The organism is Dyella jiangningensis (assembly GCF_003264855.1).
Classification (GTDB): Bacteria; Pseudomonadota; Gammaproteobacteria; order Xanthomonadales; family Rhodanobacteraceae; genus Dyella; species Dyella jiangningensis_C.
Genome location: NZ_NFZS01000002.1, coordinates 1 through 56,814, shown reverse-complemented (window position 1 = coordinate 56,814; position 56,814 = coordinate 1). Strand labels below are relative to the sequence as shown.

Here is a 56,814-nt window from a genome sequence, read left to right as displayed (position 1 = left end):
GGGCGGCGGCGTACCTTATGGCATCGCGGCCAAGATGGCCCATCCGCATCGCCCGGTGCTGGTGATGGTGGGCGATGGCGCCATGCAGATGAACGGCAATGCCGAGCTGGTTACCGTGAAGCAGTACTGGAAGCAGTGGAAGCGCCCCGGCTTCGTGGTGATGGTGCTGGTCAACCGCGACCTGAACCTGGTGACGTGGGAGCAACGCACGCTGGGCGGCGATCCCAAGTTTTCTCCCGCGCAGGACGTGGAGGATTTCCCGTACTCGCGTTACGCGCAGCTGCTCGGCTTCCGTGGCATCAGGGTGGAACGCCCGGAGGACATCGCGGGCGCCTGGCGCGAAGCCTTCGAGACGAACGTGCCTACGCTGATCGAGTTCGTCGCCGATCCCGACGTGCCGCCCCTGCCACCGCATGTCACCTTCGAGCAGATGAAGCGCTACGTCGCCGCACTGAGCAAGGGCGACCCCGATGCGCCCGACGTGATCCGCCAGACGCTGCGCGAGATGTTCGCGTGAGCTCGCCATGATGCGCACGGCCGGTCATGCCAGGGGTCCATCGCGCGGCGCGACGGCGGATGCGGCCCTCGCCGGGCTCATCGCGGAACATGCGCAGCCGCTGCCGGACATCGCCGACGCCGGATTTGCCGACGCCTTCGATGCCTATGCGGATGTCGACGTCGTGCTCATCGGCGATGGCACGCACGGCACGTCGGAGTTCTACCGTGCCCGGGCCGCCATCACGCAACGCCTCGTCACGCAGCACGGCTTCCGGGCGGTGGCCATCGAGGCCGATTGGCCCGATGCCTCCACCGTCAATCGCTACGTGCAGGGCGATACGCCGCTGGATGCCGCACGGCCGCCGTTCCAGCGCTTTCCCGCCTGGATGTGGCGCAACCGCGAGATGGCGGCGTTCGTGCGCTGGCTGCGCGAACACAATGCGGGTCGACCGCGGGACCAGCGCGCAGGCCTGTACGGCCTGGACATCTACAGCCTGGATACCTCGATGGCGGCGGTGCTGGCCTACCTCGACCGGCTCGATCCCGATGCCGCGGCACTCGCGCGCTCGCGCTACGGTTGCCTGTCGCCCTGGATCGCCCATCCGATCCGCTACGGTGGCGCGGTGCTGCATGGCGACTACGAGGGCTGCGCGCAGGCGGTGGTCGCGCAGTGCCGCGATCTGCTCGAACGCGAGCTCTCCCACGCGGCGGAGCTCGATGCGGATTTCTTCGATGCGGCCGAGAACGCACGCGTCGTCGCTGCTGCCGAGGAGTACTACCGCGCGGCCTACCTCGGATCGCAGGAGAGCTGGAACCTGCGCGACATGCATATGGCCGATACCCTGGATCGCATCCGCCGCAGCCACGGCGCAACCCGGAAAGTGGTGGTGTGGGCGCACAACTCGCATGTCGGCGATGCCAGGGCGACGGACATGGCCCATCATCGCGGCGAGCTGAACATCGGCCAGCTGTGTCGTCAACGCTATGGATTGCGCTGTGTATCCATTGGCATGGGCACGTATGCGGGGCAGGTCGCCGCGGCGGATGCCTGGGACCAGCCCATGCAGGTGATGGACGTTCGACCGGCCTTGCCCGACAGCCACGAACACTGCATGCATGGCGCGGGCATCGAACGCTTCCTGCTGGACCTGAGGGATGACGACGACCTGCGCGGCGAGCTGCACCAGTCGCGCCTGGAGCGATTCATTGGCGTGATCTACCTGCCGCAGACCGAGCGGCTTTCGCATTACATGCGTGCGGAACTCGCCGGCCAGTTCGATGCCTGGGTCTGGCTCGACCGCACCAGCGCGCTGCAGCCCGCCGACGACTGGCCTACGGTGTGAGCGCGCTCAGGTTCGCGCCGGGTCCTCGCCGCTGTCTTCGCCGATTTCCTCGGCGGCCTGGCGGCAGTTGGGGTGGCCGCACCTGCAGACGGGCTCGGTGACGTTGTCTTCCCAGGCCTCCTTGCAATAGCCGCTGCAGAAGGCGCCCGGGTCCGACACTTCGCACAGGCAGACCTCGTGCTTGCAGATGATGTTGGTGTGAGGCATGGGCCGCACCTCCGTCGCTTGAAAGCCGGCGCGGCCGGCCTGAAGGGCGGCCGCGCATGGGGCGCGTCAATCGACGCACGCGGCCACGTTTGCATCGCGGACGATGACGTCGCGTGCAGGTGGCCGCAACGAACCGTTTACGTCGGCGCCTCGCGTCGATGGCTCTTGACCGGGCCGCCATGCCGAATTCACTCGACGATACTCCGGCCTCGGCGAAGGTTTTCACGCATAGTCGCGAGGAAACATCCCATGAGCAGCAACGAACACGATATCCGCGTGCTGAACCACCTCATCGAAGTGACGATCGACAGCATGCTGGGCTACGCCGAGGCCGCCAAGGAAGCGCAGCGGGCGGAGCTCAAGGATCTCTTCGGCCGTCGCGCGGAAGAGCGGCAACGCATTGCGGCGCGCATGCAGGAGCAGGTGCGGGTGCTCGGCGGCACGCCGTCCGACGAAGGCACCCTGGCCGCCACCGTGCATCGCGTGTTCGTCGACCTGCGCGCGGCGCTGAGCAAGGGCGACGAGGCGGTGGTGAAGGAAGTGGAGCGCGGCGAGGACCACATCAAGTCGAAGTACGAAACCCTGCTCAAGGACGACGACCTCACGCCGGCCACGCGCATGGTCGTGCAGGAGGCCTACCAGTTGGTACTGCAGGGGCACGACCAGATGCGCGATCTCAAGCACAGCATGGAGCGCACCAGCTGAGCGCATCGCGCTACTCGTTAGTTTCGCTGTTCACGTGTACTCGCGATGGCGGCGGCCCACGCGTGCACGCAGCAGGCAGAACGTCCGCGGCTGCAGGGTGAACGGTTCGTCGCCGTCGTGATAGACGCCATGCGGAAGATCCGGATCGCTGGTGACGAGCAGCTGCCAGTCGCCCGCACCGGGTGACGCAGGCAACTGGAAGGCGATCGGTTCGGCGCCCGCATGCACCAGCAACAGCAGGCTGTACTCGCCGCCGGCACGCCGGTTGGTGCTCTCGGCCGTGCGGCCGTCCAGCAGCATGCCGACGGTACTGCGCGACGGGTCTTCCCAATCGGGCTGTTCCATCATCGACCCGTCCGGCGTGAGCCAGGTGACATCGCGCACGTCCAGGCCTTCGGCGATCTTGCCGGTGAGGAAGTGCTTGCGTCGCAGCAACGGGTAATGCCGGCGAATGCGCAGCAGGTGCCGCACGTAGGCCGAAAGCCCGCGACTGTGCTCGGCAGCCAGCCAGTCGAACCAGGTCAGTTCGTTGTCCTGGCAGTACGCATTGTTGTTGCCGTCCTGCGTGTGCGAGAACTCGTCGCCCGCCAGCAGCATGGGCGTGCCTTGCGACAGCAGCAGCGTGGCGAGCAGGTTGCGCTTCTGGCGTGCGCGCAGCGCGAGGATCGCCGGGTCGTCGGTGGGACCTTCGTGCCCATGGTTCCAGCTGAGGTTGTGGTCCGCGCCGTCGTTGTTGTTTTCGCCGTTCGCCTCGTTGTGCTTCTCGTCGTAGCTCACGAGGTCTTCGAGCGTGAAGCCGTCGTGCGAGGTGATGAAGTTCACCGAGGCGAACGGGCGGCGACCGCGCCGGTCGAAGAGATCGGCCGAACCCGTGAGCCGGGTGGTCAGTTCCGCCAACCGGCCTTCGTCGCCGCGCCAGAACGAGCGCGCCGTGTCGCGGAAGCGATCGTTCCATTCGGCCCAGCCGGGCGGGAATCCACCGGCCTGGTAACCGCCCGGGCCGAGATCCCAGGGTTCGGCGATCAGCTTGAGACGCGCCAGCGTGGGGTCCTGGCCGCACACGTCGAGGAAGCCGCCGCCCTGGTCGAAACCATGCCATTCGCGCCCGAGGATGGTGGCGAGATCGAAGCGGAAGCCGTCGACGTGCATGTCGTTGGCCCAGTAGCGCAGCGAATCGGTGACGAGCTGAAGCACGCGAGGATGGCTGAGGTTGAGCGTGTTGCCGGTGCCGGTGTCGTTGATGTAGTGGCGCGGATCGTCGGCGAGCCGGTAGTAGCTGTGGTTGTCGATGCCGCGCAGCGACAGGGTCGGTCCGTTCTCGTTGCCCTCGGCGGTGTGGTTGTAGACCACGTCCAGCAGCACTTCGAGGCCGGCGTCGTGGAAGTGGGCGACCATTTCCTTGAACTCGGCCACCGTGTGGGTCGCCATGTAGCGTGGCTGCGGCGCGAAGAAGCCCAACGTGTTGTAGCCCCAGTAGTTGCGCAGGCCGTTGTCGAGCAGGTACTTGTCATCGACGAAGGCGTGGATCGGCATCAGCTCCACCGCGGTGACGCCCAGACCCTTGATGTAGTCGATGACCTCCTGCACGGCGAGCCCGGCGAAGGTGCCGCGCAGCTCCGGCGGAACGCGCGGATGGCGCATGGTGTAGCCGCGCACGTGGGTCTCGTAGACGACGGTGTGGTCCCAGGGGATCTGCGGTCGCCGCGTGTTGCCCCAGGTGAAGGCCGGGTCGATCACGCGGGCCTTGGGCACGTAGGGCGCGCTGTCGCGCTTGTCGAAGCTCAGGTCGCCGTCGGCATGGCCGATGACGTAGCCGAACAGCGCATCGTGCCAGCGCAGCTGTCCGACGATCTGCTTCGCGTACGGATCGAGCAGCAGCTTGTTCGGGTTGAAGCGGTGGCCGGCCTGGGGTTCATACGGGCCGTGCACGCGATAGCCGTAGATCTGCCCGGGTCGCGCATCGGGCAGATAGCCATGCCAGACCTCGTCGGTGTGTTCCGGCAGCGTGATCCGCTCGGTCTCGCGCCCTTCGTCGTCGAACAGGCAAAGCTCCACGCGCGTCGCGTGGGCGGAGAACAATGCGAAGTTGACGCCGAGGCCGTCCCAGGTGGCGCCGAGCGGAAAAGGCAGGCCTTCGCGCACGCGCGACGGACGTCGCGCCGGCTGCGGCGCGGCATCGTGCACGTCGATGCTTTCGACCGGGCTAGGCTTCTGGTTCATTCGGCGGCTCGCCATGCTCGGCCTCGAACACCGCGCGCTCGTTCGCTTCGACCAGGCGCTCGGCCATGTGCCAGTGACGTTCGTCCTGCCCGTGTGGGCGTCCTTCGGATTCCCATATGCGATGCGCCATCTGGCGAATGCGCTCGTCGCGATCTGAGGGGGTATTCATGGTTCCTCCGTGGTTGCGTGCCAGACCGCCACCGGCCATTCCCAGAGCAGGAGCGACAAGGGCAAGCCTGATTGATCGTGTGTCGACAGGGCGCGTTCGCCGAGCAGGTCGCGAAAGTGCACGCCCGTGGGCGGATGGAGTCGCGTGTCACGCCATGCGTGCGCAGGTACCTGTGGCAGCGCCTGGCCATCCATCCAGTGCATGCACAGCCGCGGCACGGCGACCAGCAGGGTCGAGTTGCCATGATGGCGCGTGAAGGCAAGCACGTGCTCGGCCGCGGGGCCTTCGGCGATCCATGGCTGGTAGTCGCCTTCCGAAAACAGGGCGGGCAGGCTGCGGCGTGCGGACAGCAGGCGCGCCAGCAGTGCCTGCTTGATAGCGCCGTCGCGAAAACGCGGCAGCAGTTCGCCCGGTGGCGCGAACAGGGCCAGCGAGCCGTTGCGCGACGGGTAGTCCACCGGCGAGCGGTTGTCCGGATCGACCAGCGAAAGGTCCCAGTATTCGCAGCCCTGGTAGAGATCGGGCACGCCGGGCAAGGTGTTGCGCAGCGTGACGGCGACTAGGCCGTTGAGTGCGCCGGGCGCGTCCAGCCAATGCGCGGTCTTCGCCACGTTGGCGAGCAGCGGCGCAAGCGTGGCGTCGGTGGCGAGGCGCTGCAGCAGCGCGGTGGCCGCCGCTTCGTAGGCATCGTCGGGCCGTGTCCAGCGCGTGCGCAGGCGCGCTTCGCGCAGTGCCTTGAGCCACCACGCCAGCACGCGCTCGAAGTAATGCATGACGCCGGACACGTCCGCAGCGTCCAGCGTCAGCGGCCATGCCGCCACCAGCGTCTGCAGCAGCATGGCGACATCGCCGCGCGCGACGGCTTCGTCCGGGCGGCACAGCAGTGGCATGGCCTGTTGCAGCAGCGTCAGCCAGCGCTCCGGGCGTTCGCTCCATGCCGCCATGCGGGCGCGTACGTCTTCGCCGCGCTTGTGGTCGTGCGTGGCCGTGGCGGAGAGGCTGCGCAATCCTCGCGTCGCGCGTTGCTGCATGTCGCGATGGAACGCATCGACAGACAGGGCGAACCGGGCGGGATCGCTGCCGACCTCGTTGCGCGACAGCCACACGCCGTAGCGGTAGAACGCGGTGTCTTCCACCGCCTTGGCGGCGAGTGGCGCGGAGAGCTGTTCGAAACGCTGTCGCGCGGTGCGCCACGAGGCATGCCGTGCCGTCTGTGGCGGCGGTGCCTCGGTCATCGCCCGGCGCAGCCATTCGCGTGCTTCGCGATCGTCGGGGTGGCCCTGCTTTTCCGCTTGAACGAAAGCCTCGGCGAGCACGCGGCGATCCGCCTCGTCTGGCGGCGCGTCGCCGAGGTAGGTGCGGTACACCGGCACGTGCGCGAGCACATCCGCGCCGGCGCGCCGAAGCGATGCTTCGGTGAGGTCGCCCGCTTCCGGCGAGGCATCCAGGCAACATTGCCAGGCGCGCATGGCGCGGGCGAAATCGCTGTGCAGTCCGCGACGCAACCATTGGTGGCGGGCCAGGCATTCTTCGCCGGCAAAGCTCATCGGCCGTCCGGCGGTCTTGCGCCAGGCCAGCGCGAGCGTCGACTCCGCGCGCGCATCGTGAAGAACCGCGCCCAGGCGATCCATCATCTCGTAACCGGTCGTGCCATCCACCGGCCAGCTGGCAGGCAGGGCCTCGTCGCCACGGAGGATCTTCTCGACGTGCAGGCTGATCGGCGCGCCGCGGCGTTCGGCAATGGGCCGGAGCTCTTCGCGAAGGCGTTCGAGATAGCGCTGCGGATGGGCCAGGCCGTCGACGTGGTCGATGCGCAGCCCGTCGATCACGCCGGTCGCGAGCAGTCTCAGCGGCAGGGCATGCGTGGCGTCGAAGGCCTCGTCGATGTCCATGTTCAGCGCGACCAGGCCATCGATGTCGAAGAAGCGCCGGTAATTCACCGCGTCGCCGCTGCTGCGCCACCACGCGAGCCGGTAATGCTGCCGATCGAGCAGGGCGCGCATGCCGGCCGGGTCGCGATCGTCGATGCCCTCATCGCTGCCTTCGGCCAGCGGGAGGCGCCAGTCGGCATGGCACAGCTCCGGTTCGCGCGTGCGGTCGATGCGGATCTCCTGTCGCGCCAGCACCTCGCACAGCGGCGCCTGCAACCATGGCAGCCATACGCGGCCGGGCGACGTGGGCGCGTCCCAGTCGATATCGAAGAAGCGCGCATGGCGGCTGCCTGGGCCTCGCTGGAGCACGTCCCGCCACCATGGGTTGGACGTGTCGGCCGCCATGTGGTTGGGCACGATGTCCAGGATCGCGCCCATATCGTGCTCATGCAGCGCATCCGCCAGCGCGCGCAGTGCGGTCTCGCCGCCGAGCTCTGCGCGCACCACGGTGGGATCGGTGACGTCGTAGCCATGCGTCGATCCTGTGCGTGCTTCGGCGACCGGCGACAGGTAGAGATGCGTGATGCCCAGCTGTCGGTAGTAGGGCACGTGTCGCTGCGCGTGCCAGAGATCGAAGCCGCGATGAAGCTGCAGCCGCGCGGTCGACAACAGCTCAGCCATGGGCTCGCGTCCGGCGATGGCGGGCTATCCAGCGCAAGGTCGCATCCAGGCGTGGCACGCGCCAGCTCAGCCGGCGGCGCCAGTTGGGATGCTGCGCCGGGGTGGTGCCGGGGAGGTTCGGCTGTTGTCGCTCGGCCAGCACGTCCTCCAGCGGAAACAACGCGAGCGGTGCGGCGCTTTCGGCGACGGCGCGTAACGCGGCCTGGGCGGGCGAGCTCGCGGGAAAACCCTGCAGCATGCGATCGAGCTGCTCCACGTCGTGGTGCCGGCGGCGCAGCGCCATGGCCTGCTCCTGGCTGTTCCACGCATGCACGCGCGAGAGCGCGCCAAGGTCGGTACCGGCGCGCCACCCGGCGAGCGGCGGCAGGTCGTGCGTGCTGCTCATGGCGACCGCATGCGTGCGCCAGCGCGCGGGAGGAACAAACGCGCCCTGCGCATCGCGCGTGAACTGCAGCACGTCCATGCCATACACGCCGTGGTCCGCCAGCGTCTGCCGCAGGTCGACCGGCACCGTACCCAGGTCTTCGCCGATCACCAGGCAGCGATGCCGCCACGAGGCCAGCGCAAGCAGGCCCAGCAGGTCGTGCAGCGGGTAGCGCACATAGCCGCCGTCGCGGGGCGACATGCCCGCGGGCACGAACCACAGGCGCGACCAGCCGAGGATGTGGTCGATGCGCAATCCGCCTCCGCGCGACATCATGCGGTCGAGCAGCGTGCGCAGCGGCGCGTATCCGCTGCGCTGCAGCGAGGCTGGCGCGTAGGCCGCCAGTCCCCAGTCCTGCCCATCGGGATTGAAGGCGTCGGGCGGAGCGCCGATGTGGGCGTCCTGCACCACCAGGCCGCGATGCTGCCAGGCTTCGCTTCCACCGGGCTCGAAGCCCGTGGCGAGATCCCAGATGAGGCCGATGCGCTGGCCCGAGCCGAGCAGTTGCGCCTGCGTGTGCTGCCAGCATTGCGCGGCCAGCCATTGCAGGAAGCATTCGTGTTCGACCGCGCTGGCGTGGCGTTGCGCGAAGTCCTGCACGAGGGCGCTGTCCGGATCGGCCCAGTCGCTGTCCCAGTGGCGCCAGTCGGTGCTCTCGCCGCGCGTGCGCGCGAGTCGCTGGTGCGCCGCGAACAGCGCGTGCGGGTACAGGCTGTCGCCGGCCTCGCGCAGGAATGCATCGAAGGCGGACCGCACCTCCGGCTGCTGTCCCCAGCCTTGCCGCAGGCTGGTCCATAGCCGATGGCGCATGGTGTCCTGCGCGTGCCAGTCGATCAGCGGCGAGCGTTCGCTTTGCACCCAGGCCTGCAACTGGCCGCTGCGCTCCAGCGCATCGTGCAGCGCTTCGGTGCCGGCAACCTGCGCCGGCGCGATCTGCAGCGTATCCAGCCACGCGCGGTGCGAGGGCGAGTAGGGGCTGAAGCCTTCATCCGGTGGCGTCGCCGCATGCAGCGGACTCAGTGCAATCGCGTCGCCACCGGCCGCGGCGACATGCCGGCCCACGGCGGCGACCGCCTGGTTGTCGCCCAGTCCGCCGTCATCCGAGCGGCGCAATCCATACACCTGTGCGCTCACGCCCCACGCGCGCTCGCTGCTGCGAGACGCGAGGTCGGCGACGCCGTAGCAGCGCGCGGGCGCGACGGCGAGGTGCTGTTCGCGCGAGCCGAGTTGCAGAAGGTAATGACCGGGGTGATCGGGTGCGTGCACGCGCCCCTGGGCATCGTGCAACAGCGGTACGTGACGCCGCGTATCGAGGCAGAACGCCTCGCGTGGACGTTCGGGCATGCCGAGCGGTGCGCCGGCGACGACCACGCGCAGCGCGGGGTCGTCGCCGGCCGCATGCGAGCCAAGCACCTGGAGCAGGGCGTCGATGGTGTCGGCGGCGAGCAGGCGGGGCTGACCTTGCGCATCCGTCCACGCCACTTCGATACCGGCCGCGAGCGCTCGTTGCTGGAGCGCGGCGTTCACGGCGGCGGCTCGCGCCAGGCGGCGAGGCTGTCGGGCGGCAGCTCGTCTTCGAGCATGCCGGGCTGCGCCGCTTCGAGATGGATGCGCACCGCGTAAGGCCCGGGCTTATAGCGCAGGTTGGAATCGCCGACATTGAAGGCGAGCGACCACAGCGCGCCATCGCCCAGTCGCCAGCGCGCGACCAGCGCGCGACCGCCGAGCAGCGCGCAGCCGAGCGCGTGGCAGCCGGGAATACCCGGCACGAGGTGTTGCATGCGCATGTCGACGAGGTGGCGAAACCAGCGTCGCATCGTCGCGGCGGCCGCGGTGTCGCCGCCTTGCGGGCGGGACGCCTCGAAGGTGGCGCGCGCGTTCGGATCGGGGATGGCGGCACGCCGGGCCGGATCCGAGAAGCCCGAGAACGCGGCGAATTCGTTGCGGCGCCCTTCGCGCACCTGCGAGGCGAGTTCGCCGTGATAGTCGGTGAAATACAGGAACGGCGTATCGCACGCCCATTCGTCGCCCATGAAGAACATCGGGATCATCGGGCACAGCGCGACCAGCGCCATGGCGGCGCGCCAGCGTTCGCGCGGGATGAGCGTGATCAGCCGATCGCCGAGAGGACGGTTGCCGATCTGGTCGTGGTTCTGCAGGAACAGCACGAACGCGTCGGGCGCCAGGCCATCGCTCGGCCGGCCGCGGCGGCGGCCCTGGTAGTCGCGCTGGCCCTGGTAGACGAAGCCCTCGGCGAGCATGCGCATGGTGTGCTCCAGCGGGCGGCGCGCGAAATCGGCGTAATAGCCCTCGCGCTCGCCGGTGAGCAGCGCATGCAATGCGTTGTGTCCGTCGTCGTTCCATTGCGCGGTATAGGCGTCTTCCAGCAGGCGCGGATCGTTGCGTTCGTTTTCCAGCAGCAGGTGCACGTGTCGGCCGGACGGCAGCCCGTTGCGGATGCGCGTGGCGAGGTCGTAGAGGAAGGACGCCGGGTGGATCGTATGCACCGCATCGAGGCGCAAGCCATCGAAGCGATAGTCGCGCAGCCACATCAGGGCGTTGTCGACGAAGAACTCGCGCACGCGCGCACGGCGGAAATCGATGGCGGGACCCCAGGGGGTCGGCGTGTCGGCGCGAAAGAACAGCGGCGCATAGCGCGGCAACGCGTTGCCGCTGGGGCCCAGGTGGTTGTAGACCACGTCGAGCAACACCATCATGCCCAGTCCGTGCGCGCCGTCGACCAGGGCCTTGAGCTGGTCGGGCGTTCCGTAGCTGGCCTCGGGCGCGAAAGGCAGCACGCCGTCGTAGCCCCAATTGCGGTTACCGGGGAATTCGCCCACGGGCATCAGCTCGATGGCGGTGTAGCCCGCGTCGCGCAGCTGCGGAAGCTGCCGCGTCACGGCCTCGAAGCCGCCCATGCATCCCACGTGGATTTCGCAGATCACCGCTTCACGCCACGGGCGTCCCCGCCAGCCGTCGTGGTGCCAGGTGTAGCTGCCCTGGTCCACCACCAGGCTGGGCCCGTGCACGTCACCCAGTTGCGCGCGCGCCGCCGGGTCGGGTGCGTCTACGCCATCGATGCGAAAACGGTAGCCCTCGCCGACGGCGGCCTTGGTCCGGAGCACGAATACGCCGTGGCGCAGCGCGCGCATGGGCACATGGGCGCCCTCCAGTGCGACGGTGACTTCCCCGGCGGCGGGGGCCCACAGGCGGAACTCGGTCATCCCTGAGGGCAGCGGCGAGGCGCCCCAGCTCGCCGCCGCCATCAGCTGTCCTCCGCACGCAGGATCAGCGTGGCGAGCGGCGGCAACGTGAGCACCAGCGACTGGGCATAGCCATGGCTGGGTTGGGGCAGGGTGGAGATCACCCCGCTGTTTCCCACGTTGGAGCCGCCGTAGAACGCACTGTCGGTGTTGCACAGTTCGCTCCATCGGCCCGCTTCGGGCACGCCGATGCGATAGTCGTGTCGCGGCTGCGGCGTGAAATTGCACACGGCCAGCACCGGCGCGGTGCCTTCGCTGCCGTAACGAGCGAAGGCATAGACGGATTGCGGCGCGTCGTCGGCCACGATCCAGGCGAAGCCGCGCGGATGATCGTCTTCCTGGTGCAGTGCCGGCTCGTTCACCAGCACGCGATTGAGGTCGGCGACGAGCCTGCGCACGCCTTCGTGCATGGGGTCATCGCACAGGCGCCAGTCCAGTTCGCCGTCATGGTTCCACTCGCTCCACGTGGCCAGTTCGCCGCCCATGAACAGCAGCTTCTTGCCCGGGTGCGCCCACATGAAGCCGAAGTACGCGCGCAGGTTCGCCAAGCGTTGCCAATGGTCGCCCGGCATGCGCTGCAGCAGCGAACCCTTGCCGTGCACCACTTCGTCGTGCGACAGCGCGAGGATGAAACGCTCGGCATACGCGTAGGTCATGCCGAACGTCAGGTCGTGGTAGTGGTAACGCCGGTAGATCGGGTTGCGCCGCATGTAGCGCAGGCTGTCGTGCATCCAGCCCATGTTCCACTTGTAGCTGAAGCCCAGTCCGCCTTCCTGCAGCCGTGTCGTCACGCCGGGCCATGCGGTGGACTCCTCGGCGATCACGAGCACGCCAGGGTGGCGTTCGGCGATCAGCCGGTTGAGCTCGCGCAGCAGGTCGATGGCTTCGAGGTTCTCTCGTCCGCCGTGATGGTTGGGCACCCATTCGCCTTCGCCACGGCTGTAGTCGCGGTACAGCATGCTGGCCACCGCATCGATGCGCAGGCCATCGACATGGAAGCGATCGATCCATGACAGCGCGCTGCCGATCAGGTACTGCGCCACTTCACGACGGCCGTAGTTGTAGATCAGCGTGTGCCAGTCCTGATGGAAGCCTTCGCGTGGGTCGGCGTGCTCGTAGAGGGCGGTGCCGTCGAAGCGGGCCAGCCCATGCGGGTCGTCGGGAAAGTGCGCGCCGACCCAGTCGATGATCACGCCCAGCCCCGCCACGTGGCACGAATCGACGAAGCGGGCGAAGGCATCGGCGTCGCCCAGACGCGCGGTGGGCGCATAGATGCCCAGCGGCTGGTACCCCCACGAACCGCCGAACGGATGCTCGCTCACTGGCATCAGTTCGATGTGCGTGAAGCCCAGCTCCTGCACATAGGGAATCAGCGTGCGCGCCAGCGCATCCCAGTCGGGCATGCTGCCGTCCGCGTTGCGTCGCCACGAGCCGGCGTGCACTTCGTAGATGGAGAGCGGCGCATCGCGGCGCTGGTGCTTGGCGCGCTGCGCCCGCCAATGCGTGTCGTGCCATTTGACCGACAGCGGCGCGGCGACGATGGACGCCGAGGCGGGCGGATGTTCCATGCGCAAGGCATACGGGTCGGCCTTCAGCGGCAGCAGATGGCCGAAGCGGTCGAGCAGCTCGTACTTGTAGCGCGCGCCGGCCTGCACGCCGGGGATGAAGATCTCCCACACGCCGGCCTGGTGACGCAGGCGCATCACATGGCGGCGGCCATCCCAGCCATTGAAGTCGCCGACCACCGAGACGCGCCAGGCGTTCGGCGCCCACACCGCGAAGTGCACGCCGGCGACGTTGTCGAAGGTGGTCGGATGCGCGCCCAGTTGCTGCTCGGAGTGATGCAGCTTGCCCTGGTGAAAGGCCTCCAGCGTGCTTTCATCGAGCAGCGGGGGGAAGGCATACGGATCGATCAGCCGCTGTTCGGCCGTCTCCCACTCGATGCCCAGCGTGTAGCGACCCGGATCAGTCCGGGCGCGCGCGACGAACACGCCAGCGACCTCCTGCGTGGCGCTGGCCCAGAGCGATCCGCGCTCGTCCAGCACGTCGACGCGACGGGCGCCCGGCAGGCACGCGCGCACCGTCCAGCCGTCCCCGTTGCGGTGCGGCCCCAGCCACGCGAAGGGATCCTGATGGTTGCCCGTCGCGATGCGAGCCAGCTGGGCGGCTTCCGCACCGTTGCGTGACGAAGCGGCTTCCACGCTCGATGCCATGGTCAGGCTGCCGCACGTTGGGCCACTGCCTTCGCGTACAAGGCGCTGTACTGGCGGGCCGGGCCGGTCCAGTCGTGGCGCTGGGCCATGGCCGCGCGGCGCATCGCCTGCAGCAACTCGGTCTCGTCGTAGATGCGGAACGCGCGTTGCAAGGCCTGGCGCAGGTCGGTGGCGCGCGGCTGCGAAAACAGCAGGCCGGTGACGCCGTCCTCGATCGTGTCCAGCAGTCCGCCGGTGGCATGCGCAATGGGCAGGCTGCCGTAGGTCTGCGCATACATCTGGCTCAATCCGCATGGCTCGAAGCGCGAGGGCATCAGCAGGAAGTCCGAGCCGGCGAACATGCGGCGCGCCAGGGGCTCGCTGAAGCCGATGGAGGCCGCAACGCGCCCGCGGAAGCGTCGCGCGAGGCGCGCCACGGCCGCTTCCATGTCGGCATCGCCCACACCGATCAGCGCGAGCTGGCCGCCGGCCGAGACGATCTGCGGGCCGACCTCGCACACCAGGTCGATGCCTTTCTGGGCCACCATGCGCGCCACGAAACTGAACACCGGACCTTCGTGCTCGTCCAGGCCCAGCTCGCTGCGCAGCTGTGCGCGTGCACGCAGGCGCACCGCATCGGCGCCGCGGTCGTCGCCCTGCGGCAGCGCGGGATCGTTGGCGAGGCACCAGCTGCCGTCGATGCCGTTGGTGATGCCGCTCAGCCGCCCTTGCGCCGCACGCCGGTGGAGCAGCGCATGCAGGCCCATGCCATGCAGCGGCGTGGCGATCTGTTCGGCGTAGGTGGCGCTGACCGTGGTCACCTGGTCGGCCAGCATGAGGCCGGCGCGCAGGAACGAAATCTGCCCGTGATAGTCCGCTTCGGTCGCGCGCATCGGAATGCCGAGTGTCGCGCGGCAGGTGGCGGGAAACAGGCCCTGGTGCGCCAGGTTGTGGATGGTCAGTATCGAGGGCACGCGGCGGCCGCCCCACTGCAGGTACGGCGCGGCGAGCGCCGTCGGCCAGTCGTTGAGATGCAGCAGGTCGGGGCACCAGTCCATGCCGGTGGTGCCCATCGCGATCTGCGCCGCGGCCATGGAGAGCAGGGCGAAGCGCGTGGCGTTGTCGGTCCAGTCGGTGCCGGTGGGGCCGACGTAAGGCGAACCCACGCGCTCGAACATGGCCGGCTGGCGCAGCACGTAGACGTCGAGTCCGTCCTCGGTACGCATGTGTCCGATGCGCGCGGCGGGAAGACCCGCGAAGGGCTGCGTCCAGCCCACCCAGCGCAGCGACCGCGCACGCTCCAGTACGGCCGGATAACCGGGGATGAGCACGCGTACGTCATGCCAGCGCGACAGCGCACGCGGCAGCGCCGCGGCGACGTCCCCGAGCCCGCCGGTCTTGACGAAATCGGTCATCTCGGTGGTGACGAACAGGGCGTTGATCTGTCCGTGACGCGGGCGGGAGGGGCGGTTGCTGCGATGTTCGGTGGGACGTCGCGTGGCGTCCTTGGTGGCAGGCGTGTTACGGAACGAAATGGCGTTGGTCATGGTGCATGGCTCTCGCACCGGCGCGCCACGCGCGGGCGGCGGCCGGTTGCTGCGTGGATGTGGGAGATGCAGCAGCCAGGGACTGGCTACAGCAATGATTCAGACGCTAGGAGTTGCTGCATCAACTCGGCGTGTAAGACATCCATAAAGAATGTGAGCGAAGCAAACGCAGTAAATAATGGAGTGCGCACCGAAATTTCCGCGCTCGCATCGCGCGTGAGAACCACGGCTGAGCCCGTCGCGAGACCGTCATGAACGCCATTGGTTTTCGACGGCATGCTCACGCCGGCCACACTGCGCGTGGACGGAATAGCGGCCACTGTCGGGCCATTCCGTTGCGAGTGGAGAGGCGATGATCGCCACCCGGTCGTCGGCGCGTAACAGGCGCGCACTGTTGCTGGTGGACGTCTTCAGCCATTTTCGGTTCGAAGACGGCCGCGAGCTGGCGGACGCGCTCGTGCGTACGGCGCCGGCCATTGCCGCGCTCGTCTCACGGTGCCGGAAACGGCACGAGCCCGTGATTTATTGCAACGACAATTTCCAGCGCTGGCATGACAGCTGGCGAGGCGTCCTCGCCCACACCGTGCGCGAGGGCCTTCCTGCGGCCTCGCATCTGCTCGAAGTGCTGTACCCGACGAGCGACGACGTCGTGCTGCTGAAGTCGCGGCATTCGGCGTTCTACCATACGCAACTCGTGCCGTTGCTGGAGCATCTGGGCGTCAAGGAGTTGTGCATCGCCGGCGCCGCCACGGATGCCTGCGTGCTTTGCACGGCGATCGATGCGCACGTGCGTGGCTATCGCGTCACCATTGCCAGGGACGCGGTGGCCGCCGCCAGCCACGAGCGCCACGTCCGCGCGCTGGCGCAGATGTCCGACAGCCTGGGCCTGTGCGTTGAGCCTGGCGAGGCCTGGCTCGCGGCGGAGCCCGCTTGATGCGGCCGAACAAGCGCGTGCCCCTCAACGACGCACCGCCCAGCCCTTGGTGGAAGCGGCTGAGTGCCGGCCTGGTGACAGGGGCTGCGGATGACGATCCCAGCGGCGTCGCGACGTACTCGCAGGTCGGTGCGCGCTTCGGCTACGCCATGCTATGGATCGTGTTCATCACGACGCCGCTGATGATCGCGATACAGATGGTGTGCGCGCGCATCGGTCGCGTGACCGGGCGCGGACTGGCGGACAACCTCTCCCGGCAGTTTCCCAAGCCGGCCGTGTGGTCGCTGGTGGCCATGCTGGTGGTGGCCAACGTGATCAACATTGGCGCCGACCTGGCGGCGATGGGAGCGGCGGCCAAGCTGCTGCTCGGTGGTCCCGGGCTCGCGTACGCGATCGTCTTCGCCGTGGTGTCCACGGCGTTGCAGGTGTACGTCTCGTTCGAGCGCTACTCGCCCATACTCAAGGTGCTCGCGATGAGCCTGTTCGCCTACGTGGCCACCGTGTTCGCCGTCAAGGTGCCGTGGAGCGAGGTGGCGCGTTCCGTCGTCATGCCGCACGCACCGTGGAATCTCGACTACGTGACCGGCCTGGTCGCCGTGCTTGGCACCACCATCAGTCCGTACCTGTTCTGCTGGCAGGCCGCGCAGGAGGTGGAGGAGCTGCGCGAAAGCGACGAGCGCGAGCCGCTGCGCGAGGCGTCGGAACAGGCACCCGATGCCTTGCGTCGCATCGCGACCGATACCAGCGTCGGCATGATTTTCTCCAACGTCATCGCGTTCTTCATGATCGTCACCGCCGCGGCGGTGCTCCATGCGCACGGCAAGACCGACATCACGTCCACCTCCGAAGCCGCCGAAGCGCTGCGCCCGCTCGCCGGCCGCTTCGCATTCACGTTGTTCTCGATGGGCATCATCAGCACCGGCCTGCTTGCGGTGCCCGTGCTGGCGGGCGCGACGGCCTTCGCGGTGGCCGGCGCCGCGCACGCGCGTTACGGCCTGAGCTGCTCGCCGCGTGGGGCGAAATTGTTCTATGGCGTGCTGATCGGCTCGATGGCGCTGGGAGCTGCACTGACGCTGTCGCCGCTGGATCCGATCAAGGCGCTGTACTGGAGCGCGGTGGTGAACGGCGTGTGCGCCGTACCGCTGATGGCGGCGATCATGTTGGTTGGCCGCCGGCGCAAGGCGATGGGCGAGCAGGTGGTGCGCGGCTGGCTGTTGGTGCTGGGCTGGCTGGCGACGGCCGTGATGGGCATAGCGGCCATCGTGATGTTCGCCACCATGGGCAAGGGATGAGCCGCTGCGCGACGGCGGTGCTGGCGGCGGCAACGGTCATCCTGTGCTCGCCTCGGGCGTGGGCGGGCGCCGGTGCCTACCTGGTCGACGATGCGTCGATCACGCCGGCGGGGCACTGCCAGGTACAGAGCTGGGCACAGGCGTTCTCCGGCGGGCAGAAGGCGCTCAACACCTTGCCCGCCTGCAGCACGGGCCCGGTGGAATGGTCGCTGGGCGCGGCCGGGCAAAATCATCCGTACCAGCATCAGGAAAGCCCCGCCGTGAAATGGATGCTGCGCGATCCGTCGGCGCATCCGCTGGGCGCGGCGATCAATGTCGGTGCCACCTGGTCCAACGGGCACGTGCAATCGCGCAACACGTATGCGGCGCTGACGTGGACGCCGCCAGGACAGCAGCAATGGTCGGTGAATGCCGACGTCGGCGCCTTCTGGTCGCGTGACCGGAAGTGGCAGACGCTGTTGGGACTGGGCCTGAAGTACAAGCTCACGCCGCACCTCGCCATCGTGGCCGAGCACATACATCCCTGGGTGGGCGCGGCGACGTCGCAGGCGGGCCTGCGCTGGACGTTCCGCAACAACGACAGCGTGGATGTGATCGTGGGCCATGGCAGCGTCGCCGCGCATGATCGCTGGCTCACCTTCGGCCTCAACGTGGGGTTTTGATGCTCATTCGCTGCGACGGCGCGTGCGAAACGCCACGCTGATGCGCGGGCCGACCGGTTGTGTCTGCTTGGGAATGCCGTGGTCGTAATGGTGCTGGCTTTGCCAGTCCATCAGCAGCAGGCTGCCAGGGTTGAGGTCGAGGTCGAATCGCCGCCGTGGCGTCGCCTTGCTACGTATCAGCATGCGCCGCGTGGTGCCCAGCGACAGCAGCGCGATCGGGCGCCCCTCCACCAGGTCGGCGAGCCGGTCGTTGTGCATCGCCACGCTGTCGTGCTCATCGCGGTAGAAGTTGAGGCCGATGCTGTCGAAGGTCTCGCCGGTGTGCCGGCTGACGTGATCCATGGCTTCAGCCAGCGGATCGGGCCACGACTCGTCGCGAAAGCCGAAATGCGCGGTGAGCCGCGGCACGTCAAGTTCGCGTTCGTACATGACCCGTCGCTTCTGCGACCAGATCCCGCTGTCCGACAGCTGGCGGAACCAACGATCAGCCGTCGCGCCATCGATCACGTTTTCTTCGTACACGATCCGTCCGCTGGCATCGTCCAGCAATACGAGCGGGCCCTCGTTGAACAGGGAGAACTGCGTCATGGCATGCATGCGGAAGAGTGGGGCGTCGACTAAGGCTTGCCGGGATATTCACCGTCACTGGACTCATGGATTGCGACAACCGAAATCGATATCGCCGACGGGTCCATCCACGATGAAAGCTCCCAAATACACCGGTTTGCTGTTGTCCGCCTTGCTCTCCATATATGCGGTGCAAGGCCTTGCCTATCAAGCCGCGCCGTCCTCGACCGGCCGCCCGCCGAACAACAGCAAGACCAACCAGCGCGACGCCCATGGCGCCAACCCCACGGCCCAGAGCCAGTCCAACGACAAGGCCGACGTGGAACTGGCCGCGCACGTGCGCAAGGCCATCGTTGGCGAGCATTCGCTGTCGACGACGGCGCACAACGTCAAGGTGATTGCCAGTGGCGGCGTGGTGACGTTGCGCGGCGTCGTGCGCAATGCCGAGGAGAAGAGTCGCGTGGAAACCATCGCCAGCGGTACCTCCGGCGTTAGCCGGGTCGACAACCAGCTCGACGTCGAGCACTGAGGAGAGACCATCATGAAGAGCGCCGTTTACTGCATCGCCAAGACGGTTGAGCAGGCCGAGAAGATCGTGCTGGACCTGAAGCAGGCGGGATGCCCCGCCGACGACATTTCCGTGCTTCTGCCGGACCGCCGGGGCAGCAAGGACTTCGCCCACGAGCACAACACCAAGGCGCCCGAAGGCGCCACGGCCGGCGGCGTGGCCGGGCTCGGCGTGGGGGCGGCGCTGGGCTGGCTGGTGGGCATCGGCGCATTGGCGATCCCGGGCGTGGGACCGTTCATTGCGGCGGGCCCGATCATGGCCGCGCTGGGCGGCGCCGCCGTGGGTACCGCGACCGGCGGCATCATAGGCGCGCTGGTCGGCCTTGGCATTCCCGAGTTTGAAGCCAAGCGCTACGACGCAAAGATCCGCGAGGGCAACATCCTCATCTCCGTGCACACCGAAGACAGCAAGCAGCGTTCGGTGGTGGAGGACATCTTCAAGGCCAACAATGCCGACGATATCTCCACCCGGCACGAGGCGAGCGTCTGATCGGCACGACCGTGGCGAGCGCTTTCACACGCGTCGGTAGCGGAATCGACGCGACGTGAACCGGGATCAGGCGAGGATGGCGGCACCGTTTTCATCCAGTCCTTCAGGTGATCGACCATGCGAACCATCCACGATGTAATGACTGCCGACGTGAAGCTCGTCGGCCCCGACCAAAGCCTTCGCGAGGCGGCCACGACCATGGCCGACAACGACGTGGGCAGCCTGCCGGTAGGTGACGGTGATCGCCTGATCGGCATGATCACCGACCGCGACATCGTCATCCAGGGCGTTGCGAAAGGTCGCGGCGCAGACGCCAAGGTGCGCGATGTCATGAGCCAGGGCGTGAAGTACTGCTATGAGGACGACGACATCCAGGAGGTCGCCGACAACATGGCAAGCCTCGGCATGCGGCGTCTTCCGGTGGTCAATCGCGACAAGCGCCTGGTGGGCATCGTCTCGCTGAGCAACATGGTCCAGGGCCACGAACAGGCCCGGAAAACCTTGCTCGAGGGCGTGGCCAAGCCGCATTGATCCGGCAACGGGGTGAAGGAGCAAAAAGCCGCCGAAAGGCGGCCTTTTGCTTTGGGTCGTGCGAGAGGGCGCGCGGCGCGTTGCGCGCAGTCGCGAGAAAGGGCGGCGGGCCAGGTAGAGGGAAGCCCGCCGCCCCTGTGATGCGCCGCCGACGGCGTGAAGCCGCTTGGGAGAGGGGAATGCCCAAGCCTGGCGATGGTCGAGGCGCCCGTGCAGGCTACGCGCGAAGGCATCCCACGCCGGTGAAACGCCAATGCATGAGCCCGTTCACCATGGGCCCGCCAGTGGCGTGCGGGTGAGATAGTCGGCGAGCGCCAGCACCAGCAACAGCGAGAGCCAGAGAAATCCCGCCGCGGCCACCACGCGCAGGAACGGGTGTCCCTCGCCCACGCGCATGAAGAACACCATCACCAGCAACGCCTTGCACGCGGAGATCGCGACCGCCAGGGCGGCGTTGAATGCCCCCAGCGGCAGGCGAGCCAGCACGATGGTGAGGGCAAGCAGCGCGAGCAGCGCCGCCAGTGTCAGCAGCTGGCTTCGCAGCGAGGGCGGCGATGCCTTCATGCCGATCGCCCCACGAGGTAGACCAGCGGATAGACGAATATCCAGACGATGTCGACGAGGTGCCAGTACAATGCCGTGACTTCGACGGGCGCGAAATAGTCCGAAGAGAACGCCCCGCGCGAGGCCTTCCATGCCAGGCGCGACAGCAGGGCCACGCCGATGGCGACATGGAGGCTGTGGAAACCGGTAATGACGTAGTACAGGCAGAAGAAGATCATCATCGCCCGCGCCGGATGTCCGGACGGGTGATAGCGCATGCCGGGTATCAGCGCCTCCTCGTACTCCGCGTGGTACTCGATGCCGTGCAGCACCAGGAAGGTGACGCCGAGCAGCGCCGTGCCAGCCAGCAGCCAACTCGCCATGCGGCAGGCGCCGAACCGAACGTCGCGCACCGCCAATGCCGCCAGGCAGCTGCTGATCAGCAGGATGCCGGTCTCGATGCTGCCCAGCAGAAGATCGGTGCGTGCGCCGCCGTCGGCGAACGCGCGCGGAAACTGCACGCGTGCGACCGTATAGCCCACGAAAAGCACGCCGAAGAACAGCACCTCGGTCGCGATGAACACCCACATGCCGAGCACGGACGACTCGCGCTGCTGCGCATCGTCATCGAACTGGATGGCGCGGTTGGCCAGCAGGGGTGTGGATGCTTCGCTCATGGGCAGTACTGGTACGGCCCCTCGTTCACCACGGGCGGCAACGGAAAGTTGTGCACGGGTGGCGGTGACGTGGTGGTCCATTCCAGGCCGGTGGCCCGCCAGGGATTGGGGCCGGCGGCTGCGCCGCGCCACAGCGACCAGCCCAGGTAGCACAGCGGCATCAGGTAGGAGGCCGCAAGGATGGATGCGCCCGCGGAGGACAGCACGTTCAACCATTGGAACGGCTCGGGATACGCGTGGTAGCGCCGGGGCATGCCGAGGTAGCCAAGCAGGTACTGCGGAAAGAACGTGAGGTTGAAACCGAAGAACATGAGGATGGCGGCGAAGCGCGCGGGCCCTTCCGGATAGAGCCGGCCGGTGATCTTGGGCCACCAGTAGTGGATGCCGCCCAGGTAGGCCATCACCGAGCCGCCGACCATGATGTAGTGGAAATGCGCGACCACGAAATACGTGTCGGTGAGGTTGACGTCGAGCGCGGTGGCGGCGAGGAAAAGCCCGGTGAGTCCGCCGAGCATGAACAGGCCAACGAAGCCCAGCGCGTAAAGCATCGGCGCATGGAAATCGATGGTGCCCTTGTGCAGCGTCGCCACCCAGTTGAACACCTTGATGGCCGAGGGCACGGCCACCACGAAGCTGAGGATCGAGAACACGATGCCGGCGTACATCGATTGCCCGGCGACGAACATGTGGTGTCCCCACACCATGAAGCCGATCACCGCGATCGCCATCATCGACCACGCCATGAAGCGATAGCCGAAGATGCGCCGGCGCACGCCGCAGGTGATCAGCTCGCTCGCCACGCCCATCGCCGGCAGGATCATGATGTAGACCGCCGGGTGCGAGTAGAACCAGAAGAAGTGCTGGAACAGCAGCGGATCGCCGCCAAGCGCCGGATCGAAGATGCCCACGCCGAACAGTCGCTCCAGCGCGATGAGCGAGAGCGTCATGGCGAGCACGGGTGTCGCCAGCACCATCACCAGGCTGGTCGCGTACAAGGCCCACACGAACAGCGGCAGCCGGAACCAGTGCATGCCCACGGTGCGCATGGTGTGCACGGTCACGATGAAGTTGAGGCCGGTAAGGATCGAGGAGAACCCGACCACGAAGACGCCGATCACGGCCAGCACCACGTGCGTGTTGGAGAACATGGTGGAGAAGGGCGTGTAGAAGGTCCATCCGGTATCGACGCCGCCCAGCAGCAGGGCGCCGATGGTGAAAAGGCCGCCGCCCACGTACAGGTACCAGCTGAACAGGTTCAGCCGCGGAAACGCCACGTCCCGTGCACCGATCATCAACGGCAGCAGGAAGTTGCCCAGCGTGGCGGGAATCGACGGGATGAGGAAGAACCACACCATCACCACGCCGTGGAAGGTGAATGCCTTGTTGTAGGTCTCCGCGCTCATCAGCGCGCCCGCGGGCACGATGAGGTTGAGCCTGATCAGCGTGGCGGCGATGCCGCCGAGGAAGAAGAAGAACGTGATGCCGATGGCGTAGAGGATGCCGATGCGCTTGTGGTCGTGCGTGCATAGCCAGCCGGCCAGCCCAGGCTCTCCCGCGGTGAGGTAGTTGTCCACGGGTACGGTGCGATCAGTGCTGTTCATGCGCGGCCTCCGGCGCGGGCGACTTGAGGTACGCGATCAGGGCCAGCACGTCCTCTTCGCCGATGCGTCCCTGGTAGCTCGGCATGATCGGCGCGTAGCCGGCCACGACCTGCAGCGCGGGCAGCATGATGGAGTCGTGCAGGTAGCGGTCGTCGGCCACCACGCGCGAGCCGTCGGACAGCGCCACGGTGTTGCCGTAAAGGCCGGCCAGGTCCGGTGCGTGCACCGTCGACTGGCTGCCGTGGCAACCGCTGCAGCCCAGCTGCCGGAACAGCGTGGCGCCGCGCGTGGCGAGGGTTTCCGATGCGTGCTGTCGCAGCCATTGCGCATACGCCGCCGGCTGCATCACGTCGATATCGCCACGCATCACGGCATGGTCGGTGCCGCAGAACTCGGCGCAGAACAGCGGAAAACTCCCGAGCCGGGTGGCCGTGAACCACAGCTGGGTGTAGCGCCCTGGCAACACGTCCTGCTTCACGCGGAAGGCCGGCACGTAGAAGCTGTGGATCACGTCTTCCGAGGTCATCACCAGTTGTATCGGCTGGCCGATGGGTACGTGCAGGGCGTTGATCTCGCGCTGCCCGTTCGGGTGCTGCGCCTTCCACATCCATTGCTTGGCCACGATGTAGATCACGGCTGAGTCGGCCGGCGGCGTCTGCAGCCGCTGCCACAAGCCGATGCTCCACCCGAACAGCCCGATGAACAGCACCAGCGGCACCAGCGTCCAGGCCAGTTCGATGCCCAGCGACGACGACTTCCGCTCGGTGCGATCCGCCGGGCTGCCGCGGCGATAGCGGATGCAGAACACGATCATGGTGCCGAAGACACCCGCCACGACGATGCTGCTCACCACGAGCATCGTGTTGAACAGCGTGTCGATGTCCGGCGCGATCGACGAAGCCTGCAAGGTGGTGGACATCATGCACGGCGCCTCCATGCGTGCCATGCCGCGGCGGTGAACAACGCGGCGGCGAAAGTGACGCCCAGCAGTTGCATCACCTTGCCGATCAGCAGGGTGTAGCGGCCAGTGGTGGGGTCGTAGCCGCAACAGAGCAGCACGAGGCGATCGGTCAGGGATCCGACGGCGCCGCGGGAAGCTTCCACGACGGCGAGGCGAAGCGTGTGCGGCTGGTATTCGACGCCGAACAGGTAGCGTGACACCTTGCCCTGGGGTGTCACCACGACCACGCCCGCGGGATGCACGTACTCGTTCAGGCGCTCGTCGCGGAAATAGCGAAAGCCCAGCGGTTGCGTGATCTCGCGCAACGCATCCGGTGCGGCGCGTAGGTATTGCCAGCGCGCGGGCAGCGCGGCGGGCTCGATGCGGGTCAGATGCTGCGCGGCGCGGGTGGCGGCATCGGCACCTTCGCGTGGGTCGATGCTGAGGAACAGTACTTCCAGGTCGCGGCCCGGCTGCAATCCCGCGTGCGCCAGCGCATGCGCGAGACTTTGCATGACGGTATCGCAGAGATGGGTGCAGTCCAGATATCCCAGCGCGATGGCCATGGGTCGTCCATGCGCGCGCGCTTGCAGCGTGGCCATGACATCGCCACCATCGCGCAGTGCGACCTGCAGCGGCAGCTGCGCGCCCAGGTGCTGGTCGAATCCCGCGCGCCGATCCAGGTCGGCGGGAGGCATGGCGGCGCCGCACAGCAGGGACAGCGCCAATAGCAGGAGCAGCCGCGCGGTCATGGCCGCGTCTCCTTGGCATGGCGTCGGGCATCATCGACCACGATGTCCATCGCGCGTTCTATCGGAATCTGCGCGTAACGATGACCGGCGTCAGTCCAGCGGTATTGCGCAAGACGCCTGCGCTGGACGGCGAGCGTTTCTTCCCTGTCGTGGGGCGCATGGGCCTGCAGGCGGGCGCCCGAAAATGCCGTGGTGTGCACGGATGCCGGCTTTGGAAACTGGCGCCACAGCGCATGCATGGCGACGAGCACGGCCATGAACCCCACGGCCAGCCACAGGCCGATGCGTCGCAGCGCGCGCATGTCGACATGGTGTTCCTCATGGCGCGCCGGCTGCGTCATGTGGCGGCGTCCATGGCACGCGCATCCGTGTCCACGCGACGCGTCTTCCCGGGAATCCAGGCGCAGATCGCCGGTCCGGTGGCGCACAGCCATGCGAGCGGCTCCCTCCAGGACCATGCAGGGCCGCCGCGGTGGACATCGGGCAGCACCAGCCAGAGGTCGTAGAAGGCCTGCGTGACGAACAGCAGGCCGGCGATCCAGCGCAATGGCGTCACGCTCTGCTTCACCGCGCGCGCGAGCAGCGGCAGGATGCATGAAAGCGGCACCACCGCCAGTGTGGCGCCCAGCCATCGCCAGTCGGTGCGCAGCCGTGGCAGGTACCACGCGTTGTCGGCGGGCAGGTCCGAGATCCACGCGGTGAGATAGTCCATGAAGGCGAGATAGCCCCAGCCAAGCGCTGCGACCAGCAGCAGGTTGGCCATGTCCTGCCGCCGTGGCGCGAGGCCGGCCTGGGTGGCGTCGCGCAGATGCCGCCACACGGCAAAAGCCAGCGCCGTCAGCAGTTGCGAGGCAAACAAGGTCGCGCCCAGCGCCGTGCTGTGCCAGCCCGCCACGCGGGACATGATCCAGTCCACGGCGCCGATCGAGGTGGAAAGCAGCATCAGGATCAGCCCGCCTGCGGCGTACCCCGTCCACGCATCGCGTCCGGCGCGCCGCACGGCACCGCGCGCGAGCATCAGCCAGCAGGCGAAGCAGGCCGCGCAGCGCAGGTAGAAGAACGGCAGGTTGAGGTAGTGGACGGGCCAGTCGTCGCGATGCGCAGCTTGCGCCCAGCCGAACAGCCACGGCGCACCGCACATCAGCGGCAGCGAAAGCAGCAGCGAAAGCGGCAGGCATCGGACCGCATCGGTGCAGTGGCGACGAAGTTCGCGCCCCCGCTCGCCGCCGGTCAACGCGTGGATCATCAGCAGGCAGAGGCTGCCCAGCGGAATGGCGAGCAGCAGCAGCCAGGCCGCCAGATAGGCGGTGAACACCCGTTCCGGATCACGCAGGGCGACCAGCCACAGCACGAGCCAGCCGATCGCCAGCGCGGCGATGAAGCGCCACCCGATGGCCGGGGCGCGACGTTTCATGGCGATGCGCCTGCATGGTCGAGCATCGTTTTGTCGTGGTCGTCGAGCTTGTCCATCGGCATGTGTCGACTGCCCTGCAGGGCGCGAACGTACGCCACGATCGCCCAGCGATCCTGCGGGCCGATGCGCTCGCGATAGGGATGCATCACGCCATAGCCTTGGGTGATCACGTCATAAAGATGTTGATCCGTGGCATCGCGCAGGCGACCGGTGTGATAGCTGGGTGGCGATGGAAAGCCGCGCTGCACGACGATGCCGTCGCCATCTCCCGCAAGGCCGTGGCACGGCGCGCAATGGATGCCGTAACGCTCGCGGCCCCTGCGCAGCAACGCCTCCGTGACGGCGGGCGGTCGTTCGGGCGTCAGGCGCCCGCGCCGTCCGCTGCTCGTCTGCGCCAGCGTGCCGCCGCCGTGGGCGACCGTTCCCTCGGCCGGCGGACGAGTGGCCGCGCCGTCGGCGAACAACGGGCTTGCATCGCCGGGCCGATAGTGCGGCTGGTCGTACATGTCGTGCACGCCGCGTTCGCACCCGGCGATGCTGAGCACGAGCAGCAGCATGCCGGCGGACTTCACCGTGGCACCTCGGCGATCAGCATCGGTGAGCAGTCCGCGAGCAGGCTCGGCAGCGCGATGTCTCCGTAAAGCGCGTCGTCGCTTCTCAGCAACAACGCATAGGCGTCCTGGCTCGCGTGCGCAAAAGCATCGACGTGGAAGACCGGGTGATACAGGCAGGGCAAGCGGCAGCGCGCGAACAGAGCGATCACGCCGGCGACGACGGCGCAGAGCAGGGCGATCTCCAGCGCAGCCGGGATGAAGGCGGGCCAGCTGGCGAGCGGTCGTCCCGCGATATGGATGGGGTAGTCCACGACGGCCGCGTAGTACTGGAGGGCGAGCATGGCGCCGCCGCCCACGGTCCCCGCGGCGAACATGAGTTTCGGCATGAACGAGCTGTCGGAACCGAGCGCATCCGCGAGGCCCTCGACCGCATGAGGCGAATAGGCTTCCAACGCCACGCAGCCGGCGGCGCGCAGATGCCTCGTGGCGCGCAACAGGTCGTCCGCCTGCGCGAACACCACCATGCTTCCGTAGATCGGCTGGCCGTTCATGGCGTCGCCTTGGCGCGCAGCGTGGCCGCCTTGCGCAGTTCAGCCATGGGGAGCATCGGCAACCACCGCACGAACAGCAGCAGGAGCAGAACGAAGAGCGCTATCGATCCGAACAGGAACACGAAATCCCACAGGGTCGGGTAGTACAGGTGCCAGCTCGAAGGAAGGAAATCCCGGAAGAGGCTGTTGACGATCAGCAGGAAGCGCTCGAACCACATGCCGACGAGCACCAGCAACCCGATCACGAGCAGCGCCCATGGCGTGTGGCGCACGCGCCGCCACCACAGCAGCTGGATGGCGATGACATTGCAGGCGATCGTCGTCCAGTACGCCCAGGCGTAGCTCCCTGCGAACTTGTTCAACATCGAGGCGATGTCGTAGCGGTTCTGACTGTAGAACGCGTCGAAGACCTCCATGGCATAGCTGTAGTCGATCACCAGTCCTGCAGCGAGCGTCATGCGCGCGAGACGATCCAGGTGAAGCGGCGTGATGTAGTCCTGCAATCCGTAGCAGCGCCGGAGCACGACGGCCAGCACCAGGGCCATCGCAAAGCCAGAGAAGAACGCGCCCGCGACGAAAAAGGGCGGAAACAGGGTCGAATGCCAGCCGGGCAGCAAGCCTTCGGAAAAATCGAGTGCGACCATGCTGTGCACGGAAAACACCAGCGGAACCGCGATGCCCGCGAGCACCACGCTGAGTGTCTCGTGCTGCTGCCAATGGCGCGCCTCGCCGCGCCAGCCCAGCGCCAACGTGCCGTAGAACAGTTGCTGCCATCGCTTCGTGGCGCGATCGCGCAGCGTGGCCAGGTCGGGCAGCAGCCCGACGTACCAGTACAGGATCGATACCAGCAGGTAGGCGATGATCGCGAAGAAATCCCATAGCAGCGAACTTCGCCATTGCGGCCACAGGCCCATGCGGTCCGGGTACGGCGCAAGCCAGTAGAAGAACCACGGCCGGCCGAGGTGCAGGATGGGAAACAGGCCGGAGATGGCCACCGCGAACACCGTCATCGTTTCGGCATAGCGGCTCAGCGAGGCGCGCCAGTCCTGCCGGGCGAGCAGCAGCGCGGCGGAGATGAAGGTGCCCGCCATGCCGATGGCGATCCACCATACGTAGTTCGTGATGTCGAAGGCCCACGCCACCGGGATGTTGTTGCCCCAGATGCCGATGCCGGTCGCCACCAGATGCCCGATGCCCACGACGAACACGCCCATGAGCACCAGGGCCAGGATGAAACTGGCGAGCCATGCGATGCCGCTGGGCCGATGCAGGACGATATCGCTGACGTCCCGGCTGATGCGCCTGGCGGAGAGGCGCTGCGGTGGCGTGGGCGTCGGCGGGAACGGCACGACGTTCATGCCTCCTCTCCCGCGAGCGAAGGATGCGGGTTGCGCACGCGCGCCAGGTACGCCGTGCGCGGCCGCGTGTTGAGTTCGGGCAACAGTGTGTAAAGCCGCTTCGATCGCCGCGTGCCGCTGACGTCGCTGCGTGCGTCGCGCAGGTTGCCGAAATGAATGGCGCGGGTAGGGCAGGCCGCCTGGCAGGCGGTGACGACATCGCCATCTTCCATGGCCCTGCCATCGCGATCGGCCGCGATGTGGGCTTGCTCGATGCGTTGTATGCAGTACGTGCATTTTTCCATGACGCCACGGTTGCGCACGGTGACGTCGGGGTTGCGCTGCGCCTTCAGGCTCTCCGTATCGAGATCGGCGTATTGCAGGAAGTTGAAACGGCGCACCTTGTACGGACAGTTGTTGGAGCAGAAGCGCGTGCCGACGCAGCGGTTGTAGACCTGCACGTTCAGGCCGTCGCTGTCATGCACGGTCGCGCCCACCGGGCACACCAGCTCGCACGGCGCATGCTCGCAGTGCATGCACGGCACGGGCTGATGCGCGATGCCGGGGTTCGACGGCTGCCCGCTGTAGTAGCGGTCGACGCGGATCCAGTGCATCTGGTGCCCGCGGCGCACCTCTTCGGCTCCGACGACCGGGATGTTGTTTTCCGCCTGGCAGGCGACCGTGCAACCCTTGCAGCCGATGCAGGCGTTGAGGTCGATGGTCATGCCCCAGGCGACATCGCCGGGCGGCGGCTCGTCGTAAAGGCTGGGCGGGGTTTCGTCAGGGGCGGCGCGTGCGGCGCCCAGCGCCGCCACCGTCATTTCACGGATGGGGAGGCGTTCCTCGGTGCGATCGTGCGACTGCACCGAGGCCAGCGCCGCGTGGCCTTGCGACGGCGACATCGTCGCGTGCGCTATCCAGGACTCGCCTGCCGTCCTGAGCGCGTAGGCGTTGACGCCTATGCCGCTGCCCACGCGTCCGGCATGCGTGCGCCCGTGCCCGAGGTGCAGTGTCACGCAGGTGTCGGCCTGGCCGGGCATGATCCATACCGGTACTTCCAACGCCCTACCGCTCACATCGAGCTTCACCAAGTCGCCGTTCGCGAGGCCATGCCCTTCGGCCAGGCGCGGGCTGATCAGCGCGGCATTGCCCCAGGTGAGCTGGGTGAGCGGGCGGGGACATTCCTGCAGCCATGCGTTGTTGGCATGGCGGCCATCACGCAGCAGCGCATCCGGACGGAACAGCAGTTCGAGCGGAGGCGCGGTGAATCGCGATGGCCAGTAGGAAGCGACATCCGGCGATGGCGAAGGCGCGGGAGTGTCGGGCATGGCTTCCGGTATGACGCCATCGCGCAATGCCGCGTCCCATGCTTCGTCCGTCAGCCTGGCCCATCGCTGGCGGATGATCGCCCGCCCGCGTTGCTCCGTGTCGCCGTTCAGCAGCGCGACCAGTTCATGGATCGAGCGCGTGTCGTACAGGGTCTCGATGGCGGGCTGCGCGAGGCTGCAGGTGCCGTCGGATGAAAGCGCGTCGGACCAGCTTTCCAGCCCATGCGAGAGCGGGAGATGCCATTGGCAGGCCATGCCGCTTTCATCGCGATAGAGGCCGGCGTGTACCGTGGTCGGCACCTTGGCCAGCGCGGATGCGAACGCGAAATCCGCCGGCGCGTCATAGACGGGGTTCGTGTCGAGCAGCAGCAGCGTGCTCACGCGGCCGGCGTGCATGTCCGCGCACAGCGACGCCAGGTCGGGTGCCGGCGGTTCGATGGCCCGGTAGAACACCGTCCGGTCGGCGTTGCCCAGGCGCGCATTGAGAAGATGAGCCAGGGCGTGAACGTGTGCAGGCTGGCTTTCGCCCACGGCAATGACACTGCGACCCGCATGCGATTGCAGGTCCTCGGCGAGCGCGGCGATGCGTGTCTGATCGAGCGTGGGTGACGCGGCCACGTCGACGTCCACGCCCAGGGCACGGGCCAGCGCCAGCAGCACGTCGGCGATGCGCGACGAGGCCACGATCCAGCGATGATCCGCCATGGCGCCCGTGAGCGACGGGGTGCCTTCCACCGCGTACCAGCGGCTCATGCGTTGGCCGCCTTCCGCCTCGCGCCGCCGGGCGGAGGCGTTGGCGTATGCCAGGTGGGCGGGGCTGCCATCGAGTAGGTCGGCTTCGAGCGACAGCACGATATCGGCCTCGTCCAGCCGGTAGCGGCAGGCATGCGGCTGGCCGAAGGCGAGTATCGAGCCCTGTACCGATGAGCGGTCGTCCACGGCATCGTGCACGTGCCACTGCGCGCCCGGATGGCGCGCCAGCCAATCGTCGCGCTGCGCGCGCAGCGTCGGTGACAACATCGGCGCACTGAGAATGCGCAGCCCCGTGCCATCGTGCCGATATCGCGCGCCCCACCGCAGGACCTGCGCCTCGAAGTCGCTCCAGGTCGCCACCTCGTCGCGCAGTCGCGGCGAGGGTGAGCGATCCGGATCCCACAGGTCCAGCACCGCGGCCTGCAACAGCGGGCCGGTGGCGCCGAGGCTGGCCGGGTGTCCCGGATTGCCCTCGATCTTGGTGGGGCGGCCCTCGTGCGTTTCCACCAGTACGCCGACGGCTTCTCCCGCCATGTACAAGGTCGTGGCGTAAAAGAGCGCCTCCGCGTTGCCGCTGGTGCGCGTGTGGCTTGTCGAAAGCACGCTGTCTGCCGGTGGCCGGCCGCAGGCGGTGATGCCTGCCATCGCCAGCGACGCACCAAGCAGCTTGAGGAATGCACGCCTGCCCATCGGCGCGGTTCCCGCCCATGCGGGCCATGGGTCGCGCAGGTGTTGCTGCATGCCGGGCTCGTCGACCAGGTCTTCGAGTGCGCGCCAGTACAGCGGCCCATGCTTGCCCGCGAGCCGCGCCTGCATGTGCGCCCGTCCATGCGGCGTCATCGATGGCATAGCGAGCAGTCCGTGAGCTTCTTGCGATCGATCCGATACGCGCCGACCAGTGCCTCGCCCAGTGCGCGCTGGTCGCCGGGCTGCCAGGACATGTCGTAGATCCGTTCGCGTGGACGCACATAGGCCTCGGGGTGACGATGGCAATCGAGGCACCACTTCATGGAGAGCGTCTGCGTGCGCCGCATCAGCGGCATCTGGTCGACGCGCCCGTGGCAGCTCGAACAGCCGATGCCTTTCGCCACGTGGATCGAATGGTCGAAATACACGAAATCCGGAAGCTGGTTGACCCGCTGCCAGGCGATGGGCGTGCCGTCGCGCCACGCTTTCAGCAAGGGCTGCAGCATCGGCTGGTCGGTGAACAATTGCGAGTGGCAGGTCATGCACGTAGCCACGGGCGGAATGCCTGCACGGGCCGCGCGCTCCACGGTGGTGTGGCAATAACGACAATCGAGGCCGACGTCATCCACGTGGTGCTTGTGGCTGAAGGGCACGGGCTGGTCCACCGTTTCATCCACGGCATGGCGCTCGCTGGTCAGTGCGCGCCACGCAAACACGCTTGAAATGACCATCACCAGCAGGGCTAACAGAACGAGGCGTGCGTAGAAGGCGGCATATCTCGAAAAGATCTGAGCCATCGCCAGGTGCGACCCCATCGTGTGGCGGATTCACCGTAGGCGGCCGATAGTGAAGACGGGGTCGCCATCAGCTCGATGTTTCATAACGGAGGCGTGGCGACGCCGTGCATGGCGACGGCGTCCCCGTCGAGGCGGCGCGCTGCATGAGCCGCGCGTGTGCGCCATTTTCGGCGTGGCAACGGAACGCAGGTTCGTTCGGGGTCGTGATGATCGCGGTCACCCGGCATCGACCCGCCGCCATCACGTGGATGCCTACTTTTCCGGTATCAGGATGGTCGAACAGGTTCGTCCATCACCGAGTTCGCGGCGCGGCTTGCATCATTCGCTTCGCAGGAGCGGGCGCGCGGCGCGCAGGAGTATCCGATCGATACCATGCAACGCAATGCATCCCGCCGGATTACCGCCAGCCGCCAGCGCTCGACTGCGGTCGTCTGGGCGGCGCTTGCGGGCAACCTGGCGATCGCGATCTCCAAGACCGTGGCTGCCGCCTTCACCGGCAGCTCGGCCATGTGGAGCGAGGCCGTGCACTCGCTGGTCGACACCGGCAACCAGTGGCTGATGCTGCTGGGCATGCGGCGCGCGACGCGCCCCGCCTCCGAGGCGCACCCGTTCGGTCACGGACTGGAACTGTATTTCTGGTCGTTCGTGGTGGCGATCATGATCTTCGGCCTGGGTGCCGGCGTGTCGATCTACCAGGGCATAAGCAAGCTCATCCGTCCCGAGGCGATGACGAATCCGTGGGTGAACTACATCGTGCTGGGCGTCGGCGTCCTGTTCGAGGGCTCGGTATGGCTCCTGGCGTTGCGTGAATTCCGGCGCGAGAGCCGGCGCCTCGGCTGGATCCGCGCCGTGCGATCGAGCAAGGATCCGGCGGTGTTCACCGTGCTGTTCGAGGATACGGCCGCGCTGGCCGGCCTGTTGGTCGCGCTGCTCGGCGTGGCGCTGACGCAGTGGACCGGCAACGCGCTCTACGACGGCCTGGCCTCCGTACTCATCGGCCTGATACTGGCGGCCACCGCCACGCTGCTGGCCAACGAATGCCGCGGCCTGCTGACCGGCGAGGCAGCCAGCTCCGTGGTGCGGAAGAGACTGCGCGAGCAGCTGTGCAGCCATCCCGCCGTCGTCGACGTGCACCGCGTATGGACCATGCACTTCGCACCGCATGACATCCTGCTCGCGGCGAGCGTCAAGTTCGACGATCGGCTGTCGCTGGCCCAGCTGGAAGCCGCGATCGTCGAGCTCGAAGAGGGCATCCGTGCGCAGCAGCCGGAATTCCAGCGGATCTTTCTCGAGCCCCGCCGCACGCCCAAGCACACGTCGACGACGACCGATCGGCCTTGAGTCGCGTGGCTGTGCTCGCCGTCGCGAGCACGGCGGCGCTGCGATACGTAGACGAAGGCTTCGTCGCCGTTCCACGTCCTCGTGATACGACAACGGCCGATAACTACCTGCGCGCGTTCGACGAGCGCACGGGCAAGGAGCTCTGGCGTGCGCGGCTGCCTGCCGGCGGACAGGCGACGCCCATGAGCTACCAGGGCGCGGACGGACGACAGTACGTCGTCATCGCCGCGGGCGGCCATGGTGGCCTCGGTACGCGACAGGGCGACTACGTCATGGCGTTCGCGCTGCCGTCGACACCGTCGGGTGGCGCGCAGCCGAAATAGCGAGCGGCTCGCCGTGGCGCTCGCGACGCACGAACGATGCGCCCGGCCTGCATGAGGCCGCAAACGCATGCACGCGAGGTTGATGGCCTTCTCACGCCGCATCCCGCGGCGAGTGCGCAAGCTCTGGCTGCCGTCCAGATGCATCCGGCCGACCGTGGCGTTCGCACGAAACCGCCGCTGCCGGCTGCGTCGGCGCCACTTCGACCGAGATTTTCCTATGCGTGCACTGACTTACCACGGTGCCAGGGACGTGCGTGTCGAGCGCGTCCCCGATCCGATCCTTCATCAGGAGGATGATCTCCTGCTCCGCATCACCGCCACGGCGATCTGCGGCTCGGACCTGCACCTGTATCGCGGCAAGATGCCCGCCATGAAGGATGGCGACATCCTCGGCCACGAGTTCATGGGCGTGGTGGAAGAGGTGGGGCCCGCCGTCACGGCGGTGAAGCAGGGCGATCGCGTGGTCGTTCCGTTCGTGATCGCCTGCGGCAAATGCTTCTTCTGCACGCGCGAGCAGTACGCCTGCTGCGAAACCACCAACCCCGACCAGGGTGCCACGCTCAAGCAGCGCCGCCACATCACGCCGCCTGCGGCACTGTTCGGCTACAGCCACCTGTATGGCGGCGTGGCGGGCGGGCAGGCGGAGTTCGTGCGCGTGCCCAAGGCCAATGTCGGGCCGTTCGTGATTCCCGGCAGCCTCGCCGACGAACAGGTGCTGTTTCTCACCGACATCCTGCCGACGGGATATCAGGCCGTGCTCAATGCGGGCGTCGGCCCCGGCGACAGCGTGGCCATCTTCGGCGCCGGCCCCGTCGGGCTGATGGCCGCCGCGTGCGCACGGCTTGCGGGCGTGGACACCATCTACCAGGTCGACGAAGCGCAGTATCGCCTGGATTTCGCCGAGGCCACCTACGGCGTGGTGCCGATCAACTTCGGGTACGACGACATCCAGCCGTCCGAACGGATCCTGGCGCTCACCTCCGGCCGCGGGGCGGATGCAAGCATCGACGCCATCGGTTTCGAGGCGAAGGGCAGCACGGGCGACGAAGTGCTCACCGCGATCAAGGCCGAGACGAGCTCAGGCGCGGCGCTACGCCAATGCATCGCCGCCACGCGTCGGGGCGGCGTCGTGAGCATCGCCGGCGTGTACGCGGGTTTCGTGCATGCGTTCCTCATCGGCGACGCCTTCGACAAGGGGCTGACCTTCAAGATGGGCCAGACGCACGTGCAGCGCTATCTCCCGCTGTTGCTCGACCGGATCGAGAACGGCGACCTTCGGCCCGACGTCATCATTTCGCACCGGATGGAGCTGGATCACGCCGCCGAAGGCTATCGCCTGTTCAACGAGATGTCCGACGAATGCCGCAAGGTGGTGTTGACGCCATGAGCGGTAGTCCCTCGGGCGGCGGCGTCGTGACGTGCGCCGCCGCCTGTATTCCCTTTGCCCGAACGGAGGAACGCCATGAACGAGCGCTCGCATGACATCGACGTACTGAACGACCTCATTGCCGCCACGCTGGACAGTTCCGATGGCTACAGCGAGGCGGCGGATCACGCCAAGAACCCCATGATCGCGGACCTGTTCCGCCAATGGGCCGCGGAGCGGCGCCGGGTCGTCGCGGAGCTGCGGGTGGCGGTGCGCGATCTCGGCGGCGAGCCGGAAGACGACGGCACCGTGCTGGCTTCCGTCCATCGCATGTTCCTCGATCTTCGTTCGCACATGAGCCACGGCGATCGCGCCGTGATCGATGAGGTCGAGCGGGGCGAAGACCACATCAAGGACAAGTTCGAACGTGCGCTGGCGGAGGAGTCGCTCGGGCCGCGGGCACGTGACGCCGTGCAGGCGGCCTACGCGCCGGTGCGCGCCGGCCACGACGAGATGCGCGCCCTCAAGCACTCGCACGAGAAGGGTTGATCGATGCCTGGTCGCCTTTGACGAGAGCTTCGCTTTTGCGCGGCAACGCATTCACAACCGCGCTTGCAGGATCGATCGCACGTACTTTTTCAGGTCATGCCCATGGATGCGATCCAGTTGCTGAAGAACGACCATCAAGCCGTCAAGGAACTGCTTGCGGAACTCGCCGAGACCACGACGCGGGCCGTCAAGCGTCGCAGCACGTTGTTGCGCGAAATCCATCTCAACCTGCACGCGCACACGACGATCGAAGAGGAGATCTTCTATCCGGCGTACAAGGAAGCGGGCGACAAGGAGCAGGCCAAGATGTACTACGAAGCGCTGGAGGAGCACCGCGCCGCGGAAGACCTGGTACTGCCCGACCTGCTGCAGACCGATCCGTCGTCCGAGCAGTTCTCCGGCCGCGCCAAGGTGCTGAAGGAACTGATCGAGCACCACGTCAAGGAGGAAGAGCAGGACATGTTCAAGCAGGCCAAGTCGCTGCTGGACAAGACCACCCTGCAGGAGCTCGGTGAGCGCATGGAGCGACGCAAGCAGGAGGTCATCAAGGAGTGGAAGGCGGCCAAGGCGGAGTAGCCGGGGAAGAAGCGCGTCGCTTCTGCCGCAGGTCCACCCTCAGCTCAGGGAACGGGCACCGTCACGCGTGGTCGCCGGGAGGGCGGCCGCGCGGCCGGGATGCGTTGCGGCGTAGCCGGCGCTATCGATGACCTTCGTCGCGGTCCGACTGCTTCTTGCGACGTTCCTCGCCGTCGTTGATCTTCTTGTCGCGTTCCTTCTGCTGTTTGGCGTCCATGCGGGCGACCGGGTTCTCGTTGCGGTCGCCGCTGCCGTGCTTGGGCGGGTAGGGAGGCTTGGTGGGCATGGTGGCTCCTTGTGCGGTCGGTGTTGTTCAGGCGCGCGTCATCCGCGGCGCATGCGCGACGGACCCGGCATCGCATGGGAAGCAAGCCTTGTACCGCGCTCGCAGGCCGGATGCATCGTGAAACCATCGCTTTGGCGAAGGTCACTTTTTCCGGCGCGCGGAAAGTTTTCCGTGAACGTCGCGGTCGCCCGCGCTGACGCCACATCGACTCGCGCACGGCTAGCGTCAGGTTCAGCCCGCCGGCGTGGCGCCGCGTGATCGAAGGCGATGCGGGAGGGCCATGACAACCTTCGAGTTTCCTCATGCCAGGTAACCTGTCGCGTTACGCCCAGATCCTTCGCTTCGTGCTGCGCTACCGCCGTGCCGGCATCTTCCGCCAGGAGGATCCCGAGCACGCGTCACCCATGGCGAACCGGCCCGAACAGTTCGTGGCCGATCTCGAACGCCTTGGTCCCGCCTTCATCAAGCTCGGCCAGGCGTTGTCGGGACGACCCGACCTGGTCAGCGCTTCCTACCTCAGCGCCCTGGAAAAGATCCAGGACGATGTCGACGCCGTGCCGGTGCAGGCGATCCGCGAAACGATCAGGAACGAACTCGGCGGAGAGCCCGAGCAGATCTTCTTTCGCTTCGACGACCAGCCCCTGGCGGCGGGATCGCTCGCGCAGGTCCATGCGGTGACGCTGCGTGACGGCACGGATGCCGCCGTGAAGGTGCGCCGGCCCGGCATCGAGCAACGGATCCGTACCGACCTGCAGATCCTCGAACGCATCGCGCGCGGGTTCCAGCGCCACACGAACATGGGCCGACGCTACGGTGCCGTGCAGTGGATCGACGAGTTGCGAAGAAGCCTGCTCAACGAACTGGATTTCCTGGCCGAGGCGGCGTACATGCGCCAGTTCGCCGGACAGCTCGCGGGCTATCCGCGACTGTACGTGCCGACCGTGCACGAGAAGTACTGTTCGGGCGGCGTGCTCACCATGACCCGCGTGCATGGCGACAAGCTGCGCTTCGGATCGCCACTGCCGGTGAGTGAGGCCGTGGCCACGGAGCAGGCGGGACAGCTGCTGTGCGCCTACATCGACCAGGTGTTCCTGCACGGGCTCGTGCATGTCGACCCGCACCCCGGCAACCTCGTGCAGACCGAAGACGGGCGCCTGGCGCTGCTCGATTTCGGCATGATCGCCAGCATCGCGCCGATCACGCGCAGGACGCTGCTCAAGGTGCTGCTGTTCGCTTCGGAGGGCGACGGTGATGCCGTGGCACGGCTGTGCGAGCGCCTCTTCGTCGAGTTGCCCGAGGCCGAACTCGTGGGCTACCGGCGCGCCGTCGGCGATGCCGTGCTGCGCTATGCGATCACGCATGGCGAGGCCACGCTGGAAATGGGGCGCCTGCTGCTGTCGCTGACGACCATCGGTGCGCAGTATGGCCTGCGTCCTCCGGCGGAGCTGAGTCTGCTGGGGCGAGCGATGCTCAATCTCGAGCCCGCATTGCGTCATCTTTCGCCGAGCCTGCCGACGCGCGAACTGATCGCCGCCAACCTGCGGCGACTGCTGCTGGAACAGCTGAGGCCCAAGGGATCGCCCGCGGAATACGGCGTCGTGGCCCTCGACGCGCGACGCGCGCTGCTCGATGCGCCCGAGCAGCTCACGCGCATCCTGCAGATGCTGGCCGAGAACCGCATGCGCTTCCGCATCGATGGGCTGGAGGAATCCCATCTCATCGAGAACCTGCAGAAGATCGCCAATCGCATCGCCACGGGCGTGATCGCCGCCGCGTTGTTCATCGCGGGCGCCATGCTCGACCGCTGGGGGAAGGGCGGCCATGACACCTTGTCGATGCTGATGTACGGCGCCGGCGCGATCATGGGCGCGGGGCTGTTGTTCAGTTCGCTGCGCCGCGACCGTTCGCCCCGCGATGACGGCGGCTGACGCGATCAGTGCCGCGCCGTCACATCGGGCAGTTCCGACCGCACGACGAACTGCCGGACCAGATCGGCCAAGTGTTCGTCATGCCACGTCGCCATGGCCTGCTCCTGGGCGTGCAACCGATTGAAGATATCCACGAGCGCATCCTCGCCGGCCACCTGCGCGGCGGAAGCGAGTGCGCGATAGACCGACATCTCCATGCGCTCGAACGACGCCAGCATGATCGCGCCCTTGACCACCTCGTCGTTGCTGGCCACCTGGAACATGTTCTGGCCGAACGCCATGAGCCGCACGCCGGCTTCGCGCCAGGCCGATGGCGTGGTGCGGTAGTCGTGCAGCAGGTCTTCGAGGATGGCGCGCTGCGAGTGCGTCTCGTCGCGGTGCGCCTTCAGGCGATCGCGCAGGTCGGGGTAGTGTTCGATGCGGCGCAGCTGGCTGACCAGCAGCTCTTCGGACTGCACTTCCATGGCGTGCGCGTTGCGGATCCAGTCGATCAGAAGTTCCCGTGCTTCGGTCATGGTGCTTCCCTGGTGGATGAGGGCGAACGTGGTCAGCAAGAGCCGTGCCCTTGCCGCATGCCGGCCAGAGTGCCCGGTTCGTGCACAAGGTCATGCGTGGGTTGCGTGAAGTTTTCGGTAGCCACCCACGTGCCCGGCCTCGCCATGTCGACGGCATCTCACGCCCGCGTGATCGGCACGTTGGCATCGACGAACGCCGCCTGAATCCGCGGAAGCCTCGTCTTCGTGGGCAAGGTTCCATCAGCGATCGAGACGCTCGATCAGGCGATGGGCATCGAACGGCGCATCGACCTTGGTGTCGTTGTCGAAATACACGTAGACGTCCCGCGAGCGGCGACGCGGGGCGCCGCGGCGAAGCAGGAGCGCGATGTCGTCCGGTTGCGCTCCGTGGCGCCAGGTGTCGACCTTCTCGGCCCAGCTCGCCAGCGATGCATCGCTGTATCGTCCACCGTAGAGCTTGCTTTCGCCATGCAGGCGCACGTACATGAAACCCGCCGTGACGTCCTGGATCATCGGCCAGCGCCCCGCGCCGTCGGAGACCACGACAGCCACGCCGTGATCGCGCGCGAGGCGGATGAAGTCCGCATCGAGGAAGCTGGGGTGACGCACTTCGAGCGCGTGCCGCAATCGTTGTCGCCTGAACGCTTCGGTCGACTTCACCTTGGCGTGTCGACGCGCGATGGCCAGCGCATCGCCACCGCAACGGGGCAAGTCGGTCATGAAGGCCTCGATGCGCGCGCGGTCGTAGCGGAAGTTCGGTGGCAGCTGCCACAGGAGGGGCCCCAGTTTGTCGCCCAGTTCGAGCACCCCCGAGGCCAGGAACACCGAGAGCGGCTCCCGCATGTCCTTCAGTCGCTTGACGTGCGTGAGGAAACGCGGCGCCTTCACAGCAAAGACGAAACCGGGCGGCGTCCGACGGCGCCAGTCGCGGTAGCTCTCCGGCGTCTGCAGGCGATAGAACGAAGCATTCAGTTCGATCGTGGGGAACTGGCGCGAGGCAAAGTCCAGTTCTTCATCGGTGGGCAGGCCGGCCGGATAGAACACCTTTTGCCATGGTCGATAGCTCCAGCCCGATATGCCGATACGCAGGCGCGCCATGCATGCTTTCCGCTGCCATACATGAAGGCAGCTTAGCCGTGCATGCGCGCAGCGCTTGTGGACGAGCCCGGTGCGGCGACGGCTTTCACGACCTGGGCGCCGCCGTGGACGCCGGCGCGGCAGACGCCGGGTCCGGCCGCGGGTCCTTGTGGCGCGCCGCGCGATAAAACCCGAGGGCGAGAATGACCAGCAAGGCGACGACGAAGACGATCCATGCGGCACGTCGCGGCGTTTTCATGAGGGCTCCCGGCGCGGCGCGCCTACGAGGACAAGGCTTTGATCACGGCGCCGAGGCTCTGGCGGACCTTGTCGATGCCTTCCCAGGGATCGGAGCGTTGGCGTTTGAGCCGGGCGACGGCGGTCTTGATGTTGAACTGCGAGGCGCTTTTCAGCTTGCCGAGTTCGCTCCAGCGCAGCGGCATGGCGACGGGTGCGCCGGGGCGGCCGCGCAGGGAGTAGGAAGCGACCGCCGTGGCGCCGCGGCCATTGCGCAGGTAGTCGACGTAAATCTTGCCGGCGCGCCTGGCCTTGCTGCTCACTGCGATGAATTCGAGCGGGTGCATCGATTCCAACACCTGGGCAAAGCTCTGCGCGAATTGCTTGACGATCTTCCACGGAGAGGCCGGCTTGAGCGGCACGACCACATGCAGCCCCTTGCCGCCCGTGGTGCGCAGGAAACATTCCAGTCCGAGCTGGTCCAGCAGCTGCCGCATCAGGCGCGCCGCGGCCTTTACACGCGTCCAGCTGACGTCCTCGCCGGGGTCCAGGTCGAACACCACCCGGTCCGCGCAATCGGGGTTGTCGACGTGCGCGCCCCAGGGATGGAACTCGATGGCATTGAACTGCACGAGCTCGATGATGGAATCGGCGCTCTCGGGATACAGATACACGGCGGATGCGCCGGTTTCCTCCTTGAGCCGGGCGGAGCCGACGTGCTTGAGGCCGCCGGTCGGGATGTGCTTCTGGAAGAAGCTCGGCTTGCCGATGCCGTTGGGCCAGCGGATCACCGACGTGGGGCGATTGAGGACGCCGGGCAGGAACCAGTCCATCACGGCCCGGTAGTAGTCCGCCACGTCCTGCTTGGTAATGCCTTCGCCGGGATACACCTCGCGATCCGGATGGGTGATGGTGATGGCTTCGCTGCGGGTGGCGCGTTTCGCGTTCTTGCGGGCCGGCGTGCGCCGGGTGGTGTCGCGATCACCGTTGCGCAGATCGGCCGGCGATTTGTCCAGGCGCATGGTCTTCAGGCTGGGCTGCCGCAACAGGCCCTGGTTGCCGATGCCGCGATAGAACACCTCCGCCACTGCCGTCGGCGGTATCCAGTGGGCATCCCTTGGCGCCTCGCCGGTGTGCTTGATGCTTGGTACGCGTGTTCCCGACCTGGCCAGCGAGCGAGTGAGGTCGCGCAGCATCTCGTCGGAGAATCCGCTGCCGACCCGCCCCATGTAGATCCAGTCGCCATCGGGCGCCGGCTTGGCGAGCAGCAGCGATCCGAAACCCTTGCGCGAGCCCTTGGCCGCCGTATAGCCGACCACGGCGAACTCGTCCGACTCCAGTCGTTTCACCTTTAGCCAGTCATCGCCGCGACCGCTGCGATAGGGCGAATCCGCACGCTTGCACATGATGCCTTCGAGCTGGTTCTCGCTGGCGTTCTGGAATACCTGTTCGCCCTGGCCGACCACGTGCGTGCTGTAGCGAAGCTGGGGCGGCGCGCCATCCAGCAGGCGTTCCAGCGCGCTCTTGCGATCCACCAGGGCGGCGCGCGAAAGATCGAAGCCCTCGAGGTAAGGCATGTCGAAAAGCATGTAGAGCAACGGCGAGGCGCGTTCGCCCGACAGCGTTTGCTGCAGCGCGTTGAAATCGGGGCGGCCGTCGTTGATGGCGATGAGTTCACCATCCAGGCGTCCCGATGCCAGACCCAGATCCTCGATGGCCTGCCGCATCTCCGGCAGTTTTTCCGTCCATGGCAGGCCATTGCGGGACCACAGTTCGACCTCGCCCTTCTCGATGGTGGTGAGGATGCGATAGCCGTCCCATTTCACTTCGTTGAGCCAAAGGTCGCCAGGCGGCGGCGCCTCGCGCAGCGTGGCGAGCTCGGGTTTGAAGAACCCCGACGGCATGGCCTGCTTTCTGGCGCCGGGAATCTTCGCCACCCACGTTGCCGGCGATGCACGACGGTGCCTGACGGTCGGGGCTGCCTTGCGCTTCGTGCGCTTGAGCTTTTCGGCGACTTCCTTGGCGCCGCCGCTCTTGCCCGCCGCGCGCCGGGTGCTTTCCACCATGGCGGTATCGAGCAGGTCGTCCGCTTCCACCTTGGACGCATAGGCGTCCTTGCCCTTGATGAGAAACCACGCGGGCTTCTTCTCGGCCCGATGGCTGCGCACCAGATGCCAGCGGCCCTTGAGCCGGTTGCCGAAGAGTTCGAAGCGCAGGTGGCCCTTCTGCAACTGTTCCTCGGGGTCACCGAACGCGGACCAGACGCCGGTGTCGAACGTATCGACGTGGCCGGCGCCGTAGCCGTCCGGGATATCGCCCTGGAAGGCGGCATAGGACACCGGGTGGTCTTCCACCTCCACGGCCAGGCGTTTCACCGCGGGGTCGTAGCTGGGGCCCTTGGGGCAGGCCCAGCTTTTCAGCACACCGCCCACCTGCAACCTGAAGTCGTAGTGCCTGCGTCGCGCGTGGTGCAGCTGCACCACGAACAGTTCGCGCCCGGCGCCGGTGGCGGAGCCCTCCGGCCGCGGCTCGGGTGTCCTGTCGAATCGTCGTTTTCTTTCGTAATCGCGCAGCGACACGCCTATTTCCCGAGCGCCTTGGCCACGTCCCTTGACATCACGCCGACGCGTTTGACGGCATCGCGCAACTGCTGTTCCGACACGCCCCACTTGTGCGACCAGTAGCGGACTTCATAGTCCTCGTTGACATTGACGCGCTCGGCGTCGCGCGGCGCGCGCAAGTTCTTGTCGTCCGTCATGACGGCTCCTCCGCGGAAGGAGCTCAACCATTCGCACGACCGCGGTGAATGGGCGGTCAAGCGGCTGCGAACGAACTCTGCAGGCGCCGTCTGCGTATCCGCATCACGCGAAGGCCATGCACTCCATGCCGGGCTTTAACGTCCGGTGCGTCAGGGTGAGGGGCTCCCGGGCCGCGCTGGCCTGGGCATGCGGTGCTGTAAAGCGAGGAAATACACATGTGCGTCACGCGAACGAACGATGGCCCTGCAATCACCGGCGCAGGACCTTCGCCATGAAAGCGACCGGGCAGCTGCACCAGCTGGGCCAGAGCCTGTGGCTGGACAACATCACGCGTGACCTGCTCGACAGCGGTACCTTGCAGCGCTACATCGACGAGTTCTCGGTCACCGGCCTGACCTCCAACCCCACCATCTTCGACGCGGCCATTGCCAGCGGCCATGCATATGACGCGGACATCCGCGAAAAGGCCAGGGCTGGCATGACCGGCGAGGCGTTGTTCATGGAGCTGGCCCTGGCCGATCTGCGCCGCGCCGCGGACATGTTCTATCCCGCGTTCGAAGCCAGCCACCATATGGACGGCTGGGTGTCGATGGAGGTGTCGCCGCTATTGGCCGGGGACACGCAGGGCAGCATCCACGCGGCGGCTGAGATCCACCAGAAAGCCGCGCGCAGCAATCTCTTCGTGAAGATTCCCGGCACGCCGGAGGGCATGCCGGCCATCGAGGAATCGATCTTCGCCGGCATCCCGATCAACGTGACCCTGCTGTTCTCGCGCGATCAATACGTGGCCGCCGCCGAGGCGTACATGCGAGGCATCGAGCGCAGGCTCAAGGAAGGGTTGAAGCCGGAAGTGTGTTCCGTCGCATCGCTCTTCGTCAGCCGCTGGGATGTCGCCGTCAAGGACAAGGTGCCCGAAGCACTGCGCAACACGCTGGGCGTGGCGGTCGGCGGCACGGTCTACCGTGCGTACCGCGAGCTGTTGGCGTCGCCGCGCTGGCGCGCGCTTGCCGACGCCGGCGCACTGCCGCAGCGCCTGTTGTGGGCGAGTACGGGAACCAAGGATCCCCATGCTTCCGATACCTTGTATGTCGAAGCGCTGGCTTCTCCCGACACGATCAACACGATGCCCGAGAAGACACTGAAGGCCTTCGCCGAGCATGGAACAGTCAACGGGGTGATGGCCAAGGACAGCGTCGACGCCGAGGCGGTGCTGGCTCGATTCGCGAAAGCGGGCGTGGATACGGATGAACTGGCCGTGCGGCTTCAAAAGGAAGGCGCGGAGGCGTTCGTCACATCCTGGAAGGAACTGCTACGGCGCATCGTCGAAAAGAGCGAGGAGCTTCGCAGCGCCAAGGCGTCCTGAATGCCGCGGCGCAGGGAAGGGCATCGCCATCGCCATTCGGCCGATCGAAACGACCACGTGCAAGGCGCTTGCGGAAACCATCTCATGGCCAACGATTTCGACCAGAAATGCATCGACACCATTCGCTTCCTGTCGGTCGACATGGTGCAGAAAGCGAACAGCGGCCATCCCGGCCTGCCGCTCGATGCGGCGCCGATGGCTTATGCGCTATGGACGCGATGGCTGAAGTTCCACCCCGCCAACCCGCAATGGTTCGATCGCGATCGCTTCGTGCTTTCCGCGGGCCACGGATCGGCGTTGCTTTACAGCCTGCTGTATCTCACGGGTTACGAACTGACGCTGGACGATCTCAAGCAATTCCGCCAATGGGGCAGCAAGACGCCGGGTCATCCCGAGCGCGACCACACGCCCGGCGTGGAAACCACCACCGGTCCGCTGGGGCAGGGCATGGCGAACGCGGTCGGCATGGCGATGGCGGAGGCTCAGCTTGCTGCGCGCTACAACCGTCCTGGGCATACCGTCGTCGATCACTGCACCTACGCCCTCGTCAGCGACGGCGACCTGATGGAAGGCGTGGCCTCGGAAGCCGCCTCGCTTGCGGGTCATCTCAGGCTGGGCAAGCTGATCTGCCTGTACGACGACAACGCCGTGACCTTGTCCGCAGGTGCCGGCATCACGTTTTCCGAAGACCGGCGGCGCCGCTTCGATGCGTATGGATGGCACACCATCCGCATCCATGACGGCAACGATCTCACCGCCATCGAGGCCGCTTTGGAAACGGCGCGCGCCAAACACACGCGGCCCACGGTGATCCTGGTGCGCACGCATCTGGGCTATGGCTCGCCGGAGCAGGACAGTTTCAAGGCGCACGGATCGCCGCTCGGCGTCGATGGCGTGCGCAAAACCAAGCAGAAACTGGGGTGGCCAACCGAACCGGATTTCCTGGTGCCCGACGACGTGCTGGCGCATTTTCGCCGCGCGCTCCCACGTGGCGAACAGCTGGAGTCGGCATGGAACGCGCGCATGGAGGCTTACGCCAAGGCGTTTCCCGAACTGCATGCCGAGCTGCAGCAATCCATCCGCGGCGAACTCGCCGATGGATGGGACGCGGACATCCCCGTATTTCCCGCCGATGCCAAAGGCATGGCGACGCGTGACGCCTCGGGCAAGGTCATGAATGCGTTCGCGTCCAGGGTGCCGTCGTTCACCGGCGGCTCGGCCGACCTGGATCCTTCCACCAAGACCGCGCTGAAGGGTCTGGGTGATTTCAATCCGGCGGCGACGAAGGGCGAAGACCTGCAAGGCTCGGACTCGGCGGGCTGGGGCTACTGGGGCCGCAACCTGCATTTCGGCGTGCGCGAACACGCCATGGGCGCCATTGCCAACGGGCTCGCCGCGCACGGCGCCATGGTGCCTTTCGGGTCCACCTTCCTGATCTTCTCCGACTACATGCGGCCGCCCATACGTCTGGCCGCCCTGATGGGCCTGCATGTCGTGCATGTGTTCACCCACGACAGCATTGCGCTGGGTGAAGACGGTCCGACGCACCAGCCCGTCGAGCAGCTGGCGAACCTGCGCGCCATTCCTCGCCTCATCCTGATCCGTCCGGCGGACGCCAACGAGACGGCCGTTGCCTGGCGTGTGGCCATGGAGACCCAACATCGCCCCGTCATGCTGGCGCTTACGCGGCAGAACGTGCCCACGCTGGATCGCGAACGGCTGGCATCCGCGGACGGGCTGCGCCGCGGTGGTTACGTGCTAAGCGATGCGCCCGACGGCAAGCCGGCCTTGATCCTGCTCGCCAGCGGCTCCGAGGTCAGCCTGATCGTCGAGGCTGCCGAGCGTCTTCAGCAGGAGGGCGTCGGCGTGCGTTGCGTGTCGATGCCGAGCTGGGAGCTCTTCGAGGCGCTGACGCAGGCCGAGCGCGACGAGGTATTGCCACCTGGCGTGGGCGCCAGGCTGGCGGTGGAGCTGGGCGTATCGCAAGGCTGGGAGCGTTATGTCGGCCCACGTGGCGACATGCTCGGCGTCGAACGCTTCGGCGCGTCCGCCCCCGCCGAGGTGCTGCTGGAAGCCTACGGCTTCACCGTGGATGCGGTGATCGAGCGCGCGAAGGCGCTGCTCGCTCGATAGCGGCAGCGCCCGTGCGGATCATTCCTTCTTGATGGGATGGCCGCCGAACTCGTTGCGCATGGCGGACAGCAGCTTGTCGGTGAACGAATCGTCATCGCGCGAGCGCAATCGTTCGATCAACGACTGGGTGATCACCGGCGCGGGCACGTTGAGTTCGATGGCTTCATCCACCGTCCAGCGGCCCTCGCCGGAGTCGGCGACGTACGGGGCAATGCCCGCCATGTCCGGGTTCTTCTGCAAGGCGTCGGCAGTCAGGTCCAGCAGCCACGAGCGAACCACGCTGCCGTGGCGCCAGATCTCGGCAATGCCGTGCAGGTCCAGCCCGAACGCGGTCTTGTGCTTGAGTATGGAAAACCCTTCGGCGTACGCCTGCATCATCCCGTACTCGATGCCGTTGTGAACCATCTTGGTGAAGTGCCCGGAACCTACCGGCCCTACGCGGCCCCAGCCACTGTCCCTGGCGGGCGCCAGCGATTCGAATACCGGGCGCAGGCGTTCCACAGCCGCCTCGTCGCCACCGATCATCAGGCTGTAACCCTCGTCCAGGCCCCACACGCCGCCGCTGGTGCCGCAGTCGACATAGGCGATGCCGTGCGCGTCGAATTGCTTCGCCCGGCGCAAGGTGTCCTTGTAGTTGGAGTTGCCGCCATCGACGACGATGTCGCCCGGCGCAAGCAGGGGAAGCAATGCGTCCAGGCTTTGGTCCGTCACCTCGCCCGCCGGTACCATCAGCCAAAGCACGCGCGGTGCGGGCAGGGCGGCGACAAGAGCTTCCAGCGAATCCGCAGAGGTTGCGCCGTGTTTCTCCAGCGCTTGTCTCGCTGCCGCCTGCGGATCGAAGCCGACGACCTCGTGTCCGTCACGCAACAGCCGCTGCGCCATGTTGGCGCCCATCCGTCCCAAACCGATCATGCCGAGTTTCATGAAGTGTCCTTGTGCATCGAGCGAGATAGCCAAAGCCTAAATGTGGCATCCGATGCAGGAGGTCAATGAGAAACGTCGGTCGTCCGTGCGTCAAAGTGGATGCCTGGGAACGCGAGGCAACCCTTGAGCAGCAAGATGGGGTGACGTAAGCACTTGATTTGCCGGCGGCGACGTATCTGTTGGTGGGCGCCTTGGCGACTGCGACATGTCGAGGTGTTCAGTCCAACACCGATGAGCCTGCCAAGGCGATGCATGTGCGCCCGTGTCGAGGCGGCAGGAATTTGCGAATGCCATCTGGCGTGCATGCCATCGCATCCGCGTCGATCGTGAAGCCGGCGATCGCATGTTGCGAAGGACGGTATGCAAAAACGAATCGGCCCCGGCAAGCGCCGGGGCCGATCCGCTCCACAAGTCAGCTCGGGTCACGCCGAGAGGGGGGGTAGCGTCACCCAAGCCAACCTTCCACCGAGCCGGCCTCCACAAGGCGCGGCTCTCGGTTCCTCAGTCAAACTTGTAGTCGAACGTCAGGAACCATTCGCGACCGTTGTATTCGCTGGCGGTCTGGCCCGTCGTGACGAACTCGAAGCCGCCGGCGTAGTAGGGGATCGCACCCACCTTGTCGAAGATGTTCGATACGGTGAGCTTCAGACGGGTGTCGGGATTGATCTGGTAGCCCACCGAGCCGTTCCAGGTGATCCACACCGGCGTTCTGCCGTGGTACGTGGTGGAGTCGGCAACGGTCACCGGATTGCCATCCTGCGTGACCTGGCAGATGCCCGTGCTGATCGACTGGCTGCCATTCACGATGTTGACCATGCCCGGCTGGATGCCGTTGGGCAGCACGGTGCAGCCGGCGTAGTTCGGGGCACGCATGCTGCCGTCGCGCACGCCCGAGATCGACAGGTTCCACTTGCCCTTGGTCCAGTCGCCGATCCACGTCATGCGGCTCGCGACGTTGTTGTAGCGGGTGTTCTGCAGCGGGTCGGAGGCGAGTACGCGCTGCTTCCACTCGAGGTTGTTGGTGTAGTTGATGGTGGCGCGGAAATCGCCGCTGTCTTCGGTGTGCAGCTTGTAATCGAGCAAGGCATCGATACCGCTCACGTACAGCGACGCCTCGTTGATCGGGCCGGACTGCTCCGAGACGATCTGGCCGGCCGCATTGCGCTGGACCATCTGCGTCACCATCTGGCAGTACGACGAGCCGGGCACGTGCGCGGTGTACGGCGACAACGCCGAGGTGCCGCTTGCCTGCACGCCCGTGAGACAGCCCGCTTCGTCGACCAGTACGGTGTCCTTGTCGAGGTACTGGATGGCGTTGTCCACGCCCATGTGCCAGTAGTCCACCGACATCGACAGGCCTTGCACGCCCGGGATCTGCCACACGAAACCATACGTCCAGGAGTGACCCGTCTGCGGCTCGAGCAGGCGGCTGCCGTTGGTGTACAGCGTGTAGTACTGCGAGGTCGGGCGCTGCACCAGGTTGCACCACGTGCTGTTGGACTGGCCCGACTTGATGGCGTTGATGCACTGCAGGGGGTCGATGTAATCACCCACCGGCGACGTGGAGCCGGTCAGGTAGATGGCCTGCATGTCCGGCGCCTTGAAGTTGGTGCCGTAGCTGCCGCGCAGCAACAAGCTGTCAAACGGCCGGTATTCGATGCCGGTGCCCCAGGTCTTGGCGATGTCGGCCTTGCTGGCATCGTTGTACTTGTCGCCGCGGCCGGAGATGGTCCAGGTCAGCGAATCGAGCAGCGGAATGCGGAACTCCGTGCCCAACGAGAAGCGCTGGCGGGTGCCTTCGCCGGTGAGGTAGGCGCCAAACGGGTTCTGGAACGTGGTCGGGTCGAGACCGCGAATATCAGGCGAGAGCTTGAAGCCGTTGTGCGCGGCTTCCAGCACCGCGGCCCAGCCGATCGAGTCGTCGACCCAGGGCAGCTTGAACAGATCGCCATTGATGCGGAACTGCGCCTGGTCCAGCCATGATGACGAGGTGTTCTCGCCATTCACCGCGAACTGGCTGTACTGCTGCGGGGTGATGGGGTTCCACCACTGCTGCCAGTTCATCGCATAGATCGGATCGCCCGCGGCGGACGTGCCCAACTGCTTGCCGAGGAAGAAATCGTTCATGCCCTGCTGGTTGTACGCGGTGTAGTCCTCGCGCACGATGTACTTCTGGCTGTTGAGATTCAGGTCCCAGTGGAACTGGTTGTCGAATATCGAGCCGCGCAGACCGATCTCGAGGTTCCAGTTCTTCTCGCGATCGTGGGTGTTGGCGGATGTGCCCATTTCTTGCGCGGTCAACTGGCGGATGGCCTGGCTGATGACTTGACCCGTGGTCTGGTCATAGAACTGACCGGTGCCGAACGCATTCAACTGGGTATTGGAGATACCCACCGTGTCATACAGCGCGGCCGAGCCGTACACCTGCATGCCGTTCGAGAAATCGTACTCGCCACCCAGGTAGCCATTGGTGCTGCGGGTGCCACCGGTCAGCACCCAGTCCTGGAACAGGTGGGGCTGCGCGCAGTAGTAACCGTTGTCGGTGATGCTGGCGATCTGCGTGCCGTTGGTGGTGACGCTGTGCGATTGGGCCAGCTGCGAGTTGGTGAACTTGGAGCAGGTGCCGGCAGGTGGCGTGATGTACTGCCCATTGGCGCCCTTTGCGGAAAGCGCGATGGCGCCGGCGGCGTCGTACTGGTAGCCGAACATGCGTGCGGCCGGACCCCAGGCGCCATAGCCCGCGTCGGACACCGAATCCTGGTAAGGACGATCATGACCCCACAGCGCGGTGCGGTTGGTCTTCTCCAGGTTGTACTGGATGTGCCAGTTCTCGCCGGACTTGCCGCCGAGGAAGTTGATGTCGCCGTAGCTGCGTCCGCCGCGCGTGGCGCCGCCACCGGTCACCTGCAGCTCGTCACCCTGGTAGTTCTTCTTCAGGATGACGTTGACCACGCCCGCGACCGCGTCCGAGCCATAGATCGACGAAGCGCCCGACGCGAGGATTTCGACATGGTCGATCATGCCGGTCGGAATGTTGTTGTAGTTCTGGAAGTTGCTCTGCTTGTTCAACGGCTGCGGGTAGTCCACCACGCGATGGCCGTTGATCATCAGCAGGCTGAAGCCGGGGCCGAGGCCGCGCAGGTTGACCGAGCGTGCGTTGACCGAACTGGAGCCCCACGAGGCCGAATCGGAAATCTGCTGGCCCACCTGCGGCAGCGAATCGAGGAACTCCCACAGCGTGGTGAAACCCTGTGCCTTGATCTGCTCGCCGGTGACGGAGACCACGGGAGCGGGGCCCTCGACCTCCACGCGCGGGATCATCGAGCCAGTCACGGTGATGGCCTTCAGGTCCACCGCCTTCGCGGGCTTGTCCGACGACGGCGCCGCCGTCTGCGCGCTTTGCTGCGTCGATGACTGATCACTACCCGATGACGCCGATTGCGCGAACACATGCGGCGTGAAAAGCGCGAGCGCCAGGGAACTGGCGAGTACGCTGCGTCGTAGACAGATGCTGCTCATGACTAATCCTCCCCGTGAAGCTTCAATGTTGTGATTGCTTTTGAGTTGTGCGCTCGCCAGCTCTACTCACTTCTCTTCGCTGTATTCGTTCGCTTGCGGGACTTCCGTTGCGCTCCCCAATCGCAACAGACGCTTCAACACGCCCGGGCCGCGGCAAAGCCGTGTGATGGCCTTGTCTATATGTCTCCGTTACCCATCCGTCATCGCTGCGCGTGAGCCACCACGGCCCGTAGACCGAACCCACGTCGTGCATGGATCATGGTTTCCCTGCGCCGAGGTACCCACCTCCGGCCGCGACTTGGCGGTGTTGCCGATTGGCTGCATCAAAACTCTTGCGCCGCATACCACCTCTCCCCGCGACCGTGCTGGCTCGCCTTGCCCACCCGTCAGGTTCGATTCATATACGAACTATAAGTTCATATGTGATTTTGGTTAGCGTTATAGGCGCAATCTGGATCGATGCAAGTTGCACCGCAACATAATCGCCCGGGATTCGCACGCGGATGGAGGTCGTGTCCTCCAAGTCGATGAAATCAAAGAAGATTGGCTGCTCTCGTCGGGAAGGGCTTCGCGGGCGGCTCGGATGCCAAAAGCCTGTCTTCAGGCTGTCTCGGGTTGATCGACGATGGGCGATTTCCACGGACTATGGAATGGGCTTGAAAGGGGCGGCGGACCGCCGTTGCCGATATGAACATCGGCGTGGAGATCAGGTGGCACGCTCGCGTCAGGGCGCCTCGTGCGATGGCATTTGGCGCTGCCACCGCGAAGCCGCGGACCAGCGTCGGCGAACGTCCACGGCACCGGAGCCGCTCCATTGCTAATCCGCGACCGGCTCATGCCAAGGCTTGAAGTCAGTGACTGCATCCCCTGGCGAACCCGAGTGAGGCGATAGGGCCGAACGGGCTGAGCCAGAAGGCAAGTCGCTCCGCGAGACGCGGCTGGCTGAACTGACCGAGACGACCGATTCGGGTAGCAGAACATCACCGCAAATCCGTGCTGGAGTCTCATCTGGCGGCCCGGTTCGACGTCTCGCCCTGGGTCATAGACGAATATTTCATCATGTCTCCACAAGACCGTAGCGTCTGGTGACAACTAATACGGGCTCTCTCAGGCTTGAGTCTGCGCATGCCTCCACTTCGTCGCTGTCGTTTTGGCGTTCCCGGTCTCGATACGATCCTGCACGGCGGATTGCCCGCCGGGCGCCTCTATCTGCTCGAAGGGCAGCCGGGGTCAGGAAAAACTACGCTCTCGCTGCAGTTCCTGCGGGAGGGCGTGCGTCAAGGTGAGCGATGTCTCTACGTGACGCTGTCCGAAACCGCGGAAGAGCTGCGGGAAGTGGCCGGCTCCCACGGATGGGACCTCAAAGGTATCGACCTGTTCGAGTTGTCTTCCGTCGAAGAGGTGCTGGGCGAGGGGCGAAACCAGTCCGTCTTTCATTCCTGGGAGGTTGAGCTCGGCGAAACGGTGCGGCTGATCAAGCAGGAGGTCGAGCGCCTGGAGCCGGTCCGTGTCGTCTTCGACAGTCTCTCGGAATTGCGATTGCTGGCGCAGGATCCGCTGCGCTATCGGCGGCAGGTGTTGGCGCTGAAGCAGTTCTTCGCGCCGCGCAGTGCGACCGTGCTCTTCATCGATGACCTGACCAGCGAGGGCAGGGATCGCGACACCCATCTGCACAGCATCAGCCATGGCGTCATTTCGCTGGAGCGTTTCGCGCTGGAATTCGGCGCGGCCCGACGCCGCCTGCAGATCCAGAAGATGCGCGGCGCAACGTTTCTCGCCGGCTACCACGACCTGAGCATCCAGACCGGCGGTGTGGAGGTCTATCCGCGGCTCGTGGCCGCCGAGCATCACATCGAGTTTGGCAACGAACCGACGCTCAGCGGCGTACCTCAACTCGACGCCCTGATGGGCGGCGGCTTCCTGCGTGGTACCAGCACCTTGCTGACCGGTCCGGCGGGTACCGGCAAAACCACGCTCGCCCTGCAATACATCGGCGCCGCGTGCGCGCGAGGCGAGCGTTGCCACGTCTACGAATTCGATGAGCGCATCGATACGCTCGTGAAGCGCGCGGAGGCCATGGGTGTCAACCTGGTGCGTTTCATGGAGGACGGCCTGCTCGAGATCACGCAGGTCGATCCCGCCGAAATGCCGCCTGGCGAATTCGCCTGGAATGTCTTTCAGGCCGTGCAGGAAAAGCATTGCACCATGGTCGTGATCGACAGCCTCAACGGGTACCTCTCGGCCATGCCGCAAGAGAAGCATCTGCTTCTGCAGATGCACGAGCTGCTGGCCTTCCTCAACCAGTCCGGTGTCACCACATTCCTGATCAATCCCCAGTTCGGCCTTGTCGGTTCGATGGATACCGGGCCACTCAATGTGTCCTATGTCGCCGACGCGGTGATACTTTTCCGGTTTTTCGAGTCGCAGGGCCGCATCAGGAAGGCCATCTCCGTCATCAAGAACCGCAGCGGCAAGCACGAGGACACGATCCGCGAGCTTTTCATCGACAGCAAGGGCTTGCGTGTCGGCGAGCCGCTGGCCGACTTCCGCGGCGTACTGACGGGAACGCCCGAATTCCTGGGTAATGAAGGGCCATTGCTGGAAACCCGGGATGCATAGGGAGGCAACGCGCGGTTATCGGGTGCAGGTCATCGCGCCCTGGCAACGTGATGGAGAAAGCCTGGTCGACGTGCTGAGTGCCGACGGTTACCACGCTTTCTTGTATCCGGACCTGGTGGCTTTGGCCGGAGACATCGATGAAAGCACCGGTGTCGTGGTTCTCACGCAGGAGGCGCTGGAGTTTGGCGTCGATGCGATCCAGCAGTCGCTTGCGGCGCAACCGACCTGGTCGGATGTGCCCTTTGTCGTGCTGCAGTCACCGCGTTCCGGACGTGATGCGCGGCCACCCCCACTGCCAAGCCTGGTGCTCAACCGCATTGAACTCGAACGCCCCGTTGGTGCAGCTTCGCTGCTGAGTGCCGTGGCAACAGCCATGCGGTCCCGGCAAAAGCAATTCGAAATCAAGGACCACATGGAAGAGCTCGCTGCCAGCCGCAAGGCCCTGGCAGAAAGTGAGGCCGAGCTGCGGCGCATTACCGATTCTCTCCCAGTCCTGATCGCGCTCATCGACTCCGATTTCCGCTATCGCTTCGCCAATCTCGCCTACAAGGACTGGTTTGGCATCGATCCGCGCGACATGCTCGGAAAGACCATTGAAGAAGTGCTGGGCAAGGCACAATGGGAAGCCCGCAAGGGTCCTCTCAAGCGAGCCTTGGCTGGCGCGGAGGGAACTGCGGAGCTGTCCTGGACGCCGCCCGACGGCAGGCGACGCGACGCGGAGATTCGCTACATTCCGCGCCGCCTCGACGACGGCCGAATCGATGGCGTGCACCTTTTTGCCACCGACATTACCGAGCGAAAGGAAGCCCTGGAGGCGCTCGGTCAAGCGGCGGCAAAGCTCGAACAGAAAGTGGCCGAGCGAACGGAAGCCCTGCGCGCGGAAATGCATGCCCGTTCGGAAAGTGAAAACGCGCTGAGGCAGGCCCAGAAGATGGAAGCCGTGGGGCAGCTCACGGGAGGCATCGCCCATGACTTCAACAACATGCTCACCAGCATCATTGGGGCGCTGGATATCGTCAGCAGCCGCGTCCAGGACGAACTCATCGGCAAGGTGGTGGGGGCTGCTACGGAGGCGGCGGGCCGCGCTGCGGCATTGACCCAGCGCCTGCTGGCGTTTTCAAGGCGGCAATCGCTCGACCCCAGCCCCGTCGACGTGAATACGCTCATCCGCTCGATGCATATGCTGCTCAGCCAGACGCTCGGCGAGAAGATCCATATCCATGTCGACCTGGCCGAGCCGTTGCAAAGGGCGCAAGTCGACATCAACCAGCTCGAGAGCGCAGTCCTCAACCTGTGCATCAACGCGAGGGATGCCATGCCCTACGGCGGCACGCTGAGCATCACCACGAGAAGCGCCGCGACCCCGCCGTTTGTGCGCACCGGCGCGGAGGCCAATGCAGAGGGCTATGTGGTGGTTGAAGTGGCGGACAACGGGGTGGGGATGGAGCCTGCCATCAAGGATCACGTCTTTGAGCCCTTCTTCACGACCAAGCCGATCGGGCAGGGCACCGGCCTGGGGCTCTCCATGATCTACGGGTTCATGCAGCAGTCGAAGGGCCATATCGACCTGCAGTCGACCCCCGGAAGTGGAACGGCCATTTCGCTTTACCTTCCCATGGCTCCGGCGCATGCCGAGGTCGCCTCGCCACCGGCGAGCGAACAGGCGACGAAAGGAGACGGACAGCTTGTGCTGGTGGTCGAGGATGACGATCAGGTGCGGTTGCTGGTGAGCTTTCTGCTTGAAGAGCTTGGCTATGCCGTGCTCACCGCGCGCGACGCGGACGCTGCACTGTCACACATCGCATCCCATCGCATCGATCTGCTGATCTCGGATGTGGGCCTTCCGGGCATGAACGGGCGACAGCTCGCCGAGGCGTTCCGTGAAGGACATCCGTCCACGCCGGTTCTCCTGATGACCGGGTACGCCGAGAGTGCCGCGGTGAAATCGGAGTTCCTTGGCTACCACATGACGATGATCGCCAAGCCCTTCGCCATGGACGCGTTCAGCAAGGCCGTGGGGGATGCGTTTGCCGGGTTAGAGAACGTCTAGACGACCAAACCATCCGGGCTGGGCCGCACGCTGCCTGCGCGTTCGCGAACAGATGGAAGAACAAGGGCGTGGCGGCGTTCCGGGTCGACGTGTCATTGATCGGTAGCGGGCTGGCCAAGCCGGACGATGAGTTCCTGGAGGTCCTTGAGCCGGAAGGGCTTCTTCAGGATCAGTGTGTCGTCGGGAATGGCCGCCACCCTTTCCCCGGCGAATCCGGTCATGATGACCACCTGCATGGCAGGGTAAAGGTGTCGTGCGGTGCGGGCCAGCATCGGCCCGTCGATGTCGCCAGGCATGCGGATGTCCGTCATCAACAGGTCGAACGACTCGCCGGATGCCAGCAGGGCCAGGGCTTCCGCGCCGTTGCTGGTGGCCTTCACTTTCAGCCCCAGGATCTGAAGCATTTCTCCCAGCAGCAGCCTGAGGTTGTTGTCATCATCGACGATAAGTGCCGTGGAAATTTCTCTGCACGAAAGCGGCATGCCGTCCCTTTGAGTGATCAGGTCAGAAAGACAGGTGTCGGCCCGGTCGTGCGCAAAGCGGATCATGGCATCCCCTTTCAGTTCGGATGTGTCCGTCGAAGCCAGCCGTCCGTTGTCATCTAACCTTATTGAAGGTTTAGACCGGATCAAAATTCCAGCAACGAGGCCATGAGTAAAGTCGCGCTGACGTCCGAACGGTTTCCTCGTCAGGCGGCAGCGTGGGTAGACCGAAGCGGACACAAGAATGGTGTGGAGAGATCACGGCACCACGCCCTTGCTCGTCGATACGGTATGCCGCTAGTGGATAGCGCGCTTGGCGATGTCCTCCACCAGGGCATCGGAGTCGATCACGCTGGTATTGCCCAGCATGATGATGGTGATGTCCTGGTCCATCACGTGGAAGAACTGGGCTTGCGTGCCCACGATGAGACCGGGTCGCTTGATCACCGGATGCTTCGCACCCTTGGCGGTGAGTTGATAGGACCACAAGCCGTCGCCGTACTCGTCCCGTCCGGGTTTGATCATCTGCTGCAAGGTTGCTGGCGCAATCAGGCGGCCGGCGAACAGGGCGTTGGCGAACTTCAGAAGATCACCGGTGGTGGAGTGCGGCGGGCGCATTGCCATCGCGTTGGAGCTGGCCAAGGGGCCCGTGGTGTATGCCCTGCAGAAG

General features: G+C 66.2%; 48 protein-coding genes and 2 pseudogenes (1 of these 50 only partly in view). 19 read left to right on the top strand and 31 right to left on the bottom strand.

The genetic code is table 11. The features are described 5' to 3' along the window. Together CA260_RS10970 and CA260_RS10965 are read left to right on the top strand one after the other, a co-directional pair. A protein-coding gene (locus tag CA260_RS10970) for a thiamine pyrophosphate-requiring protein (RefSeq protein ID WP_111983147.1) crosses the window boundary here: on the top strand, window positions 1-517 show its 3' portion. The gene continues 1,250 nt to the left of window position 1, outside the view; 517 of the gene's 1,767 nt are visible here — the last part of the coding sequence; its start codon lies off the left edge, out of view; the stop codon is at window positions 515-517. 7 nt (window positions 518-524) lie between these two features. Then, window positions 525-1,841 (top strand): erythromycin esterase family protein, encoded by a 1,317-nt coding sequence (locus tag CA260_RS10965; protein ID WP_111983146.1) that lies wholly within the window; start codon window positions 525-527, stop codon window positions 1,839-1,841. 6 nt (window positions 1,842-1,847) lie between these two features. On the opposite strand, the gene CA260_RS10960 is transcribed toward CA260_RS10965, so the two are convergent. Further along, entirely contained in the window at window positions 1,848-2,048 is a 201-nt protein-coding gene (locus CA260_RS10960) for a hypothetical protein (RefSeq protein WP_111983145.1), read from the bottom strand. Window positions 2,049-2,297: 249 nt separating this feature from the next. On the opposite strand from CA260_RS10960, the gene CA260_RS10955 reads away from it, so the two are divergent. Continuing rightward, window positions 2,298-2,753, top strand: coding sequence for a PA2169 family four-helix-bundle protein (locus CA260_RS10955; RefSeq protein ID WP_111983144.1), 456 nt, complete (start codon window positions 2,298-2,300; stop codon window positions 2,751-2,753). A gap of 30 nt (window positions 2,754-2,783) precedes the next feature. On the opposite strand, the gene glgX is transcribed toward CA260_RS10955, so the two are convergent. Genes glgX through glgA form a run of 7 tightly spaced genes read right to left on the bottom strand, consistent with a single transcriptional unit; the run spans window position 2,784 to window position 15,120 of the window. After that, window positions 2,784-4,973 (bottom strand): glycogen debranching protein GlgX, encoded by a 2,190-nt coding sequence (gene glgX / locus CA260_RS10950; protein WP_202864077.1) that lies wholly within the window; start codon window positions 4,971-4,973, stop codon window positions 2,784-2,786. Continuing rightward, entirely contained in the window at window positions 4,957-5,142 is a 186-nt protein-coding gene (locus tag CA260_RS10945) for a DUF2934 domain-containing protein (RefSeq protein ID WP_111983280.1), read from the bottom strand. The genes glgX and CA260_RS10945 overlap by 17 nt, the downstream gene beginning before the upstream one ends. Further along, a complete protein-coding gene (gene treY / locus CA260_RS10940; protein ID WP_111983142.1) occupies window positions 5,139-7,694 on the bottom strand; it encodes a malto-oligosyltrehalose synthase in 2,556 nt (851 codons plus the stop codon). The genes CA260_RS10945 and treY overlap by 4 nt, the downstream gene beginning before the upstream one ends. After that, window positions 7,687-9,645: a 4-alpha-glucanotransferase gene (gene malQ / locus CA260_RS10935; protein WP_111983141.1), complete on the bottom strand. Its 1,959-nt coding sequence runs from the start codon at window positions 9,643-9,645 to the stop codon at window positions 7,687-7,689. Before malQ ends, treY begins: the two co-directional genes overlap by 8 nt. Then, window positions 9,642-11,384, bottom strand: a complete 1,743-nt coding sequence (treZ, locus tag CA260_RS10930; RefSeq protein WP_111983140.1) for a malto-oligosyltrehalose trehalohydrolase — start codon at window positions 11,382-11,384, stop codon at window positions 9,642-9,644. Before treZ ends, malQ begins: the two co-directional genes overlap by 4 nt. Then, window positions 11,384-13,594: a 1,4-alpha-glucan branching protein GlgB gene (gene glgB / locus CA260_RS10925; protein WP_111983139.1), complete on the bottom strand. Its 2,211-nt coding sequence runs from the start codon at window positions 13,592-13,594 to the stop codon at window positions 11,384-11,386. Before glgB ends, treZ begins: the two co-directional genes overlap by 1 nt. Before the next feature lie 2 nt (window positions 13,595-13,596). Beyond that, window positions 13,597-15,120, bottom strand: a complete 1,524-nt coding sequence (glgA, locus tag CA260_RS10920) for a glycogen synthase GlgA (RefSeq protein ID WP_111983138.1) — start codon at window positions 15,118-15,120, stop codon at window positions 13,597-13,599. Between the two features lie 352 nt (window positions 15,121-15,472). On the opposite strand from glgA, the gene CA260_RS10915 reads away from it, so the two are divergent. The 3 genes from CA260_RS10915 to CA260_RS10905 are packed head-to-tail and all read left to right on the top strand — an operon-like array spanning window position 15,473 to window position 18,008. Continuing rightward, complete coding sequence (locus tag CA260_RS10915) at window positions 15,473-16,054, top strand: isochorismatase family cysteine hydrolase (protein WP_111983137.1); 582 nt, start codon at window positions 15,473-15,475, stop codon at window positions 16,052-16,054. Continuing rightward, entirely contained in the window at window positions 16,054-17,346 is a 1,293-nt protein-coding gene (locus tag CA260_RS10910; RefSeq protein WP_111983136.1) for an Nramp family divalent metal transporter, read from the top strand. The genes CA260_RS10915 and CA260_RS10910 overlap by 1 nt, the downstream gene beginning before the upstream one ends. Continuing rightward, complete coding sequence (locus CA260_RS10905) at window positions 17,343-18,008, top strand: hypothetical protein (RefSeq protein ID WP_111983135.1); 666 nt, start codon at window positions 17,343-17,345, stop codon at window positions 18,006-18,008. The genes CA260_RS10910 and CA260_RS10905 overlap by 4 nt, the downstream gene beginning before the upstream one ends. A gap of 3 nt (window positions 18,009-18,011) precedes the next feature. On the opposite strand, the gene CA260_RS10900 is transcribed toward CA260_RS10905, so the two are convergent. Next, on the bottom strand, window positions 18,012-18,596 hold the full coding sequence (locus tag CA260_RS10900) for an alpha-ketoglutarate-dependent dioxygenase AlkB (RefSeq protein WP_111983134.1): 585 nt from the start codon (window positions 18,594-18,596) through the stop codon (window positions 18,012-18,014). A gap of 112 nt (window positions 18,597-18,708) precedes the next feature. Between CA260_RS10900 and CA260_RS10895 the strand changes: the two genes are divergently transcribed. From CA260_RS10895 to CA260_RS10885, 3 genes are all read left to right on the top strand, one after another. Further along, window positions 18,709-19,104 carry a BON domain-containing protein gene (locus CA260_RS10895; RefSeq protein ID WP_172461807.1) on the top strand — a complete coding sequence of 132 codons (396 nt, stop codon included), beginning with the start codon at window positions 18,709-18,711 and terminating at the stop codon, window positions 19,102-19,104. Window positions 19,105-19,116: 12 nt separating this feature from the next. Next, window positions 19,117-19,632, top strand: a complete 516-nt coding sequence (locus CA260_RS10890) for a hypothetical protein (RefSeq protein WP_111983132.1) — start codon at window positions 19,117-19,119, stop codon at window positions 19,630-19,632. A gap of 117 nt (window positions 19,633-19,749) precedes the next feature. Next, window positions 19,750-20,163 carry a CBS domain-containing protein gene (locus CA260_RS10885; protein ID WP_111983131.1) on the top strand — a complete coding sequence of 138 codons (414 nt, stop codon included), beginning with the start codon at window positions 19,750-19,752 and terminating at the stop codon, window positions 20,161-20,163. Between the two features lie 267 nt (window positions 20,164-20,430). Here the strand turns inward: CA260_RS10885 and CA260_RS10880 are convergent, their stop codons facing one another. From CA260_RS10880 to CA260_RS10825, 12 genes are read right to left on the bottom strand one after another with little or no spacing between them, the layout of a single operon-like run. Next, window positions 20,431-20,727: a cytochrome C oxidase subunit IV family protein gene (locus CA260_RS10880; protein WP_111983130.1), complete on the bottom strand. Its 297-nt coding sequence runs from the start codon at window positions 20,725-20,727 to the stop codon at window positions 20,431-20,433. Beyond that, window positions 20,724-21,383, bottom strand: coding sequence for a cytochrome c oxidase subunit 3 family protein (locus tag CA260_RS10875; protein ID WP_111983129.1), 660 nt, complete (start codon window positions 21,381-21,383; stop codon window positions 20,724-20,726). The genes CA260_RS10880 and CA260_RS10875 overlap by 4 nt, the downstream gene beginning before the upstream one ends. Continuing rightward, window positions 21,380-22,984 carry a cytochrome c oxidase subunit I gene (locus CA260_RS10870; protein WP_111983128.1) on the bottom strand — a complete coding sequence of 535 codons (1,605 nt, stop codon included), beginning with the start codon at window positions 22,982-22,984 and terminating at the stop codon, window positions 21,380-21,382. The genes CA260_RS10875 and CA260_RS10870 overlap by 4 nt, the downstream gene beginning before the upstream one ends. Further along, window positions 22,971-23,906: a cytochrome c oxidase subunit II gene (gene coxB / locus CA260_RS10865; RefSeq protein WP_202864076.1), complete on the bottom strand. Its 936-nt coding sequence runs from the start codon at window positions 23,904-23,906 to the stop codon at window positions 22,971-22,973. The genes CA260_RS10870 and coxB overlap by 14 nt, the downstream gene beginning before the upstream one ends. Further along, entirely contained in the window at window positions 23,903-24,676 is a 774-nt protein-coding gene (locus tag CA260_RS10860; RefSeq protein ID WP_111983127.1) for an SCO family protein, read from the bottom strand. The genes coxB and CA260_RS10860 overlap by 4 nt, the downstream gene beginning before the upstream one ends. Continuing rightward, window positions 24,673-25,017 (bottom strand): hypothetical protein, encoded by a 345-nt coding sequence (locus CA260_RS10855; protein ID WP_111983126.1) that lies wholly within the window; start codon window positions 25,015-25,017, stop codon window positions 24,673-24,675. The genes CA260_RS10860 and CA260_RS10855 overlap by 4 nt, the downstream gene beginning before the upstream one ends. Beyond that, window positions 25,014-26,090: a hypothetical protein gene (locus CA260_RS10850; protein ID WP_111983125.1), complete on the bottom strand. Its 1,077-nt coding sequence runs from the start codon at window positions 26,088-26,090 to the stop codon at window positions 25,014-25,016. The genes CA260_RS10855 and CA260_RS10850 overlap by 4 nt, the downstream gene beginning before the upstream one ends. Further along, entirely contained in the window at window positions 26,087-26,662 is a 576-nt protein-coding gene (locus tag CA260_RS10845) for a c-type cytochrome (RefSeq protein WP_238149716.1), read from the bottom strand. Before CA260_RS10845 ends, CA260_RS10850 begins: the two co-directional genes overlap by 4 nt. Next, window positions 26,659-27,195, bottom strand: coding sequence for a DUF3341 domain-containing protein (locus CA260_RS10840; RefSeq protein WP_111983124.1), 537 nt, complete (start codon window positions 27,193-27,195; stop codon window positions 26,659-26,661). The genes CA260_RS10845 and CA260_RS10840 overlap by 4 nt, the downstream gene beginning before the upstream one ends. After that, on the bottom strand, window positions 27,192-28,553 hold the full coding sequence (gene nrfD, locus CA260_RS10835) for an NrfD/PsrC family molybdoenzyme membrane anchor subunit (RefSeq protein WP_111983123.1): 1,362 nt from the start codon (window positions 28,551-28,553) through the stop codon (window positions 27,192-27,194). The genes CA260_RS10840 and nrfD overlap by 4 nt, the downstream gene beginning before the upstream one ends. After that, window positions 28,550-31,429, bottom strand: coding sequence for a 4Fe-4S dicluster domain-containing protein (locus tag CA260_RS10830; RefSeq protein WP_111983122.1), 2,880 nt, complete (start codon window positions 31,427-31,429; stop codon window positions 28,550-28,552). The genes nrfD and CA260_RS10830 overlap by 4 nt, the downstream gene beginning before the upstream one ends. A gap of 20 nt (window positions 31,430-31,449) precedes the next feature. Next, on the bottom strand, window positions 31,450-32,097 hold the full coding sequence (locus CA260_RS10825; protein WP_111983121.1) for a cytochrome c3 family protein: 648 nt from the start codon (window positions 32,095-32,097) through the stop codon (window positions 31,450-31,452). A 372-nt stretch (window positions 32,098-32,469) separates the two neighbouring features. Between CA260_RS10825 and CA260_RS10820 the strand changes: the two genes are divergently transcribed. From CA260_RS10820 to CA260_RS10800, 5 genes and pseudogenes are all read left to right on the top strand, one after another. After that, complete coding sequence (locus tag CA260_RS10820; protein ID WP_111983120.1) at window positions 32,470-33,438, top strand: cation diffusion facilitator family transporter; 969 nt, start codon at window positions 32,470-32,472, stop codon at window positions 33,436-33,438. Window positions 33,439-33,536: 98 nt separating this feature from the next. Continuing rightward, window positions 33,537-33,761 (top strand): annotated as a pseudogene (locus tag CA260_RS21340) (hypothetical protein); the annotation flags it as partial. Between the two features lie 217 nt (window positions 33,762-33,978). Continuing rightward, window positions 33,979-35,148 (top strand): zinc-dependent alcohol dehydrogenase, encoded by a 1,170-nt coding sequence (locus tag CA260_RS10810; protein WP_111983119.1) that lies wholly within the window; start codon window positions 33,979-33,981, stop codon window positions 35,146-35,148. Window positions 35,149-35,223: 75 nt separating this feature from the next. Then, on the top strand, window positions 35,224-35,676 hold the full coding sequence (locus tag CA260_RS10805) for a PA2169 family four-helix-bundle protein (RefSeq protein WP_111983118.1): 453 nt from the start codon (window positions 35,224-35,226) through the stop codon (window positions 35,674-35,676). A gap of 102 nt (window positions 35,677-35,778) precedes the next feature. Further along, window positions 35,779-36,252, top strand: a complete 474-nt coding sequence (locus CA260_RS10800; protein ID WP_111983117.1) for a hemerythrin domain-containing protein — start codon at window positions 35,779-35,781, stop codon at window positions 36,250-36,252. A 121-nt stretch (window positions 36,253-36,373) separates the two neighbouring features. Here the strand turns inward: CA260_RS10800 and CA260_RS21155 are convergent, their stop codons facing one another. Further along, a complete protein-coding gene (locus CA260_RS21155) occupies window positions 36,374-36,538 on the bottom strand; it encodes a hypothetical protein (protein ID WP_172461805.1) in 165 nt (54 codons plus the stop codon). A gap of 302 nt (window positions 36,539-36,840) precedes the next feature. Here CA260_RS21155 and CA260_RS10795 point away from each other — a divergent pair, with 302 nt between their 5' ends. After that, complete coding sequence (locus CA260_RS10795) at window positions 36,841-38,466, top strand: ABC1 kinase family protein (protein ID WP_111983116.1); 1,626 nt, start codon at window positions 36,841-36,843, stop codon at window positions 38,464-38,466. 5 nt (window positions 38,467-38,471) lie between these two features. Here the strand turns inward: CA260_RS10795 and CA260_RS10790 are convergent, their stop codons facing one another. From CA260_RS10790 to CA260_RS10775, 5 genes are all read right to left on the bottom strand, one after another. After that, window positions 38,472-38,981, bottom strand: a complete 510-nt coding sequence (locus CA260_RS10790; protein ID WP_146745326.1) for a ferritin-like domain-containing protein — start codon at window positions 38,979-38,981, stop codon at window positions 38,472-38,474. 240 nt (window positions 38,982-39,221) lie between these two features. Then, window positions 39,222-40,079, bottom strand: a complete 858-nt coding sequence (locus CA260_RS10785) for a DUF72 domain-containing protein (protein WP_111983114.1) — start codon at window positions 40,077-40,079, stop codon at window positions 39,222-39,224. Window positions 40,080-40,164: 85 nt separating this feature from the next. Further along, window positions 40,165-40,317 carry a hypothetical protein gene (locus tag CA260_RS21150; protein ID WP_172461804.1) on the bottom strand — a complete coding sequence of 51 codons (153 nt, stop codon included), beginning with the start codon at window positions 40,315-40,317 and terminating at the stop codon, window positions 40,165-40,167. 22 nt (window positions 40,318-40,339) lie between these two features. After that, window positions 40,340-42,874 carry a DNA ligase D gene (gene ligD, locus CA260_RS10780; protein ID WP_111983113.1) on the bottom strand — a complete coding sequence of 845 codons (2,535 nt, stop codon included), beginning with the start codon at window positions 42,872-42,874 and terminating at the stop codon, window positions 40,340-40,342. A gap of 2 nt (window positions 42,875-42,876) precedes the next feature. Beyond that, window positions 42,877-43,053, bottom strand: a complete 177-nt coding sequence (locus tag CA260_RS10775; RefSeq protein ID WP_111983112.1) for a DUF3606 domain-containing protein — start codon at window positions 43,051-43,053, stop codon at window positions 42,877-42,879. Window positions 43,054-43,325: 272 nt separating this feature from the next. Here CA260_RS10775 and tal point away from each other — a divergent pair, with 272 nt between their 5' ends. Then, window positions 43,326-44,417 (top strand): transaldolase, encoded by a 1,092-nt coding sequence (gene tal, locus CA260_RS10770; RefSeq protein ID WP_111983111.1) that lies wholly within the window; start codon window positions 43,326-43,328, stop codon window positions 44,415-44,417. An 84-nt stretch (window positions 44,418-44,501) separates the two neighbouring features. Continuing rightward, window positions 44,502-46,550, top strand: a complete 2,049-nt coding sequence (gene tkt / locus CA260_RS10765) for a transketolase (RefSeq protein ID WP_111983277.1) — start codon at window positions 44,502-44,504, stop codon at window positions 46,548-46,550. An 18-nt stretch (window positions 46,551-46,568) separates the two neighbouring features. On the opposite strand, the gene gnd is transcribed toward tkt, so the two are convergent. Together gnd and CA260_RS10755 are read right to left on the bottom strand one after the other, a co-directional pair. Next, entirely contained in the window at window positions 46,569-47,474 is a 906-nt protein-coding gene (gene gnd, locus CA260_RS10760; RefSeq protein WP_111983110.1) for a phosphogluconate dehydrogenase (NAD(+)-dependent, decarboxylating), read from the bottom strand. A gap of 501 nt (window positions 47,475-47,975) precedes the next feature. Next, the gene (locus CA260_RS10755; protein WP_111983109.1) at window positions 47,976-50,993 is read right to left on the bottom strand and encodes a TonB-dependent receptor plug domain-containing protein; all 3,018 of its coding nucleotides are present in this window, start codon (window positions 50,991-50,993) and stop codon (window positions 47,976-47,978) included. A 1,125-nt stretch (window positions 50,994-52,118) separates the two neighbouring features. Here CA260_RS10755 and CA260_RS10750 point away from each other — a divergent pair. Further along, complete coding sequence (locus tag CA260_RS10750) at window positions 52,119-53,612, top strand: ATPase domain-containing protein (RefSeq protein WP_111983108.1); 1,494 nt, start codon at window positions 52,119-52,121, stop codon at window positions 53,610-53,612. Next, window positions 53,605-55,662 carry a hybrid sensor histidine kinase/response regulator gene (locus CA260_RS10745; RefSeq protein ID WP_111983107.1) on the top strand — a complete coding sequence of 686 codons (2,058 nt, stop codon included), beginning with the start codon at window positions 53,605-53,607 and terminating at the stop codon, window positions 55,660-55,662. The genes CA260_RS10750 and CA260_RS10745 overlap by 8 nt, the downstream gene beginning before the upstream one ends. Window positions 55,663-55,754: 92 nt before the next feature. Here the strand turns inward: CA260_RS10745 and CA260_RS10740 are convergent, their stop codons facing one another. Both CA260_RS10740 and CA260_RS10735 read right to left on the bottom strand, forming a co-directional pair. Then, entirely contained in the window at window positions 55,755-56,210 is a 456-nt protein-coding gene (locus tag CA260_RS10740) for a response regulator (RefSeq protein WP_111983106.1), read from the bottom strand. Between the two features lie 231 nt (window positions 56,211-56,441). After that, window positions 56,442-56,814 (bottom strand): annotated as a pseudogene (locus tag CA260_RS10735) (hypothetical protein); the annotation flags it as partial.

What these genes read in the sequence shown, in the direction of transcription:
- treZ (WP_111983140.1), bottom strand. Translation starts at nt 11,384, where the DNA reads ATGGCGGCGGCGAGCTGGGGCGCCTCGCCGCTGCCCTCAGGGATGACC.
- glgA (WP_111983138.1), bottom strand. Translation starts at nt 15,120, where the DNA reads ATGACCAACGCCATTTCGTTCCGTAACACGCCTGCCACCAAGGACGCC.
- nrfD (WP_111983123.1), bottom strand. Translation starts at nt 28,553, where the DNA reads ATGAACGTCGTGCCGTTCCCGCCGACGCCCACGCCACCGCAGCGCCTC.
- CA260_RS10840 (WP_111983124.1), bottom strand. Translation starts at nt 27,195, where the DNA reads ATGAACGGCCAGCCGATCTACGGAAGCATGGTGGTGTTCGCGCAGGCG.
- CA260_RS10820 (WP_111983120.1), top strand. Translation starts at nt 32,470, where the DNA reads ATGCAACGCAATGCATCCCGCCGGATTACCGCCAGCCGCCAGCGCTCG.
- CA260_RS10755 (WP_111983109.1), bottom strand. Translation starts at nt 50,993, where the DNA reads ATGAGCAGCATCTGTCTACGACGCAGCGTACTCGCCAGTTCCCTGGCG.
- CA260_RS10890 (WP_111983132.1), top strand. Translation starts at nt 19,117, where the DNA reads ATGAAGAGCGCCGTTTACTGCATCGCCAAGACGGTTGAGCAGGCCGAG.
- CA260_RS10860 (WP_111983127.1), bottom strand. Translation starts at nt 24,676, where the DNA reads ATGACCGCGCGGCTGCTCCTGCTATTGGCGCTGTCCCTGCTGTGCGGC.
- CA260_RS10945 (WP_111983280.1), bottom strand. Translation starts at nt 5,142, where the DNA reads ATGAATACCCCCTCAGATCGCGACGAGCGCATTCGCCAGATGGCGCAT.
- gnd (WP_111983110.1), bottom strand. Translation starts at nt 47,474, where the DNA reads ATGAAACTCGGCATGATCGGTTTGGGACGGATGGGCGCCAACATGGCG.
- CA260_RS10870 (WP_111983128.1), bottom strand. Translation starts at nt 22,984, where the DNA reads ATGAACAGCACTGATCGCACCGTACCCGTGGACAACTACCTCACCGCG.
- tal (WP_111983111.1), top strand. Translation starts at nt 43,326, where the DNA reads ATGAAAGCGACCGGGCAGCTGCACCAGCTGGGCCAGAGCCTGTGGCTG.
- glgX (WP_202864077.1), bottom strand. Translation starts at nt 4,973, where the DNA reads ATGAACCAGAAGCCTAGCCCGGTCGAAAGCATCGACGTGCACGATGCC.
- CA260_RS10965 (WP_111983146.1), top strand. Translation starts at nt 525, where the DNA reads ATGATGCGCACGGCCGGTCATGCCAGGGGTCCATCGCGCGGCGCGACG.
- CA260_RS10810 (WP_111983119.1), top strand. Translation starts at nt 33,979, where the DNA reads ATGCGTGCACTGACTTACCACGGTGCCAGGGACGTGCGTGTCGAGCGC.
- CA260_RS10825 (WP_111983121.1), bottom strand. Translation starts at nt 32,097, where the DNA reads ATGGCTCAGATCTTTTCGAGATATGCCGCCTTCTACGCACGCCTCGTT.
- CA260_RS10790 (WP_146745326.1), bottom strand. Translation starts at nt 38,981, where the DNA reads ATGACCGAAGCACGGGAACTTCTGATCGACTGGATCCGCAACGCGCAC.
- CA260_RS21155 (WP_172461805.1), bottom strand. Translation starts at nt 36,538, where the DNA reads ATGCCCACCAAGCCTCCCTACCCGCCCAAGCACGGCAGCGGCGACCGC.
- CA260_RS10740 (WP_111983106.1), bottom strand. Translation starts at nt 56,210, where the DNA reads ATGATCCGCTTTGCGCACGACCGGGCCGACACCTGTCTTTCTGACCTG.
- CA260_RS10775 (WP_111983112.1), bottom strand. Translation starts at nt 43,053, where the DNA reads ATGACGGACGACAAGAACTTGCGCGCGCCGCGCGACGCCGAGCGCGTC.
- CA260_RS10880 (WP_111983130.1), bottom strand. Translation starts at nt 20,727, where the DNA reads ATGAAGGCATCGCCGCCCTCGCTGCGAAGCCAGCTGCTGACACTGGCG.
- CA260_RS10745 (WP_111983107.1), top strand. Translation starts at nt 53,605, where the DNA reads ATGCATAGGGAGGCAACGCGCGGTTATCGGGTGCAGGTCATCGCGCCC.
- glgB (WP_111983139.1), bottom strand. Translation starts at nt 13,594, where the DNA reads ATGGCATCGAGCGTGGAAGCCGCTTCGTCACGCAACGGTGCGGAAGCC.
- CA260_RS10830 (WP_111983122.1), bottom strand. Translation starts at nt 31,429, where the DNA reads ATGCAGGCGCGGCTCGCGGGCAAGCATGGGCCGCTGTACTGGCGCGCA.
- CA260_RS10850 (WP_111983125.1), bottom strand. Translation starts at nt 26,090, where the DNA reads ATGAAACGTCGCGCCCCGGCCATCGGGTGGCGCTTCATCGCCGCGCTG.
- CA260_RS21150 (WP_172461804.1), bottom strand. Translation starts at nt 40,317, where the DNA reads ATGAAAACGCCGCGACGTGCCGCATGGATCGTCTTCGTCGTCGCCTTG.
- treY (WP_111983142.1), bottom strand. Translation starts at nt 7,694, where the DNA reads ATGGCTGAGCTGTTGTCGACCGCGCGGCTGCAGCTTCATCGCGGCTTC.
- CA260_RS10795 (WP_111983116.1), top strand. Translation starts at nt 36,841, where the DNA reads ATGCCAGGTAACCTGTCGCGTTACGCCCAGATCCTTCGCTTCGTGCTG.
- CA260_RS10750 (WP_111983108.1), top strand. Translation starts at nt 52,119, where the DNA reads ATGCCTCCACTTCGTCGCTGTCGTTTTGGCGTTCCCGGTCTCGATACG.
- CA260_RS10805 (WP_111983118.1), top strand. Translation starts at nt 35,224, where the DNA reads ATGAACGAGCGCTCGCATGACATCGACGTACTGAACGACCTCATTGCC.
- CA260_RS10855 (WP_111983126.1), bottom strand. Translation starts at nt 25,017, where the DNA reads ATGACGCAGCCGGCGCGCCATGAGGAACACCATGTCGACATGCGCGCG.
- CA260_RS10915 (WP_111983137.1), top strand. Translation starts at nt 15,473, where the DNA reads ATGATCGCCACCCGGTCGTCGGCGCGTAACAGGCGCGCACTGTTGCTG.
- CA260_RS10785 (WP_111983114.1), bottom strand. Translation starts at nt 40,079, where the DNA reads ATGGCGCGCCTGCGTATCGGCATATCGGGCTGGAGCTATCGACCATGG.
- coxB (WP_202864076.1), bottom strand. Translation starts at nt 23,906, where the DNA reads ATGATGTCCACCACCTTGCAGGCTTCGTCGATCGCGCCGGACATCGAC.
- CA260_RS10900 (WP_111983134.1), bottom strand. Translation starts at nt 18,596, where the DNA reads ATGACGCAGTTCTCCCTGTTCAACGAGGGCCCGCTCGTATTGCTGGAC.
- CA260_RS10875 (WP_111983129.1), bottom strand. Translation starts at nt 21,383, where the DNA reads ATGAGCGAAGCATCCACACCCCTGCTGGCCAACCGCGCCATCCAGTTC.
- CA260_RS10885 (WP_111983131.1), top strand. Translation starts at nt 19,750, where the DNA reads ATGCGAACCATCCACGATGTAATGACTGCCGACGTGAAGCTCGTCGGC.
- CA260_RS10955 (WP_111983144.1), top strand. Translation starts at nt 2,298, where the DNA reads ATGAGCAGCAACGAACACGATATCCGCGTGCTGAACCACCTCATCGAA.
- CA260_RS10800 (WP_111983117.1), top strand. Translation starts at nt 35,779, where the DNA reads ATGGATGCGATCCAGTTGCTGAAGAACGACCATCAAGCCGTCAAGGAA.
- CA260_RS10960 (WP_111983145.1), bottom strand. Translation starts at nt 2,048, where the DNA reads ATGCCTCACACCAACATCATCTGCAAGCACGAGGTCTGCCTGTGCGAA.
- tkt (WP_111983277.1), top strand. Translation starts at nt 44,502, where the DNA reads ATGGCCAACGATTTCGACCAGAAATGCATCGACACCATTCGCTTCCTG.
- CA260_RS10905 (WP_111983135.1), top strand. Translation starts at nt 17,343, where the DNA reads ATGAGCCGCTGCGCGACGGCGGTGCTGGCGGCGGCAACGGTCATCCTG.
- CA260_RS10895 (WP_172461807.1), top strand. Translation starts at nt 18,709, where the DNA reads ATGAAAGCTCCCAAATACACCGGTTTGCTGTTGTCCGCCTTGCTCTCC.
- CA260_RS10910 (WP_111983136.1), top strand. Translation starts at nt 16,054, where the DNA reads ATGCGGCCGAACAAGCGCGTGCCCCTCAACGACGCACCGCCCAGCCCT.